The organism is Burkholderia sp. NFPP32, assembly GCF_900119325.1.
GTDB lineage: Bacteria > Pseudomonadota > Gammaproteobacteria > Burkholderiales > Burkholderiaceae > Burkholderia > Burkholderia pyrrocinia_C.
In genome coordinates this window covers 1-56601 of sequence record NZ_FPJP01000022.1, presented here as the reverse complement: position 1 = coordinate 56601, position 56601 = coordinate 1, and the positions used below count along the sequence as shown (strand labels likewise).

Below are 56601 nucleotides of genomic sequence, written 5' to 3'. Positions count from 1 at the left end.
CTGCTGAAGGGCCATGGCGACAAGGAAGACTGGCTCACGCGCGTGATGAACCGCGTGCTCGGCGGCTTCTTCCGCGGCTTCAACAAGGTGTTCCATCGCGGCGCGGAGAACTACGGCCGCGGCGTGCGCGGCGTGCTGTCGCGCAAGACGCTGATGCTGGGCGTGTACCTCGTGCTGGTGGGCGCGACCGTACTGGTGTCGAAGGTCGTGCCGGGCGGCTTCGTGCCCGCGCAGGACAAGGAATACCTGATCGCGTTCGCGCAACTGCCTAACGGTGCATCGCTCGACCGCACCGAGAAGGTGATCCGCGACATGGGCTCGATCGCGCTGAAGCAGCCGGGCGTCGAGAGCGCGGTGGCGTTCCCGGGGCTGTCGGTGAACGGCTTCACGAACAGCTCGAGCGCGGGCATCGTGTTCGTCACGCTGAAGCCGTTCTCTGAACGGCACGGCAAGGCGCTGTCGGCCGGCGCGATCGCCGGCGCGCTGAACCAGCAGTACGGCGCGATCAAGGACTCGTTCGTCGCGGTGTTCCCGCCGCCGCCGGTGCTCGGCCTCGGCACGCTCGGCGGGTTCAAGATGCAGATCGAGGATCGCGGCGCGGTGGGCTACGCGAAGCTGTCGGACGCGACCAACGACTTCATCAAGCGCGCGCAGCAGGCGCCGGAGCTCGGGCCCCTGTTTACGAGCTACCAGATCAACGTGCCGCAGCTCAACGTCGATCTCGACCGCGTGAAGGCGAAGCAGCTCGGCGTGCCCGTGACCGACGTGTTCAACACGATGCAGGTGTATCTCGGCTCGCTGTACGTGAACGACTTCAACCGCTTCGGGCGCGTGTACCAGGTGCGCGTGCAGGCCGATGCGCCGTTCCGCCAGCGCGCGGACGACATCCTGCAGTTGAAGACGCGCAACGACAAGGGCGAGATGGTGCCGCTGTCGTCGCTCGTCACGGTGACGCCGACGTTCGGCCCGGAAATGGTGGTGCGCTACAACGGCTACACCGCGGCCGACATCAACGGCGGCCCGGCGCCGGGCTTCTCGTCGGGGCAGGCGCAGGCCGCGATCGAGCGCATCGCGCACGAGACGCTGCCGCGTGGCGTGCGGTTCGAGTGGACCGACCTCACGTACCAGCAGATTCTTGCCGGCGATTCAGCGATGTATGTGTTCCCGATCAGCGTGCTGCTCGTGTTCCTGGTGCTCGCCGCGTTGTATGAAAGCCTGACGCTGCCGCTCGCGGTGATCCTGATCGTGCCGATGAGCATTCTGTCGGCGCTGACGGGCGTGTGGCTCACGCAGGGCGACAACAACATCTTCACGCAGATCGGCTTGATGGTGCTGGTGGGGCTGTCGGCGAAGAACGCGATCCTGATCGTCGAATTCGCGCGTGAACTCGAACACGACGGCAGGACGCCGCTCGAGGCCGCGATCGAGGCGAGCCGGCTGCGGCTGCGCCCGATCCTGATGACGTCGATCGCGTTCATCATGGGCGTGGTGCCGCTCGTCACGTCGACGGGTGCCGGTTCGGAAATGCGCCATGCAATGGGTGTCGCGGTGTTCTTCGGGATGCTCGGCGTGACGCTGTTCGGGCTGATGCTGACGCCGGTGTTCTACGTCGTGCTGCGTACGCTCGCGGGCGGCAAGATCCACGTCGCGGGCAAGGACTCGGCGGGTTATGGCGTACCGGCTTCGGGCGTGCCGGCATCGGATGCTTGAGGATAGAAAGATGAACAACATGCACAACACGAATGGCCTGATGCGCTTCGCGAAGGTGGCGGCCGCGAGCACCCTGCTCGCGACGCTGCTCGCCGCGTGCGCGGTGGGCCCCGACTACAAGCGCCCGGATGCGCCGACGCCCGCCGCGTTCAAGGAAGCGCCGACGCTCGCCGCGGGCGAACAGGCCGGCACGTGGAAGACGGCCGAGCCGTCGGACGGCGAACATCGCGGCGAATGGTGGACGGTGTTCGGCGACCCGGTGCTCGATTCGCTCGAGACGCAGGCGCTCGCCGCGAACCAGAACCTGAAGGCCGCGGCCGCGCGTGTCGAGGAAGCGCGCGCGGCGACGCGTTCGGCACGCTCGCAATGGTTCCCGCAGGTCGGCGCCGGCTTCGGGCCGACGCGCGAAGGGCTGTCGTCGGCGTCGCAGCTCCAGCCGCAAGGCACGGGCCCGACCAACGCGACGCTGTGGCGCGCGCAGGGCACGGTGTCCTACGAGGCCGACCTGTTCGGCCGCGTCGGCCGCAACGTCGAGGCGTCGCGCGCCGACCAGGCCCAGAGCGAAGCGCTGTTCCGTTCGGTGCAGCTCGCGCTGCAGGCGGACGTCGCGCAGAACTACTTCGAACTGCGCCAGCTCGACTCGGACCAGGACCTGTACCGCCGCACGGTGGAGTTGCGCGATCAGGCGCTGAAGCTCGTGCAGCGCCGCTTCAACGAAGGCGACATCAGCGAGCTCGACGTGTCGCGCGCGAAGAACGAGCTGGCCAGCGCGCAGGCCGATGCGGTCGGCGTCGCGCGCCGGCGCGCGGCTTCCGAGCATGCGCTCGCGATCCTGCTCGGCAAGGCGCCCGCGGATTTCGCGTTCAAGGAAACGCCGATCGTGCCGGTCGGCGTGAAGATTCCGGCGGGCCTGCCGTCCGCGCTGCTCGAACGCCGTCCGGACGTGTCGGCGGCCGAGCGCGCGATGGCGGCCGCGAACGCGCGGATCGGCCTCGCGAAGTCGGCGTACTTCCCGAAGCTCGACATCACGGGCGCGTTCGGCTATGAAGCGTCGACGCTCGGCAACCTGTTCCTGTGGTCGAGCCGCACGTTCCTGCTCGGGCCGTTCGCCGGCACCGCGCTGACGCTGCCGCTGTTCGACGGCGGGCGCCGCGCGGCCGGCGTGCAGCAGGCGCGCGCGCAATACGACGAGCAGGTCGCGAACTACCGGCAGCAGGTGCTCGTCGCGTTCCGCGAGGTCGAGGACAATCTCGCCGATCTGCGCCTGCTCGACGACCAGATCCGCGCGCAGGATGCGGCCGTCAATGCGTCGCGCCGCGCGGCGACGCTATCGCGCACGCAGTATCAGGAAGGCCAGGTCGCGTATCTCGACGTGATCGACAGCGAGCGCTCGGTGCTGCAGTCGCAGTTGCAGTCGAACCAGTTGACCGGCGCGCAGGCCGTGTCGACCGTGAACCTGATCCGTGCGTTGGGCGGCGGGTGGGGTAATGCGCCGACGGCGGTCGGCGATGCGGCGTCGGGCAAGCAGGAAGTTGCCGTGCGTTGAGGTATAGGCTTGCGACGGGCCACCGTAGCAAGTGGTCGATCGAAGAACCCCGATCCGTGACGACGCGGATCGGGGTTTTTTATTGGGCTTTTATCGGCCGTCTGCTATGTCTGCTGCTCCGGCTGCACATCCGTGCGTTCCGCGATGACCATGGCGTACCGGCCGACGGCATCGGCGATACGCTCCGCCAATGCAGGATCGCGCACCGCGCGGGCGAGCGTGACGCCGCCCGACAGCAGCGCGAGGAATGCAATCGCGCGGTCGTCGTCGGGTTGGTCGCCGAGCCCGGACGACACTTCGTCGACGATCTGCCGCAATGCTTGCTCATACGCGTCGCGCGTGTCGTCGTCGGCGCGCATCACCTCGGGGGACAGGCTCGGCAGCGCACAGCTTTCGCCGAGCGCGCAGGTACGCCGCGGTCCGAGATAGAACGACACGAACGGGCGCCGCCAGCGCGCGCCGTGCTCCGCCTTGAACGCGGCGACGCCTTGCCGCAACTGGTCGAGGCCCGACAGCACGACGCTGCGGAACGCTTCACCTTTCGATTTGAAATGCCCGTAGAACGCGCCGTTTGTAACACCCGCCGCCTTCGTCAACGGACCGATGCCCGAACCGCCATATCCCTCCTGACGGAACAGGCGGCTCGCGGCATCGAGGATGCGCGCGCGGGTTTCGTGCTTGTGCTCGACGGAATAACGCATGACAGGCTCGCTTCAGAGCGATCACTCTTTATCTTGCATAGAGAGTGATCAGTGTCTAATGTATAGAGAGTGACTGATATTTATATCACGTCACGATTCCGATGACCTGACCAGGAGGAAGTGCGATGCCGATCACGCTGACAGTATCCGAAGGGGTTTTCACGCCGGACGACGAAGGGCCGGTGTTTGCCGAGCTGACCGATGCGCTGCTGGATGTCGAAGGGTTGACCGGGAATGCGTTCCTGGCACCGAACGTGGTGGGCACGCTCAATGTGCTGCCCCGGAACCGGACTTTCGTGCACGGACGGGCGCAGCCTGCGGCGTTCGTCGAATTGAAGCTTCCCGCCGTGGCGCTCGCGGCGCCCGACAGGCAGCGGCAATTCGTCGAACGGGCGACCGCGATCGTGCTGCGCCGGGCCGGCGGGCGGCTGACGCCGGCGCAAGTGTGGGTGAACGTCGTCCATGCCGTCGACGGCGGATGGGGCATTGCCGGACGACGCTTCGACAACGCATCGCTCGTCGATTCGATCCAGAGTGCTGCTGCGCAGTAACTGCAACTAACGGTCGAGCCATCATGCGTCGACCACCGGTGCGGCGATTTTCGCCGCACCGCCCGGGCATCCCGCCCGCAGCGCGCGGGGCGGCAATCCGCCATCCCGCGCCCCGGGGCTGCTTCGACGAATCGGCAGCGTTCGAGCGCGTCACGCTCCCGCGAACGCATCCCCCATCGGTTTCGTCCGCATTCCCCGCGCGAGGCGGGTCCACGGCAGGTCCGCGGGGTCGGCCTGCATCGGCCCTGGCGCCTTGGCGACCAGCACCGCATGCGCGATGTCCTGGAAGTCGGCGCGGAAATGCACCGAGCTCTTGTTGACCAGGATCTTCATCGCTTCCGGCTCGACGCCGCCCACGCGATACAGATTGCGATCGAGCATCTGCGCCTTGCCGCCGCTCACGACGATTCGCACTCCGTCGATCCGCAGACAGGCCACCGGCCCGACGTCGGCCTGCATGCCGTTCATCATCGGGCCGTCGTAGCGGCACACGCCGTCGGACAGCGCGACGACCTCGAAGCGCCCATGAAACGGTTCGTCACCGGGCACGCCCGAGCCGCCGAGCGACAGTTCGAGGCTGGCGCCGACACCGGCTCGCCAGGCTGCCGCGGCCGCAGTCGGATCCCACAGCAAGCCCAGCGCCGCGTCCCGCGCGCCGTTGCGCAGCAACGCGCGAAGCAGGCCCGTCGTATTGGAATCGCCGCCCGCGCCGGGGTTGTCCTGCGTATCGGCGATCACGACGGGCTTGCTCGCGCCCTCCGCGAGCCGCATGGCCTCGCGCACGGCGTCGTCGGGCGACAGGAACGGCACCTGCCACTTCGCCTCGTCGGCCAGCATCTTGTCGTACAGCGCCTGCACGGCCGCGTCGATCGCGTCGGTGTAGCCGTAGCCCCAGATAACCGGCCCGCATTCGGGGAAATCCGCTGCCGGAAAGCCCGGCGCGAACGACAGCGAGACCACGTTGCCCGTCTCCAGCGCCGTGAGGCGCGCGTACATGTCGTGCGCGGGATCGAGCAGCGTGCACATCCCGTTGATCGGAATCAGGAACGGTAGCCGTCGCGCCGCGCGACGCAGCGGGCCACCGCCCGCGAGCAGGCGTTCGAGCAGCACGGCCGCGCGTTCGCCGGTCTCTGCCATGTCCACGTGCGGATAGGTGCGAAAGGCCACCAGCGCGTCGGCGCGGCTCAGCATCAGGTCGGTCACGTTCGCGTGCAGGTCGAGCGAGGCGACCACCGGCACGGCCGGGCCGACCGCGTCGCGGATGCGGTCGAGCAAGGTTCCTTCGCCGTCGTCCGTATGCTCGGCGACCATCGCGCCGTGCAGATCGAGATACACCGCGTTGCAGCCGCCGCGTCGCGCTGCATCGACGATCTCGGTGGCAATGCGCTCGAACGCATCCTCGGTGACATGCGCCGACGGGCTCGCACCCGCCCAGATCACCGGCAGCAAGGTCCAGCCGCGCCGCTCGGCAGCGTTGATGAAGCCGCCGGCCGGAATGTTGACGTCGCGCAGCGCGAGCACGTCCGTGCCGCGCACCAGGGCCGGAAACCCCTCGCCGCGTTCGAAGTTTGCATAGGCGGCCTTGGTGGGCGCGAAAGTGTTGGTTTCGTGTTGGAAACCGGCAATCAGGATCCGTGCGGTCATGAGACTGATTCCAGGAAAACGATGGATGCAGGCGGCACGCGTGCGCCGGCGCGTCATGTCATCGCGCCGCGGCGGGCAGGCGGTTCATGATCAGCGCCACGGCGCCTGCGACCATCAACGCAACGATGACCAGCAGCCCCGCCTGCATGCTGCCGGTCGCGGTGCGGATCTCGCCGATGACGGTCGGGCTGAGGAAGCCGCCGAACAGGCCGATCGTGTTGATGAGCGCGATGCCGCCCGCGGCCGCGTTGCCCGTCAGGTATTGCGACGGGATCGCCCAGAACACCGTATAGGCTGCCCACAACAACGCCGTGGCGATCGTCATGCAGACGAGCGATACCGCAAGGTTGCCGCCGGCGCAGGTCGCGGCGGCCAATGCGGCGGCGCCTGCCAGCGCCGACACCGCGCTGTGCAGCCGACGTTCGCCGCGGCGGTCCGAGCGCCGGCCGATCACGAGCATCGCGCATGCGGCGCCGATGTACGGAATCATCGAATAGAAGCCGACCTGCATCGTGTCGGTCACGCCGTTCGCCTTGAGGATCGACGGCAGCCAGAAGCTGACCGCGTAGATTCCGCAGATCATCGTGAAGTACGCGAAGGCCAGCAGGTAGACGCGCGGGTCGCGCGCCGCCTGTCCGAACGCGTGGTGACCGGCGGCGGGCGCGTGCAGTTCGGCCGCGAGCAGGCTTTTCTCGCGGTCGGTCAGCCAGGCCGCGTCGGCCGGCCGGTCGGCCAGCACCTTGAACACGAGCACGCCAAGCACGGCGCACGGCAGGCCCTCGGCGACGAACATCCATTGCCAGCCGGCCAGCCCGTGCGCGCCGTCGAGGGTGGTCATCAGCCAGGTCGACAGCGGCGAGCCGACGATGCCGCCGATGGGGCCGGCGAGCATCACGACGGCCATCACGCCGGCCATTCGCCGCGGGCCGTACCAGTAGGTCAGGTAGAAGATCATGCCCGGCGCGAAGCCGGCTTCGAACACGCCGAGCAGGAAGCGCAGCACGTAGAACGACGTCATGTCGTGCACGAACATCATCGCGGCTGACGTCAGGCCCCACAGCACCATGATCCGGCTGATGGTCTTGCGCGCGCCGATCCTCGGCAGCATCAGGTTGCTCGGAATCTCGAACAGCACGTAGCCGAGGAAGAAGATGCCCGCGCCGAGGCCGTAGGCCGCGTCGGAGAAGCCGAGCGCATTTTGCATATGGAGCTTCGCGAAGCCGATGTTCACGCGATCCAGATACGCGAACGTGTAGCACAGCAACAGGAGCGGCAGCAGGCGCCAGTTCAGCTTGCGATACAGCGCCTGCACGGGCGCGCTGTCCTGCGCGGCCGGATGGCGGGAGGATGGAACGGCGGACATGTCGGTCTCCTGTGGCGTGAGCGTCTTGCGGCATCGATCTCGATTGGCGCATCGTCGGAGAGACGAAAAAGCAGAGCAAGAGCAACTTAAGTGAGCTAATGTTGCTCGACGGGCAACACATACGGCAAACCGGAATCTCCATGCGCGAACTGAACCAGCGCCGCTTGCGCTACTTTCATGAAGTCCTGACCCACGGCTCGATCCGCGGCGCGGCCGACAGCGTCAATACCGCGCCGTCCGTGATCACGCGGCAGATTCGCCTGCTCGAGGAGGAAATCGGCGTCGTGCTGTTCGAGCGTCAGGCGCGCGGCGTGCGCCCGACCGAGGCCGCCGCGCATCTGCTCGAATACTGGCGCGGCTGCCGCTCGCAGCAGGAATTGTTCGAGGAGCGCCTGCAGGCATTGCGGCGGCTGCAATCCGGCCAGGTGCGCATCGTGACCAGCGAGGGTTATGTCGACGTGCTGATGGACGAGGTGCTGACCGATTTCTGCATGCGCTATCCGAAGCTCGACGTGATCGTCGACGTGCTGCCCGTCAACAGCGTGCTGCAGGAGGTGGCCGAGAGCCGCGCGCATGTCGGGCTTGCGTACAACCCCCCGGCCCATCCGGAGATCGAGTATCTCGCCACCTCGTCGCAGCCGGTGGTGGCGCTCGTTCACGCCGGCCATCCGCTCGCGGTGCGCGGCGGGGCGGTCCGCGCGCACGAACTCGTCGAGTATCCGCTTGCGCTGATGCCGCCGGCATTCGGCCTCGGCCAGGTTGCGCAAATGCTCGCCTATACGGAGAACCTGTCGATCCGCCCGACGCTGACGACCAATTCCCTCGCCGTGCTGCGCCACTTCGTGAAGCGCCATGCCGGGATCACGCTGATCGGCGCGTTCGCGGCGTACCGGGAACTGGAGAGCGGTGAACTCGTCGCGCTGCCGATCGCACATCCGTTATTCGATTCCGCCAAGGCGCGACTGCTGGTGAAGGTGGGGCGGCCCCTCGGCGTCGCGGCCGACACGTTGCTGAACTGCCTGCTGCACGACATGAAGATGTTCGCTGCGCACGGCGCGGGTCGGGACAAGGCCGCCAAGCGGCCGCGGGCGACCAGACGCGCGCGTTAGCGTGCGTCGTGTCGCCGCCGCTCAGGCAGCGTCGCCGGCAGCGCGCAGCGCGCGCACCAGTTCGCTGGCCGCCTTGCCGAGCCCTGTGTGCTTCGGCCGCCGCAGGTACACGGGCAGCGGCAGCCCGTTGCGGATGTTCGCGAACACGAGCGGCGCGAGTTCGCCGTCGGCGACGTATCGGCCGATCATCGATGCGGGCAGGTTCGCCCAGCCGTGACCGGCCGTCACGAGCGCGATCGCCGTGGCCATGTCGGTCACCTTCCAAGTGCGGTTGCCGATGACGGGCCGCACGTCGGTCAGCGGCCGCCCCGGATCGACGATCACGATCTGCCGGAAACCCGACAGCCGCTCGATCGCTTCAGGATGCGCTGCTTCGGCGATCAGCGGATGGCTCGGCGCGGCGACTGCAATGAGCGTTTCCGTCCACAGCGCGTGGATCTGTTCCTGCGGATGCAGGTCGAGTCCGCCGTATGCGATGCACAGATCGACGGCGCCACGATGCAGCGCGTCGACGATCGCGTCCTGCGGCGCCGTGACGACGCTGATCGCGAGCGCCGGATATTTCGCGGCGACGGCCGTCAGCGCGCGGGCGACGGGGGCGCCGTCGAGTTCCGCCGCGAGCCCGAGCCGCAGCGTGTCCTCGACGCCTTCCGACAGATGCTGCGCATGCGCGCGCAGCGCGTGCAGCCGTTCGGCGATCGAGCGTGCATCGGGCAGCAGCGCGGCCATCGCGGCGGTCGGCGTCGGTTCGCGCGTGCCGCGGTCGAACAGCACGAGATCGAGTTCGGCCTCGAGGTTCGCGATCGCCATGCTGACCGCCGACGGCGTGCGGCCGAGCGCGCGCGCGGCCGCTGAAAACGAGCCTTTGTCGATGACGGTCAGCAGCATGTCGATATGGTCGCTGGTCAGCACGCGATACCTCCTGTCAGAAAAATTGAAAGGACCTGACTTTTGCGCACAGGGTACCCGCTGCTAGTCTCGCCACCTTGTTCGATTCGAAGGGGATGTTCATGCAAGGCTGGAAGCGACGCATAGTCTACGTCGTGATGTTCGAGGTGCTCGGCATCCTGATCGCGTCGACGGTGCTCGGCGTGCTGAGCGGCGCGAGCGCCGAAACGAGCGGCCTGCTGGGCGTGATGATCTCGACGACGGGCGTCACCGTCAATTTCCTGTACAACCTCGCGTTCGAGGCGTGGGAGCGGCGGCGCGCGGCGACGACGCGCACCGTGGGGCGCCGCGTGCTGCACGCGATCGGATTCCAGGTCGCGCTCGTGACGTTCCTGATCCCGCTGATCGCGTGGTGGCTCGACGTGTCGCTGGTGCAGGCGTTCCTGTTCGACGCGGTGCTGATCGTGTTCTTCCCGATCTTCACGTTCGTGTACAACTGGTCGTTCGACAGCGTGTTCGGGCTGCCGGATGCGGTGACGCGGAAGGCGAAACCGGCGGCGTAACCGGGCGCCCTCGATGCGGACGGGCGCCCGCATCGTCCGGGGAATGGAGCGGTGAAGATCGGGCGGAACGAACGCCGCCCGGGAAATTACGCGGCGACGAACTCGTGCACGTAACGGTTGAACACCGCCGGGCTCGCCGCATTCATCCCGTGCGATGCGCCTGCGACGGTCTGCCGTTGCGCATCGCCGATCCACTGCGACAGCGTGTCGACGTTGTTGCGGAACATCTTCGGGCTGCGCTGGCCGTCGATCAACAGCGTGCGGCATGCGATATCGCCGGCCGTGTGCTGCGAATACGCGGGCAGCGGGTCGCGCAACTGCTTCGGCAGCGTGCTCGCGTTGTCGATCGCCATCGTGCGGAAGCGCGACGTGCTCTTTTTCCATGCGCCGGGCAGGCTCACCGAATCGACGAACATCTCGAGACCGGATTCGACGTCGCCTTGCCCGATCAGGCTCACGGCCTTCGTGCGCAGCGCGATCGCGGCGGCCGGCAGCGCGGCTTCGCGCACGCCCTGCTGCTGCAGCGGGCCGCCCGGATCGGCGAGCGTCAGCGTGTCGACGAGGTGCGGATGCTGGCACGCGACGTTGAACGCGATGCTGCCGCCGCGCGAATGGCCGACCAGGTGCACGGGGCCGAGATCGAGTGCGTCGATGAATTCGGCGAGCTCGTCGACGTGGTTCTGCCAGCTGAACTCGTCCTGGATGCCCGCTTCGACGGCCGGCCAGTAATGGCTGAGGCTCGGCGCGATGCAGCGGTAGTGGGCCGACAGCGACGCAAGCTGCGGATCCCAGTAGCGGTAGTCGCACAGCGAGCCGTGCACGAACACCATCGGCGCGCCGCTGCCCCGCTCGACATACGGCAGGCTGATGCCTGACGAAAGCGTCGCAAATTGCAGGTTGGGGTTCGCGAGCACGGACGGCTCGATTCGCATGTTCATGACTGAAAGACTCAAAGGTGCGTCAACACGACGCAACTATGCATCACGGCGACCTGCAAGGAAAACGCATAATTTTCATCGTGACGATCAATTTTATTGATGGCTGCGCCGCAAACCCCTGTCGGAGCGTGGCCATATGTCGAAGCCTTCAATCATCTGACGATTGATTTCGGCGGAGAAAGGGCGTGCGGCGGCCTGCGCACACGCGCAAACGCACCGGAAAAGAGGGGCGGCAGGGGGCTGCGCGTCAGCGCACCGTCAACGCGGGCGCGGCCCGAAGCTCGACGGGGAGGTCGTTGTCGGTCGCGAACTGCATTGCGAAGTCGAACGCGTCGGCGCACACGTCGCGCAATTCGTCCGACACGATCAGGCATTTGACGCCGCCGTCGACGACCGGCATCGCGAGCCGCGACAGCGCGCACGGATAGCCGGGCCGGCGTTCGCCGACGAACAGCGTGATGACGCCCGCGAGGCGCTCGGGCCAGTCGCTCGGGCGGAAGGTTTTCCGCGCGCGCGTGACGCCGCGGATCAGGTGGCCGTGGGTTTGGCCGTGGGTTGGGCCAATGAGGCGGCCGTGTTCGGTGACTTCGATGCGATCCATGCCGTGGTGCGTGTCCTCGTTCGCGTCATTCGCCGCCGTCGGCCGCCGCGTCGCCGCGCGCGGGAATCCGCAGGTTGCGCAGCTTGTGATAGAGCGTCTTCTTCGGCATGCCGAGCGCGACGCTTGCGTCCGCAACGTTGCCGTGGTGACGCTGCAGCATGTCCTCGATCAGCATCCGTTCGAAATACGCGAGCTGTTCCGCGAGCGTGCCGCCCACGGCTGGCGCATCGCCCGACGACAGCAGGCTGTCGCCGGTCAGCCCGAGCACGAAGCGATCGGCCACGTTCTGCAGCTCGCGCACGTTGCCGGGCCATGCGTGCGTCATCAGTTCGGACACCTGCGCAGCCGTGACGACCGGCGCCGGCTGCCCGAAGCGCCGCGCGGCCGCGAGCACGAAATGCTCGAACAGCAGCGGCACGTCCTCGCGCCGCTCGCGCAACGGCGGCAGCTCGATCTGCGCGACGTTGAGGCGATACAGAAGATCCGCACGAAAACGCCCGTCGGCCGCGAGTTCGGCGAGATCGGCCTTCGACGCGGCAACCACGCGGCAGTCGACCGGAATCAGCTCGTTCGCGCCGAGCCGCTCGACCACGCGCTCCTGGAGCACGCGCAGCATCTTGATCTGCAGCGGAATCGGCATCGTCTCGATCTCGTCGAGGAACAGCGTGCCGCCGTGCGCCCATTCGATCTTGCCGATGCGCTTCTTGATCGCGCCGGTGAACGCGCCGGCTTCGTGGCCGAACAGTTCGCTCTCGAAGATCTGCTCGGGCAGGCCGCCGCAGTTCAGCGCGACGAAATGCGCGTCGCGCCGGCCGCCGAAGTCGTGCAGGCTGCGCGCGATCAGTTCCTTGCCGGTGCCGGTTTCGCCGGTGATCAGCACCGACACCGACGTATCGGCGAGGCGCAGGATCTTCTTGCGCACGTCGGCTATCGCAGGCGACTTGCCGAGCACGTACGCCTCGATGCCCTGCCAGTTGTTGAGCGCCGCGCGCAGCCCCTGCACCTCGAGCGTCAGGCGGCGCTTCTCGACCGCGCGCGCGACGCGGCCGGCGATCACGTCCGACGAGAACGGCTTCTCGATGAAGTCGTACGCACCGACCTGCATCGCGCCGACGGCCGTCGAGATATCCGCGTGGCCGCTGATCAGCACGACCGGGATCTGCGCATCGACGGCCATCACGCGATCGAGCAGCTGCAGCCCGTCGATGCCCGGCATCCGCACGTCCGACACGATCACCACCGGTGCGCCGGGTGCGACGTGCGCGAGCGCGTCGGCGGCCGACGCGAACGCGTCGACCGGGAACCCGGCGAGCGCGACGGCCTGCTCGACGCCGATCCGGACGTTTTCATCGTCCTCGACGACCAGCACCCGAATCTCATCTTCCATGCTCTGTCCTTTGCAGCGTCGCCGCCGCGAATTCGATACTGAACTGCGCGCCGCCTTCGACGCGGTTCGTCGCGGCGATCTTCGCGCCGAACGCCTCGACGATGCGCGACGTGATCGCGAGGCCGAGCCCGAGGCCCTGGCCGCGCGGCTTGGTCGTGACGAACGGCTCGAACAGGTGCGGCAGCACGTCGGGCGCGATGCCGGCGCCGCTGTCGGCGATCGTGAAGCGCACGCGGCCGGCTTCGTCCGGCTCGGCCGCCTCGATGACGATGCGGCGCACGGGCGCGTCGTGCACCGCGTCGAGCGCGTTGCCGAGCAGGTTCACGATCACCTGCTGCAACTGGCTCGATTCAGCGGACACCGCCGTGCCGGGCGCGATGTTCACGTCGAGCCGCACGCCTTCGTCGCGGATTCGCGCGTCGTAGATGAGCCGCGCATGCGCGACGGCCTCGTTCAGCGACACCGCGACGCGCTCGACGTCGGGCTTGCGCGCGAAGGTTTTCAGCTCGCCGGTGAGCACGGCCATGCTGTCGACGAGCTTGCCGATCCGTTCGAGATTGGCATCCGCCTGCGCCGGCTGGCCGCGCGCGAAGAACGTGCGCGCGTTGTCGCACAGCGTGCGGATCGCGACGAGCGGCTGGTTCAGCTCGTGCGTGAGGCCGGCGGCCATCTGCCCGAGCACCGCGAGCTTGCCCGCGTGCACGACTTCCTGCTGCGAATCGCGCAGCCGCTGCTCGGTGCGCTCGCGCTCGTCGATCTCGCGCTGCATCCGCTCGTTCGCGGCCGTCAGCGCGGCCGTGCGCTGCGCGACGGTCAGTTCGAGCCGGTCGTTCGCGCGGCGCAGCGCATCCTGTGCGCTCAGCCGCGCGACGATTGCCCGGCGGCGCTGGATCGCGTAGCCGGCCAGCAGCGCGGCGATCAGGAACGCGCCCGTGACGAACACGAACGCCGTCTGCTGCTGGCGCCGCGCGCCCGCGACGTCGAGCAGCACCATCAGCGAATCGCCGGCCTGCGGCGCGGGCCGCGACATCACCAGATAGCGCGTGCTGCGGCCGGCGCGGCGCGGATCGGGGAACGCGCCGAGCCACGCGGCCGCGCTGCGCTCGCCGATGTGGCGGTACGGCAGCGCGTCGACGGTACGGCCCGCGTATTGGCGCGACGCCTGGATGTCGTGCTGCTGCTGCGCGGTGATCGGGCGCAGCGCGGTGAATTTCCATGCGGGTTCGGTCGAAATCACGACCACGCCGTTGCTGTCGACGACCATCGCGGCGACACCCGGCGCGCGCCATGCCGATTCGAGCGAATCGACGCTGATCTTCACGGCGGCCACGCCGATCGGCACGCCGTCGTCGCGCACCGCGCTGGCGAAGTAGACGCCCGGCACGCCCGTGTTGGTGCCGATGCCGAAGAAGCGGCCGCTGCCGCGCGCGAGCGCGTCCTTGAAGTACGGCCGGTACGACACGTTGGTGCCGACGAAGCTGATCGTCTCGTTCCAGTTGCTGGCGGCGATCACTTCGCCCTGCAGGTCGATCACGTCGACCGCGCCGCTGCCCGCGTCGCGGTTCACGGCTTCGAGGTACGTGTTCACCTTGTGCACGAGGTCGGGCGCGTCGTGCGGCGCGGCCTTCAGCATCGCACGCACGCCGTCCTGCCGCGCGACCAGGCCGGGCAGGATCTCGAAGCGGCCGAGCTCGCTCTTCAGGCTCGACGCATACAGGTCGAGCCGGTGCGCGCCGGTTTCCTCGAGCGCGTCGATCGCGCGTTCCCATGCGAAATCGACGGCCGCGCCCGCCACGCCGACATACAGCACGGCCGCCGACGCCCAGCCCCACCACGGGATTCCCTTGAAGCTCTTCTGCACGTTCGCCCTCATCGAAGCCCGCAACCGGTCGTCAGCAACCGCGTCGCCGCAACGACGCGCGCCGCGCGCCGGCAAAGCCGGCGGCGGCGCGTGCGAAGCAGCCGGCGCGACGAGGCGCGCGGCGGAGCGTCACCCGAAGTGCGCGACCAGGATCAGCGTCACCGTGACGACGATCGCGCCGCCGATGCGCGTCGCGATCTGCGCGAACGGCATCAGCTGCATCCGGTTCGCGGCGGTCAGGATCGCGACGTCGCCGGTGCCGCCTTGCCCGCTATGGCACGCGTTCACGATTGCGGTGTCGATAGGGTACATCTTCATCAGGCGGCCGACCACGAAACCGGTGCCCATCAGCGTCGCGACGGTCGACACGATCGTCACGACGTTGACGATCGTGAATGCGGCGGTCAGCTTGTCCCACGGCGTCATCGCGACGCCGATCGCGAACAGCAGCGGATACGTGACGGCGGTCGAAAAGAACTTGTAGACGACGAACGCGCCTTCCTGCAGCGGCGGCGACACCGCGCGCGCGAGCTTCACGAGCACCGCGAGGAACAGCATCGCGACCGGCGCGGGCAGGCCGAACAGCTTGTGTGCCATCAGGCCGACGAGGTACAGCGTGATCGCCGTGATGCCGGCGCCCGCGATGTGCGTGACGTCGACGTGGCCGCGGATTTCTTCGTTTTCCGGCGTCATGTCGCCGGTTTCGCCGACCTGCAGGCGGCCGTTGCCCGTCAGGTGCGGCAGGCGCTTGCCGAGCATGTCGAGCGCGCCCGACAGGATGATCGCGGTCAGGCTGCCGAGCATCACCGGCGGCAGCACCATCGCGAACATCTCGCCCTGCGGCAGGTGCATCAGTTCCGAATAGCCGATCGACAGCGGAATCGCGCCTTCGCCGACGCCGCCGGCCATGATCGGCACGACGATGTACAGCAGCGTGTGGCGCGCGCCGAGGCCGAGCGCGGTGCCCACCGCCGTGCCGACGATCGCCGCGGCGACCGAGCCGACGGCGAGCGGGATGAAGATCTTCAAGAAGCCCTGGATCAGCACGCGGCGGTCCATGCTCAGGATGCTGCCGACGATGATCGACGCAATGAACAGGTACAGGAAGTTGGTCGACTTCGTGAATTCGACCGTCAGGTTCAGCACCGGCTTCGGCAGCAGGTGGTAGTACGTGAGCGCCGACGGCACGAAGGTCGCGAAAATCGCGGCCGCGCCGATGTTGCGCAGCAGCGGCAGGCGCTTGCCGAGTTCGGCGCACGTGAAGCCGAAGAACGCGAGCACGGCGATCGCCATCGAGATTTCGCCGGGCACCTTGCCCGTCACCGCGAAGCCGACGATCAACCCGAACAGGATCACGTAGACCGGCAGCGGGATGATGCCGATGCGGATTTCCATCAGCTTCCACCAGCCTTCCGGCCAGAAGCGTGCGCGCGTGGCGGGGCCGGCTTCGGCAATCGGCTCGGGATGGGACGGGGTATGGATAGAGGTCTGCAAGACGTGTCTCCTGATGTTGGAATGCCTGCTTTGCTTCGCGGCATCGTGTGCCGACTATTACGCAACCTCCGTGCCAAGGTGTCGGCCTGTCGGCTTGTTTGCAGATCGTTGATTCATAAGGGATTTGTATCGTCTGCGGAAAGGGCGGCGCGAAGGCCGTTCCGAGATTTCGGAATTCGTGCGGCGGGCAGGCCGAGATTTCGGCCGGATGGCCGGCCGGGCCCCCGGCCGCGCCCGATCGACCGCCATATCGCCGCGCGAGATTTTCTTCGCACAATCGCTTCGTAGACCGCCCCCTCGCCGCTCTCTATCATCGGCTGATCCTTTTCCGATGCGACGACGACTGTCCGGAGAACGCCCGCGCGTTCGCCGCGGCGTCGCTCATCCGTCGATACCGTCTTTGGACAGGAGAGTGGTTTCCATGCTGCATGCCGTTTTTTCCGCCCGCTTTTCCTCCGGCCGCTTCGCGCGGCCGGCCCGCCTGCTGGCGGCCGTGCTGCTCGCCGGGTTGTTCGGCGTCGGGCTGCCGAACGGCGCACGCGCCGACACCGCGCCGCTGAAGGTCGGCATCTCGACCAGCCCGCAGATCGAAGCGCTGAAGATCGCCGCGAAGGAGGCGAAGGCGCAGGGGCTCGACGTGAAGATCGTCGAGTTCACCGACTGGAATACGCCGAACGCGGCGCTCGCGAACAAGGACATCGACGTCAACTACTTCCAGCACATCCCGTTTCTCGAGAACGCGAACAAACAGGGCGGCTACAACTTCGTGTCGATCGCGCCCGGCACGATCATGAAGATCGGCCTCTATTCGAAGAAGGTGAAAAGCTTTGCCGAGCTGAAGGACGGCGCGCGCGTCGCGATCGCGAACGATCCGGTGAACGGCGGACGCGGGCTGTTGCTGCTGCAGCGCGCGGGGCTGATCACGCTGAAGCCGGGCGCCGACTACCGCGCGACGACGCACGACATCGTGTCCAACCCGAAGCACCTGAAGATCATTCCGCTCGAAGCATCGCAGCTCGCGCGTTCGCTCGACGACGTCGATCTCGCGCAGGGCTATCCGAGCTTCATCAAGCTTGCCGGCACGACCGACCCGAACAGCGCGCTGCTGTTCGACGGCACCGAGAACAAGATCTTCGCGATCCAGTGGGTCGTGCGGCCCGACAGCGTGAATGACCCGCGCATCCGCAAGTTCATCGCGATCTACCAGCACTCGCCGGCCGTGCGCAAGGCGCTCGACAACGCGTTCGGCTCGCTGTACGCGATCGCGTGGTGACGGAGGCTGACATGACGACGGCGAACCGGAAGAAGATCCTGCTCAACGCGTTCAACATGAACTGCGTCGGGCACATCAATCACGGGTTGTGGACGCATCCGCGCGACCGCTCCGCGCACTACACCGATCTCGACTACTGGGCCGATCTCGCGAAGACGCTCGAACGCGGCAAGTTCGACGGGATCTTTCTCGCGGACATCGTCGGCGTGTACGACGTGTTCGGCGGCGGCCCCGACGCCGCGCTGCGCGAATCGGTGCAGGTGCCCGTCAACGATCCGCTGCTGCTCGTGCCCGCGATGGCGCAGGTCACGCGGCATCTCGGCTTCGGCGTGACCGCGAACCTGACCTACGAGCCGCCTTACCTGTTCGCGCGCCGCATGTCGACGCTCGACCACCTGACGAAGGGGCGCGTCGGCTGGAACATCGTCACCGGTTATCTCGACAGCGCCGCGCGCGGGATGGGCCTCGCGCAGCAGGTCGGCCACGACGACCGCTACGAGCGCGCGGACGACTACATGGACGTCGTCTACAAGCTGTGGGAACAGAGCTGGGACGACGACGCGGTGATCCGCGATGCCCAGGCGCGCGTGTTCGCGCAGCCGGGCAAGGTGCGGCGCGTGAAGCACGACGGGCCGTTCTATTCGGTCGACGCGATCCACCTGAGCGAGCCGTCGCTGCAGCGCACGCCGGTGCTGTACCAGGCCGGTTCGTCCGCGCGCGGCGTCGAGTTCGCGGGCCGGCACGCGGAATGCGTGTTCGTGAACGGGCAGAGCAAGGCCGCCGCGCGTGCGGCGGCGCTCGACATCCGCGCGGCCGCCGCGCGGCAGGGGCGCGACCCGGCGTCGATCCGGATCTTCGCGGGCGTGAGCGTCGTGACGGCCGAGACCGAGCGGCTCGCGCGCGAGAAATTCGACGAATACCGGCGCTACGCGAGCCCCGAAGCCGGCCTCGCGCATTTCGCGAGCTCGACCGGCATCGACTTCGCGAAGTACGGCCTCGACGAACCGATCTCGTACGTGAAGACCGATTCGATCCAGTCGGCCGTCGACGCGATCTCGCGCAAGAGCACGACCGGCACGTGGACCGTGCGCCGGATGCTCGAACAGATGTCGCTCGGCGGCCGCTACGCGCCGATCGTCGGTTCGCCGTCGCAGGTCGCGGACGAGCTGCAGTCGTGGATCGACGAGACGGGCATCGACGGCTTCAACCTGACGCGCACCGTGATGCCCGAGTCGTTCGAGGATTTCGTCGACTGGGTGGTGCCCGAGCTGCAGAACCGCGGCGCTTACAAGGAAGACTACGATCCCGCGCCGACGCTGCGCGAGAAGCTGTTCGGCGCGGGCGCACGCCTGCCTGCATGGCACACCGGCGCGCAGCATCGGCCGGCCGCCGCGCCCGAACCCGCGCATCCCGCGCACGCCTGAACGTGACGGAGCGAAGCGATGACGCAATTGTTCGATACGCTGGGTTTCATCGACGCATCGGCCGCGCGCGCAGGCGCTGCTTCCGCGACGCATGAAGCGGCGGCCGCGCAGGCTGGCGGCGTTGCCGTGTCGCTGGAGCAGGTCGGCAAGGTGTTCGCGACGCCGCGCGGCCAGGCCGCCGCGCTGCGCGACGTGACGCTCGACGTGCGGCGCGGCGAGGTGTTCGGGATCATCGGCCGCAGCGGCGCCGGGAAGTCGACGCTGCTGCGGCTCCTGAACGGCCTCGAACGGCCGAGCTCGGGCCGCGTGCGCGTGCAGGGCATCGACGTCGGCGCGCTCGACGAGGACGGGCTCGTCGCATTGCGCCGCCGCACCGGCATGGTGTTCCAGCATTTCAACCTGCTGTCCGCGAAGACGGTATTCGAGAACGTCGCGCTGCCGCTGAAGATCGCCGGCGTGCCGAAGGCCGAGCGCGTGCGCAAGGTCGACGCGCTGCTCGAACTCGTCGGGCTGACCGCGAAGCGCGACGCGTATCCGGCGAGCCTGTCGGGCGGGCAGAAGCAGCGCGTCGGAATCGCGCGCGCGCTCGTACACGATCCCGAGGTGCTGTTGTGCGACGAGGCGACGTCGGCGCTCGACCCCGAGACGACGCAGTCGATCCTCGCGCTGCTCGCCGACATCAACCGCCGCCTCGGGTTGACGATCGTGCTGATCACGCACGAGATGGAGGTGATCCGCGCGGTGTGCGACACGGTCGCGGTGATCGAACAGGGCGAAGTCGTCGAAACGGGCCCGGTGTGGCGCGTGTTCGGCGATCCGCGCCACGGCGCGACGCGCGCGCTGCTCAGCACGCTGGTGCACGACCTGCCGGCTGAACTGGCCGCGCGCGTGCAGCCGTTGCCCGAGCAGGCCGCGTTGCCGGACGGCGCGCAGGTCGTGCTCGACGTTCGTTATACGGGCGAGAGCGACGGCGAGCCGGACGTCGGCGCGCTCGCGGCGGCGCTCGGCGGCTCGGTGCGTTTCCTGCACGGCGGGATCGAGCGCATCCAGGGGCATGCGCAGGGGCGGCTCGTGATCGCGGCCACGCCGCGGGCGGATGACGCCGGCCAGTCGTCGGCACGCGGCGGCGCGGTTGCCGCGCTGCTCGAACGCGCGCGCCGCCATGCGAATCACGCGGAGGTGCTCGGCTATGTTTGAGCTCTGGTGGCCCGAACTGCTCGACGCGATCCGCGACACGCTGTCGATGGTCGCCGCGTCGGCCGCGATCGCGGCGCTGATCGGCATTCCGCTCGCGGTGATCCTCGTGACGACCGCGCCCGGCGGCATCTACGCGCGGCGCGGCGTGAACGCGGTGCTCGGCGCGCTCGTCAACGTGTTCCGCTCGACGCCGTTCATCATCCTGCTCGTCGCGCTGCTGCCGTTCACGCGCGTGCTGATCGGCACGACGATCGGCGTATGGGCGGCCGTCGTGCCGCTGTCGATCGCCGCGATCCCGTTCTTCGCGCGGATCGCCGAAGTGAGCCTGCGCGAGGTCGATCGCGGGCTGATCGAAGCCGCGCTCGCGATGGGCGCGAAGCGCCGCCACATCGTGTGGCACGTGCTGCTGCCCGAGGCGCTGCCCGGCATGCTCGGCGGCTTCACGATCACCGTCGTCGCGCTGATCGGCTCGACCGCGATGGCGGGCGCCGTCGGTGCGGGCGGGCTTGGCGATCTCGCGATCCGCTACGGCTACCAGCGTTTCGACACCACCGTCATGGCGACCGTGATCGTGATCCTGATCGCGCTCGTCTCGGCCGTGCAAATCACGGGCGACCGCCTGGTCCGACGTGTGACCCGGCGCACCTGAGCGACGCCACAAGCGTCCGCTCGTTTCATTCATGATCCTGAGAGAACAATACCTATGACCTTGCCCATCGGCGCGCCGCGCGAATGGAACGGAGAATTCGAGGAAGCGCTGTTTCTCGACGTGGCGCGACGCCATCGTCCCGGCTTCCCGGCCAAGCTGGCCACGCCGCCGCGCGAACCGCGCAACGCGGACGAACTGGCCGCCGTCGCCGACTACTACACGAAGATGGCGTCGCACGACCTGTTCATCGTGCAGGTCGTCGCGAAGGCGATCGACACGCTGTTCCGCGACGATCCGCATTTCCAGCTGATCCTGTCGCGCCAGCTCGGCGACGACGGCGCGCACGCGGTGATCGGCCGCGAGCGCGTGAGCGAACTCACGGGGCGCGATCCGTTGCCGGAAGTCGACCGGCTCGTCGCCGCGCACTGGGCGCGCATCGGCGATATCGCGGTGCGCGACGTCGCGGGCTTTCTCGCGTTCGAATGGCATTACGAGCTGCACATCCTCGCGAAGCTGTGGATCCAGCGCAAGACCGGCCGCATCGGCGACGGCGCGATGCGCGAGCACGGCGAGAACCGGATCCGGCCGGACGAGGAGTGGCATCGCGTGCAGATCGTCCAGTGGTGGTTCGATACGTTGAAGGCGCTGCCGGCCGCCGAGCGCGAAGCGCTGATCGATCGCGTGATCGCGGCCGACGAGGAAACGCAGGCGCGGCTCGACGGTTATCTGCACGACGAGTATGCGCATACCGCGCACGTGTTCGGCGCGGATATCGCCGACTACCGCGCGATCTACGACGACTGGCGGCGCGAGATCCTGTCGCGGTTGACCGGCAGGCGCGAACTCGGGAAACTCGTGCCGTTGTCGGAAGCCGTCTCGACCCAGGAACAGGAAGCCGTCGCATGAATGATCCACGCGGCCCGGCGACGCTCGCCGCGGCAACGGATGTCTCGGCAATCGATCCGGCCGCACTTGCGCGCGCGATCGACGCACTGCGTGCAACCGCCGCCGCCCGCGACCGCGCGGGCGGTCACGCGGCGCAGGAGAAACAGTGGCTCGCCGACGCGGGCCTGCTGACGCTCGCGGTGCCGCGCGCGTTCGGTGGGCAGGAAGCCGCGTGGCCCGCGATCTACGACGCGATCCGCCAGATCGCGCGCGTCGACAGTGCGCTTGCGCATCTCGTCGGGTTCCAGTGCCTGCAGGTGGTGAGCGTCGACGTGTGGGGCAGCGCCGCGCAGCGCGAACGTTATCTGCGCGGCACGGTCGAGCAGCGCTGGTGGTGGGGCAATGCGGTCAATCCGCTCGACACGCGGCTGGTGGCCACCGCGACGCCGGACGGCGGCTACCGGCTCGACGGCGTGAAGGGCTTCTGTTCGGGCACGCGCGGCTCGCAGCGGATGACGGTGTCCGCGCACGATCCGGAAACCGGCCGCACCGTGTTCGGCGTGGTGCCGACCGATCGCCCGGGTATCACGGTCAACGACGACTGGGACCCGATCGGCCAGCGCCAGACCGACAGCGGCAGCGTGCGCTTCGACGGCGTGACGCTCGCGCCGGACGAGGTGCTCCACCGTTCCGAGGCGCCGCCGACGCCGCGCGCGACGCTGCGCACGCTCGTGTCGCAGCTCGTGCTGACAAACCTGTTCGTCGGGCTCGCGGAAGGCGCGCTGGTCGAGGCACGCGATTATGTGCTGAAGCATGGCCGGCCGTGGATTCACTCGGACGCCGCGCAGGCGAGCGACGATCCGTACACGCTGCAGCGCTTCGGCGACATGCGCGTGCGGGCCGTTGCCGCGGCGGCGCTGGCCGATCGCGCGGCCGGCGCGTTGCAGCACGCGTGGGCGCGGCACGATGCGCTGACGGCGGACGAGCGAGCGGAGGTGGCGCTTGCGGTATCGGACGCGAAGATCGTCGCGCAGCGCGCGGCGCTCGACAACGGCGAGGCGCTGTTCGACGCATGCGGTGCGCGTGCGACGGCTGCGTCGCTCGGCCTCGACCGCTTCTGGCGGAATGCGCGCACGCATACGCTGCACGATCCGCTCGACTATCGGCTGCGCGATGTCGGCCGGTTCGCGCTGACGGGAGAATTGCCGCCGGCGTCGTTGTATACGTGACATGACGGCGGGCCGCACGGGCCACGCCGTCATGTCGTCGGCGCATGGGCGCCGATGGCCGGCCTGCGGGCGTCGGGAAACAGCTCCCGACGCGTTGCCGCTGCAGCTGGATTACCAGCGGTAGCCGACGCCGGCGCCCGCGCCGAACGAGCCATGGCCCGACACGGCCGTCGTCACCGAGCCTTTGACCAGCCATTTCGCCGTGGCGACGGAAAGGCCGACCGCCATTGCGCTTTGGCCGCCATACGTGCCGCCGCCGAGCGCGACCACCTTCTCGCCGGGCAGCACTGCCTGCGGCAGGTTTGCCATTGCAATCGCGCTTGCCGTGCCGGCATTCGCGTCCTTGCGATACTTCGACATTTCTTCGCGAACCGAATTGATTGCGCCGTTCAACTGACGCACGTTGACGCCGTCCGTCGGCGCGGTGCCGTCGGCCACGTTGGTCAACTGACGTTCGGCACCGGGCGAACCGATCGATACCGTGTTGTCCCGGTCGGCGACCGAATTCGCGCCCAGCGCCACCGCATTGTTCGCGGTGGCCCGGCTGTTCGTGCCGATGGCTGTCGAATCCGTGCCCGATACATTCGAGCCGGTGCCGATGGCCGTTCCGTTTGACGCGGTGACTTTCGAATTCGTGCCGATGGCGGTTCCGTTCGTCGCCGTGACGGTCGAATTGACGCCGACGCCCGTGCCGTTGTCGCCGGACACGTTCGCGCCGTTGCCGACCGCCGTGCCGTTCGGCACGCTGACAACGGTGTTCCTGCCGATGGCGGTTCCCGTGCCATCGGCGACCGTGCCGCTCGGGACGCTCGACGAGATCTTGCCGACGGTCGTCGTGAGGCTGGCGAGGTCCGCCGTCAACGTCGACACTTGATTTGCGATCGAGAAGAGCTGCGAGCCGTTGACTGCATCCGTGCTGGTCGCGCTGATCGCGCCGGCCGCGACGTTCACGATCTGACGCTCGGCGCCCGCGCTGCCGACGCTGACCACACCCACGGGCGTGCCCGCGAAGCCGCCGTAGCTGACGCCGTTGAGCGTCACGCTGTTGACGGTCGTGAAAGCGCGCGTAGACGCGTTCGAGCCCAGTGCGACGGAATTCGCATCGGCGGCGTTCGCGCCTTCGCCGATCGCGACCGCATTCACTGCGGATGCCGTCGCACGCGCAATGGCGATGCTCCCGACAGCAGAGGCCGAACTGTCGACGCCGAGCGCTACCGCATCGTTCGCGCCGGCGTTTGCCTGAAAGCCGAGCGACGTACCGCCGGCCGCAATGCTGCCCTTGCCCACGGCCGTGGAGAATGTCGTGGTGGCGCTGGCGCTTTGCCCGACCGCCGTCGACTGGTCGACGGCGAACGCGCCCTGGCCGAAGGCGGATGCTGTCGTGCCGTTCGCGATGGCTCCGTTGCCGACTGCCGTCGCCTGGGTTCCGACCGCGCTTGCGGCCGTGCCCATCGCCGTCGCCTGGTCGCCGGTTGCCACGGCATTTCCGCCGACGGCCGTCGCAAACGTACCGGTCGCGGCCGCCATGCGGCCGATCGCGACGGTTTCGCTATAGGCTCCGGTCGACGAGCCCGAATTCGCGACTGCCGCAGTGCCGATCGCCACGTTGTCGCAGCCCGTTGCAGCGGCCGGATACGTGCCGCTTCCCGAGATGGCGATGTTGCCGACACAGCCGGCCGACGTTTCGGTCGACGTCCCGTTCTGCACATAGTCGGCGCGCGCGGGTGCGGAAGCCGCGAATGCGACAACCGCTGCGCTCACGGCGATGGCCAGCGCTGCTTTCGACTTCGCCGGCGCGCGCAGTGCCGGATTCCCCAACCCTCGATGCATCTTGCTCATGTTTTTCCTAGGCTCGATATAAAAATTGTGTTGTGGCTCGCTTGTCGTTCTCACGATTTCCCGATCGCAGTGCATTCGCGATCTTTTTTGCCGAAGCCTTTGTTCGAATACAGTCCAATTGAAAAGATGTACTAAACAAATTTGACATTCGGCGGAGTGAGTCCAAGGGGAAATGGCACGGGGGCCGCTACATTTGACGTTTTCCGGAACGCGGACGCGTCCCGGATCTGCAGCATTGAGATGCGACGACGCATTTTGATAGGACTCGCCAGCGCCCATGTTTGCCATGGCGCCCGATCTCTATGCTTTGGGGAAAGTGCGTCGTCTTGATGGTTGCGCCGACCGCCGGCATACCGGTCCTGAGCGCGGAAGCGGGCGTTCGGGCGTCGGCTTCCGTCAATCTCCGCTGCGCGCTTGCTACTACACCGCCAACGCGTCCGCCAGCTTCCGCATCGCGTCCACCGTTTCCGGATTCGCCGGAAAGAACGCCTCGATCGCGAGTTCCGACAGCGTCACGTCGACCGGCGTGCCGAACACGGTCGTCGTACTGAAGAACGTCAGCTCGCCGCCCGCTGTGCGCAGCCGCAGCGGCACGGCAATATCAGCGAAGTCGGTGTGCGCGTGCGCGTCGTCGGGTTGGCCGGCCGGCGCCGGATACGCGGCAAGCTCGTCGCGCAGCGCATGCAGCGTGCGGTCGCCGCTTGCATCGATCTGCCGCTGCAGCCGATGCAGGATGTGCGCGCGCCATTCGTGCCAGTTGACGATCTGCGACGCGAGGCCGTCCGGATGCAGGCTCAGCCGCAGCACGTTGACGGGCGGCTGCAGCAGCGACGGATCGGCCTGCGCGACCAGCGCGCCGAGCATCCGGTTCGCGGCGAGCAGCGTCCAGTGGCGGTCGACCGCGAGCGCCGGGTACGGCTCATGGCCGCGCAGCACGGCTTCGACCGCATGGCGTGCGGCGTCCAACTGCGGATCCGAGAACGGCCGCTCGCGAAAGAGCGGTGCAAAGCCGGCCGCAACCAGCAGCGCATTGCGCTCACGCAGCGGCACGTCGAGCCGTTCCGCGAGATGCAGCACCATCTCGCGGCTTGGCTGCGCGCGACCCGATTCGACGAAGCTCAGATGGCGCGCCGAGACTTCCGCGTCGAGCGCGAGCGCCATCTGGCTCAGGCGCCGACGCTGGCGCCACGTGCGCAGCAGCGGGCCGATGCCGGACGCGCGGCCGGCGGACGGGGAGGGCGAGGAGAGGGTGGCGGTCGGGTTCATGCGCAGATGATAGGCAATCCTGTACGCGCCGGGTATTACCTGCAAGGTAAGCATTCCGGTCCGACCCGCGTCGCCGACCGCTGGCTTCAGCGGTCGACGGCCCGTTGCGCATGCGGCTCCCCGGGCGCCCCCGGCGCTGCGTTACCATAGCTTCCGTGCCACCTGAGAGGCGATTCCGGACCCGCGACGACAATGCATGGGCCGGTTCCGCGCACGTTTACAACAAGGCATTCCAGGGGAATCCAACAATGAAAATGAAAACGCTTGCCGTGCGGCTCGCCTGCGTGGCGACGCTCGCACTCGCCGCGACCAGCGGCCATGCGCAGACCGAAGCTGCGCAGGTGGAAATGAGGGCCGCCGCCGCGGCCGCCAACGAGGCCGTCGTCAAAGGGCCGACCGACATCGACGTGAAGCACGAAGCCGTGCTGAAGCTGAAGGCCGGCGAGTCGTTCGTGCCGGCCGCCGAAGCCGGCCGCTACCTGCGTTCGATGGGCAACTCGATCGACGAATCGAAGCTGGTCGGCCTCGTGCTGCCCGACGATCCCGACGCCGACTGGATTTCGGTCGTGTCGTTCGAGCCGAGCGGCTACATCCGCGACGACGACGCGAAGGACTGGAAGCCCGACGAACTGCTGAAGAACCTGCAGGCCGGCACCGAGGAAAACAACCCGGCACGCAAGGAACGCGGCCTGCCCGAAACCGAGGTGGTCGGCTGGGCAAAAGCGCCCGCGTACGACGCGGCCACGCACCGGCTCGTGTGGTCCGCGATCATCCGTGACAAGGGTGCGGCCCCGAACGCTGCGAACGACGGCGTGAACTACCGGACGCTCGTGCTCGGCCGCGACGGCTACCTGTCGCTGACGATGGCGTCGACGCTGGCCGATCTGCCGAAGTACAAGGCGTCGGCCGACGGCCTGCTGTCGAACATCAGCTTCAACGACGGCAAGCGCTATGCCGATTTCAACAAGTCGACCGACCATGTCGCGGAGTACGGCCTCGCGGCGCTGATCGTCGGCGTCGGCGCGAAGAAGCTCGGCCTGCTCGCGCTGATCGGCGCATTCGCGGTGAAGTTCTTCAAGATCGGCGCGGTCGCGCTGCTGGCCGGCGGCGCGGCGCTGAAGCGCTTCTTCGGGCGCAAGCCGAAGGCGGCCGTGGTGCCGGCCGTCGCCGATGCGCCCGACGCAACCGGCACGGAGCGCAAGGAATGACGAAGCTGTTGCTGCTGATCTTCGGCGGCCTCAAGCTCGGCAAGGTGCTCGTTTCGGCGGGCACCATGCTGGCGTCGATCGCGGTCTACGCGCTGTTCTACGGCTGGCGGTTCGCGGCCGGTTTCGTCGCGCTGCTGCTGGTGCACGAGGCCGGCCACTACCTGGCCGCGCAGCGGCGCGGGCTCGACGTCGGGCTGCCGACGTTCATCCCGTTCGTCGGCGCATGGATCCAGCTGAAGGAGATGCCGCACGACGCGGAAACCGAAGCGTACGTCGGGCTCGCCGGGCCGTTCGTCGGCACGCTCGGCGCGCTGGCCTGCTACGCGGCTGCACGCCACTACGACAGCAACCTGCTGCTCGCGCTGTCGTACACGGGCTTCTTCCTGAACCTGTTCAACATGATTCCGCTGTCGCCGTTCGATGGCGGGCGGATTACCGCGGTGCTGTCGCCGCGCATCTGGTTCGCGGGCGTGCCGGTGCTGATCGCGCTGTTCGTGTATCGGCCGAGCCCGCTGCTGATCGTGATGGCGATCCTCGCGCTGCCGCAACTGAAGCGCGCGTGGCGCTACGATCCCGACGCGCCGGAGAACCGCGTGTACTACGCGACGTCGATCGAGACGAAGACGACGTACGCGCTCTGCTATGTCGGCCTGCTCGCGTTCCTCGCGCTGATGACATCCGGCGTGCACGACATGCTGCGCGTCGTGCATTCCGCGACCTGACGCAAGAACGGCGGCCGCTTTTACGCGGCCGCCGTCGTCTTCCATCCTTTTGCGCCGAAATTTTCCGCCGAAGCTCAAGCGTCGCGATGACGCAGCTCGACGCGCCTGATGTCCTTCACGATCACGAGATAGCTGAACACCGTGACGAGCGCGTTCAGCCCGACGAACACGAGCGCGCCGTTGAACGAGCCGCTCGCGCCGACCAGGTAGCCGATCGCGATCGGCGCGACGATGCCGGCCGTGTTGCCGAACATGTTGAACAGGCTGCCCGACAGGCCGATCGCTTCCTTCGGCGCGGTATCCGCGACCACGGCCCAGCCGAGCGAGCCGATCCCCTTGCCGAAGAACGACACGGCCATCAGCGCGATCACGAGCGCTTCGCTGTCGACGTAATTGCAGCCGATGATGACCATCGACAGCAGCATCCCGCCGACGATCGGGATCTTGCGCGCGAGCGTCAGCGACACGCCGCGGCGGATCAGCGCGTCCGACAGCATGCCGCCGAGCACGCCGCCGAGGAACCCGCAGATCGCGGGCAGCGACGTCATGAAACCGGCCTTCAGCAGCGACATGCCGCGCGCCTGCACGAGGTAGATCGGGAACCACGTGAGGAAGAAGTACGTGAGCACGTTCACGCAGTACTGGCCGAGATAGACGCCGATCAGCATCCGGTTCGACAGCAGCTGGCGCACGTAGTACCAGCCGGCGACGCGGCTGCCTTCGGACGCCGGACCGGTGCCGCGCGACTTCGACCGCACGAGGCCGCCGCCCTGCTCGATATGGTCGAGCTCCGCGCGGTTCACCGCTGGATGGTCGGCCGGATCCTTCATCACGCGCAGCCACAGGAACGCAAGCGCAATGCCAGCGAGGCCGAGCCACAGGTACACGTGGTGCCAGCCGTACGCATGCGTGAGCCACGCCATCAGCGGCGAGAACACCACGGCCGCGAAATACTGCGCGGCGTTGAAGATCGCCGACGCCGTGCCGCGCTCGGCGGTCGGGAACCAGCTCGCGACGACTTTCGCGTTGGCGGGGAACGCGGGCGCCTCGGCGATGCCGACCGCGAAGCGCATCGCGAACAGCGCGGCGACCGCGAACGCGGCGCTGCCGCCGAGGCCGATCGTGCTCTGCAGCAGCGTGAACGCCGACCACAGGAAGATGCTCGCCGCATACACGCGCCGCGCGCCGAAGCGGTCGAGCAGCCAGCCGCTCGGCAGTTGCGCGAGCACGTACGCCCAGCTGAACGCCGAGAAGATATAGCCCATCGTCACCGGATCGATGCCGAACGCCTTGCGGATCGGCGTACCGGTGATCGACAGCGTCGCGCGGTCCGCGTAGTTGAGCGTCGTGACGACGAACAGCATCGCCAGGATCCAGTAGCGCACGGCGGTCCGGCGCGCGCTGCCGGCGAGTTCGATCGGAAGATCGCGGGGAGAGGTGTGGTCGTTCACTTTAAATGTACGTCGTCGTATGACATGGCTGAAAGTTTATTGAGAAAGCCCGAATTCAGAAACTTCGGGTTTTCCCTCGAGGATCGTCATCACAATGTGGGAAAGACGCGCTTATGCTGACTGCACAAGGCTTTCCGGTGTATCGTCGACGCCATCGCAGGCGGTGAGAATGCTGCCATGCTGTCGGCAGACATCGTATCTGTTGAGATACAATTGACGGACCATTCCCGAACGAACCACGGAGCACACCCCATGCAACTGACTGGAGAGATGCTGATCGGCGCCGAAGCGGTGGCCGGGTCGGCCGGACCCTTGCACGCGTTCGATCCGACGAAGGGCGCACCGATCGATGCGCCGGCGTTCGGTGTCGCGACGCAGGCCGACGTCGACCGCGCGTGCGAACTCGCGCGCGACGCGTTCGATGCGTACCGCGCGCAGCCGCTCGCGGCCCGCGCGGCGTTTCTCGACGCGATCGCGGATGAAATCGTCGCGCTCGGCGACGCGCTGATCGAGCGCGCGCACGCCGAAACGGGCCTGCCCGTCGCGCGGCTGCAGGGCGAGCGCGGCCGCACCGTCGGCCAGCTCCGGTTGTTCGCGCGCGTCGTGCGCGACGGGCGCTTCCTCGCCGCATCGATCGATCCCGCGCAGCCCGCGCGTACGCCGCTGCCGCGCGCGGACCTGCGGCTGCAGAAGGTCGGGCTCGGGCCCGTCGCCGTGTTCGGCGCGAGCAACTTCCCGCTCGCGTTCTCGGTGGCCGGCGGCGATACGGCGTCGGCGCTCGCGGCCGGCTGCCCGGTGATCGTGAAGGCGCACGAAGCGCACCTCGGCACGTCCGAGCTGGTCGGCCGCGCGATCCGCGCCGCCGTTGCGAAATGCGGGATGCCGGCCGGCGTGTTCTCGCTGCTGATCGGCCCCGGCCGCGTGACCGGCGCGGCGCTCGTCAGCCATCCGGCGATCCAGGCCGTCGGCTTCACCGGTTCGCGGCAGGGCGGCATGGCGCTCGTGCAGCTCGCGAACGCGCGCCCGCAGCCGATTCCCGTCTACGCGGAAATGAGCAGCATCAATCCCGTCGTGCTGTTCCCGGCCGCGCTCGCCGCGCGCGGCGACGCGATCGCGACGGGCTTCGTCGATTCGCTGACGCTCGGCGTCGGCCAGTTCTGTACGAACCCCGGCCTCGTGCTCGCGATCGACGGCCCCGACCTCGACCGCTTCGAGACCGTCGCTGCGCAGGCGCTCGCGAAGAAGCCGGCCGGCGTGATGCTCACGCGCGGCATCGCCGATGCGTATCGCAACGGCCGCGGCAAGCTGGCCGAACTGCCGGGCGTGCGCGAAATCGGCGCGGGCGAGGCCGCGCAGACCGAATGCCAGGCGGGCGGCGCGCTGTATGAAGTCGGTGCGCAGGCGTTCCTGGCCGAGCCGGCGTTCAGCCACGAGGTGTTCGGGCCGGCGTCGCTGATCGTGCGCTGCCGCGATCTCGACGAAGTCGCGCGTGTACTCGACGCACTCGAAGGCCAACTCACGGCCACGCTGCAGATGGACGCCGACGACAAGCCGCTCGCGCGCCGGCTGCTGCCGATCCTCGAACGCCAGGCCGGGCGCCTGCTCGTCAACGGTTACCCGACCGGCGTCGAGGTGTGCGATGCGATGGTGCACGGCGGGCCGTTCCCCGCGACGTCGAACCCCGCCGTCACGTCGGTCGGCGCGACGGCGATCGAGCGCTTCCTGCGGCCCGTGTGCTACCAGGACTTCCCGGACGACCTGCTGCCCGAAGGGCTGCAGGAAAGCAATCCGCTCGCAATTCCGCGTCTGCGGGACGGGAAGGCGGAGTGACGGGGCGGATCGATTGAGGGCACGATACCCGGTGGTTGGTGCGCCGGGGCAGGGAAACAGAAAGGCGGAAGTGGCCGGTGGGCCGCTTCCGCTTTTTTGCATGGCGGGTGTTCGTGCCGTCGATCTCGTCGGGTCAGTGGGCGGGGCGAGCGGCGAGCTGCAGGCGGTCGGCTGCGGCCAGCAGGCGCCGGTCGCGTGTCCACAGCTTGCTGCCGCTGGTCAGTCTGACTGAAGCGAGCAGATGCGCGTCGACGTAACCGATGCCGAGTCCGTCAAGCGGCACGACATCGATCATGCGTTGAACTTCGTCGTCGGTTGCCGAGGTGGCAGCGGGGAGGTCGCGCAGCGCGTCCAGCACGGTCTGGCGATCGCGCAGGCTGCCGAGCGAAAGCTCGCCGACGACGAACGGATGGATCAATACCCGCTCGGCTTCGAGCAGCGTAGTGAGCGCTGCATCACCGGCTCGCAGGTGATCGATCCAGACGGACGTGTCGACAAGAATCATGCTGGCTCCGACGGGCGGCGCGGCACGGGTTCGAGATCGGGTTCGGTGCCGCCGAGACGAGCCAGCCGTCGTGCGCTTTCGCGGGCAATCAGCGCGCGCAGTGCTTCTCTTACCAGCGCCGACTTTTCGGTGACGCCAGTCAACTGCTGCGCTTTGGCGAGCAGGGCGTCGTCCAGGGATAAGGTGGTGCGCATGATCGGCTTCCGAAACGATAGGTGCATCAATTATGTCACCGATTGATGTCGATTGTGATGCCTCGCGCTGAGGGGGAGATGACCGGGGGCATGTTGGTGCAGCACGGTGGGTCGGGCGGGGTGAGCGGCGGCACCGGGGGCCAGGCTGTCGTCGATCTTGCCGTCTTCCGCGTCGCCCGAATTTCTCCTACAGTAGCGAAGCCCCGGGCCGCACGGTCCGTGGGCGAGCCTGAGAGACCGACAAAAGACAACGAGGGAACCCTCCGATGAACATCAACAAGCGTGGCGATCACCTGTTCGCGGCCGGATTGTGGAAAGCGATCGGCGACGTCGCGAAATCCGTGCGCACCCAGATCGGCCAATACAGCGAAGGGCGCGTGCTCGCGAACGCGCTGCTGGAATTCCAGCGGGACCTGGGCGGCAGCGAATTCGACCTGACGATCAACCAGGGGCGGCTCGTCACGGGCGCCGACGCGCATTCGCTCATGTTCGGGCAGGCCGTCCGACGTTTCCGGCAGGACATGGAAGCGCTCGTGTTCGCGCTCCAATACCGGCGCAGCATCGACGAACGCGACCAGGGCCTGCGCGCCGAAGCGTTGACGCAGGCGAACAGCCAGCTCGCGACCGCGAAGCAGTCGGCGACGATCACGGTCGGCCGGTTCTTCGACGCGGTCGTCGATCGCGATGTGCTCGGGCAGATCCTCGACGGCGAATCGAAGGCGCGTGCGCGTACGGGCGCGCAGGACCAGATCGAGGCAACGCGGGTCAAGCTGGGGAACGTGCGCTACCGGATCGTCGGGATCATCGCGCAGATGTGACGGAGGCGGCCGGCCCGCGAAGCGGGTGGCGTCGGGCGGAGCGCTGCGACGCCGCACGCATCGCGGCGGAAGCGTGCACGATTACCGATACAAACGACCGCGGCAGATACAAACCGGCCGCGACACAAAAACGTTGCGCACTGCGTAACGGCGAGCCGGCCGCGGCGCCGATGCAGGCGCCGCGCCGGCCACCCCCGCTTACTGCGGGCCCATCTTCCTGATCAGCACGTCGAGCTCCGCCGCCTCTTCGTCGGTGAGGTCGACGAGCGGCGCGCGCACGGGGCCCGCGTCGTGGCCGACGAGCTTCGCGCCCGCCTTCACGATGCTGACCGCATAACCCGCGCGGCGATTGCGGATCTTCAGGTACGGCAGGAAGAAATCGTCGATCAGGCGGCCGACCGTCGCATGGTCGTCCTTCGCGATCGCTTCGTAGAATTCCATCGCCGTCTTCGGGATGAAGTTGAACACGGCCGACGAGTACACCGGCACGCCGAGCGCCTTGTACGCGGCGGCATAGACTTCGGCCGTCGGCAGGCCGCCGAGGTACGCGAACCGGTCGCCGAGGCGGCGGCGGATCGTGACCATGCTTTCGATTTCGCCGACGCCGTCCTTGAAGCCGATCAGGTTCGGGCAACGGTCGGCAAGGCGCTCGAGCATGTCGGCGTTCAGCTTCGAATTCGCGCGGTTGTACACCACGACGCCGATCTTCAGCGCGCGGCACACCTGTTCGACGTGGTCGGCGATCCCTTCCTGGCTCGCTTCGGTCAGGTAATGCGGCATCAGCAGCACGCCGCTCGCACCGAGGCGCTCGGCTTCCTGTGCATATTCGATCGCGACGCGCGTCGCGCCGCCCGCGCCGGCGAGGATCGGCACCTTGCCCTTGCAGGTTTCCGTCGCGACGCGGATCACGTCCGAATACTCGCGCTGCGTGAGCGAGAAGAATTCACCGGTGCCGCCGGCCGCGAACAGCGCGCTCGCACCATACGGCGCCAGCCATTCGAGGCGCTCGGCATAGGTGGTCGGGCGGAAGTTGCCGTCGGCGTCGAAGTCGGTCAGCGGAAACGACAGCAGGCCGTGGGAAATGATTTGTTTGAGTTCTTGCGGTGAAGTCATGGTTGGGTCGTCCGTCTAGCGCGAGTGCTGGGTTCGTCGGGAACGGCATACGAGCCACATTGGCGATGTCGTTGTATGTCATCGTACAACGAGGGAAAGGGTGGCGCAAGCGGTTTGCTGGCTGCTCGATAGTAGGGTCTTTCCGGATAAGGGTTTACGCAGAATCCCCGATTGAGGCCGAGTGTCGTATGATGACTAACGATATGACCGGTCGCCTCCAGGAAATTCCGATGACTGCTTCTCCTCTCTACATCCGCGTGCATCCGGACGACAACGTCGCGATCGTCGTCAACGACGGCGGCCTGCGCGAAGGCGCGACGTTCGCCGACGGGCTGACGCTGCGCGAAGGCGTGCCGCAGGGGCACAAGGTCGCGTTGGCCGACCTCGCGGCCGGCGACCCGATCGTCCGCTACAACGTGGTGATCGGCTATGCGCTGACCGACCTGCGGCGCGGCAGCTGGGTCAACGAGCGCACGATGCGCATGCCCGAGCCGCCGGGGCTCGACGACCTGCCGCTCGCGACGCGTGCCGTGCCGCCGCTGGCGCCGCTCGAAGGCTATACGTTCGAGGGCTTCCGCAATGCCGACGGCTCGGTCGGCACGCGCAACATCCTCGCGATCACGACGACCGTGCAGTGCGTGTCGGGCGTCGTCGAGCATGCGGTGAAGCGGATCAAGGCCGAGCTGCTGCCGCGCTACCCGAACGTCGACGACGTGGTCGGGCTCGAGCACACGTACGGTTGCGGCGTCGCGATCGATGCGCCCGACGCCGACATCCCGATCCGCACGCTGCGCAACATCAGCCTGAACCCGAACTTCGGCGGCGAGGTGATGACCGTGAGCCTCGGCTGCGAGAAGTTGCAGCCCGAGCGCCTGCTGCCGCCCGGCACGATTCCGGTGGCCGCCGACGGCGCGACCGACAACGGCGGTGTCGTGTGCCTGCAGGACGCCGCGCACGTCGGCTTCAACTCGATGATCGACTCGATCGTGACGATGGCCGAATCGCATCTCGAGCGGCTGAACCGCCGCCGCCGCGAGACGTGCCCCGCATCGGATCTCGTCGTCGGCGTGCAGTGCGGCGGCAGCGATGCGTTCTCGGGGCTCACCGCGAACCCGGCCGTCGGCTTCGCGGCCGACCTGCTAGTGCGCGCGGGCGCGACGATCATGTTCTCCGAGGTGACGGAAGTGCGCGACGGCGTCGCGCAGCTCACGTCGCGCGCAGCGAACGAGGATATTGCACGCGAGATCATCCGCGAAATGGACTGGTACGACCGCTACCTGCAGCGCGGCCGCGTCGACCGCAGCGCGAACACGACGCCCGGCAACAAGAAGGGCGGCCTGTCGAACATCGTCGAGAAGGCGATGGGTTCGATCGTGAAATCGGGCAGCGCGCCGATCGCCGGCGTCGTGCGCCCCGGCGATCGCGCGCGGCAGAAGGGGCTGCTGTACGCTGCGACGCCTGCGAGCGACTTCATCTGCGGCACGCTGCAGCTCGCGGCGGGGATGAACCTGCACGTCTTCACGACCGGCCGCGGCACGCCGTACGGCCTCGCGCAGGTGCCGGTGATCAAGGTCGCGACGCGCAGCGATCTCGCGCGCCGCTGGCACGACCTGATGGATCTCGACGCCGGGCAGATCGCGACCGGCGCGGCCACGATCGAGGACGTGGGCTGGGAACTGTTCCGGCTGATGCTCGACGTCGCGAGCGGCAAGCGCCGCACGTGGGCCGAGCAATGGAAGCTCGCGAATGCGCTGACGCTGTTCAATCCGGCGCCGGTGACCTGACGCGCGCGGTGGTGACGGCAGACGATGCGGGCGCTTTCGGGCGCCCGTTTTTGCAGTGGCGGCGGGCTCGCGATGCGGCGCATGCATGTCGTACGCGGCCGGCACGAATTCCTTACCTCGCACGTAATCGACCGCCCGCGCGAGGCCGGCGACGATAGCGGCACGCGGACACGAAACGTTCGCGACACCGTTCCCTCACCGACACAAGGAGCCTCGCCATGAACACCGCCCAATCCGCACGGTCCGCTCACGCCGACCTGATCGACCGCTACTTCGACGCATGGAACGAACCCGACGTCGCGCGCCGCCGCGCTCTGATCGATGCGACCTACGCGAGCGATGCGACCTATCGCGATCCGCTGATGGCCGGCGACGGCCACGCGGGCATCGACACGATGATCGCGGCCGTGCAGGCGCGTTTCCCCGCATACCGCTTCCGCCGCACGACCGACGTCGACGCGTTCGGCCAGCATCTGCGGTTCTCGTGGGCGCTCGTGTCGCCCGACGGCGCGGCGATCGTGAAGGGCTCGGACTTCGGCGCCGTCGATGCGTCGGGCCGTCTCGCATCGGTCACGGGTTTCATCGACGAAATGCCCGTCGCGGCGTCGTGAAGCGAGCGATACCTGCCCGGCGGCGACAGGGATCGGGTAATTTATGCGTTCATTCCTGATCCTGGAGACAAGCCGACATGTTGAAGAATCTCGACCCGCTGCTGCACGCCGACATCCTGCACACGCTGCGCGCGATGGGCCACGGTGACGAAATTGCGATCTGCGACGCGAATTTTCCGGCGGAATCCGTCGCGGAGCACACGGTGGTCGGCCGCGCGCTGCGGATCGACGGCGCCGATTCGGCACGCGTCGCGCGTGCGGTGCTGTCCGTGCTGCCGCTCGATACGTTCGTCGACACACCCGCATGGCGGATGGAAGTCGTCGGCGACGCGGCTGCGGTGCCGCCCGTGCAGCGCGAGGTGCAGGCGGAGATCGACCGCGCGGAAGGGCGTGCGGTGCCGCTCACTGGCGTCGAGCGTTTCGCGTTCTACGAGCGCGCGCAGCAGGCGTATGCGGTGATCGTCACCGGCGAACTGCGCGGTTACGGCTGCTTCATCTTCAAGAAAGGCGTGCTGTTGAGCGACGCGGGCTAAACGCTTTTGTCGTGCCGCCGCAAGCGGGCCGCGCGACCGCTGCCGTGTAAAGATTTGCTACAACCTTTTTCTTGGACACGGCCGAAAGACCCTCTATGCTGGCCCATTTGCCGCAGGCCCAGCAGGGCCGTGCGGCCCCCGAGCTTCACGGGCGCGCCCCGTGCGGCCGGCCGAACTGCATACGAGGAGAGAGGCATGACGCGTTCCGTCGATTCCGGCGTCATTTTTTTCGCACGCCTGGCGCTGGCGGCGTTGTTCCTGTGGGGCGGCGTGATGAAGCTGCTCGGCTACGGCGATTTCGTCGGTTACCTGCATGGGTTGAACGTGCCGTATCCGCAGGTCGTCGCGCCGATCGTCGTCGCAATCGAGGGGCTTGGCGGCCTGCTGCTGATCGTCGGCTACAAGGTGAAGCCGCTCGCGCTGCTGATGGCGTTCTATACGGTAGCGACCGCGATGGTCGGGCACAATTTCTGGGATGCGACGGACGCCGCGGTCCAGCATGAGATGGTGATCCACTTCTGGAAGAACATCTCGATCGCCGGCGGTTTCCTGCTGCTGTTCGTCACCGGCGCGGGCGGCGCGAGCATCGACGGCCTGCGCCGTCCGAGTTCGTCGTACGGCGGCCTGCGCTGATCGCACGCGCGCCGTTGCGCTGAAGCAAAACGAAAGGGCCGAATCCCGCACGCCGCGGGATTCGGCCCTTTGTTCATGGAACGGGCGCGTGCGCCGCGTTCAGTGCGCGTCCTTCACGTCCTTCGCATCCTTCGAGAACTGCACGGCGATCGCGCCGAGCACGCAGATCGTCGCGACGTACACGACCGGTGCGAGCGGATTCGACTTCATCATCAGCGACACGATCACCGGCGTGAGGCCGCCGAAGATTGCATACGCGACGTTGTACGAGAACGAGATGCCCGAGAAGCGCACGACGGCCGGGAAGCTCTTGACCATCACGAACGGCACCGCGCCGATCGTGCCGACCATGAAGCCCGCGATCCCGTAGTAGAGCGGCAGCGTCGACGCGTCCGCCGCGACCTGCACGAACAGCAGGTAGTAGCACGCGGCCAGCCCGAGGCCGCCGATGCCGAGCACGCGCTTCGCGCCGATCCAGCCCGCGAGCGAACCCGCGGTGATGCAGCCGGCCGTCAGGCACAGCGTCGCGACGCTGTTCGCGAACAGCGTCGTCGCGGGCGTCAGGTGGAACTGCTTCTGCAGCAGCGCGGGCGTCATCAGGATCACGACGACGATCGCGGCCGACAGCATCCACGTGAGCAGCATCGACACGATCACCGCACGGCCGTGGTCGCGCAGCACGGCCTTCAGCGGAATCTCGGCCGCGAGCGCCTTTTTCGCCTTCATCTCGGCGAACACCGGCGTTTCATGCAGCCAGCGGCGCAGGTACACGGAGAACAGCCCGAACACGCCGCCGAGCAGGAACGGGATGCGCCACGCGAACGCGGCGACTTCGGCGCTCGAGTAACGGCTGTTGATGCCGGCGGCGACGAGCGAGCCGAGCAGGATGCCGGCCGTGAGGCCCGCGGTCAGCGTGCCGCAGGCATAGCCGATATGGCGCGACGGCACATGCTCGGACACGAACACCCACGCGCCCGGCACTTCGCCGCCGACCGCCGCGCCCTGCAGCACGCGGAACAGCAGCAGCAACACCGGCGCGAGGATGCCGATCGAGTCGTAGGTCGGCAGCAGGCCCATCAGCAGCGTCGGCACGGACATCATCAGCACGCTCAGCGTGAACATCCGCTTGCGGCCGAACAGGTCGCCGAAGTGCGCCATGATCACGCCGCCGAGCGGACGCGCGAGATAGCCGGCCGCGAAGATGCCGAACGTCTGCAACTGGCGCAGCCAGTCGGGAATGTCGTGCGGGAAGAACAGCTGCCCTATCGCCGGTGCGAAGAACACGAAGATGATGAAGTCGTAGAACTCGAGGGCGCCGCCGAGTGCGGCGAGGCCAAGGGTCTTGTAGTCGCTGCGCGTGAGCGCGCGTTCGGCGGCGCGAGGCACGCCGCTCAATTCGGAAGCTTGCATGGTCAGGACGATCGGTTTTCGAATGTTGTTGTCGGTGCTGCGTCTCCAGGGCCCGCTATCGGCATGGACTGACAAGGCGCGGCTTGCGTCGTCGAGGCGTGCCGGGTGCCGGATAGGGCACGAAACACGCACCGCCGCACCGGGATGGGGCGCGGCGCAGACGAAGCGTCAAAGCGGGTGGGGGGATTCTACAGGAGCGCGAAATGCGCGAGCGCGGGTGCGCGCCGAGGAGCGCTTCGAACGTCCAGCCGAAGCGTGCGCGGCGCGGGCGGCCGGTGAGCCGCTTCCCGCGCCACGCGGGGCAGGTCGCGCGTATCAGTTGCCGGCGATCGTATCGACCGGCTTGAACGCGCCGTGCTCGACCTTGTAGATCGTGACCGGCGCATCCTTCAGGTCGCCCTTCGTGTCGTACGCGATGCTGGGGGCCGACACGCCCTTGACCGATACCTTGCCGAGATACGGCGTGTACACCTTCGGGTCGGTCGAGTTCGCGTCCTTCATCGCGGTGAGCAGCGCGATCGTGCCGTCATACGAGTACGGCGAGTACGTGATCACGTCTTCGTTGAAGCGCGCCTTGTAGCGTGCCGCGTAGCCGGCGAAGCCCGGCATCTTTTCCTTCGGCAGCCCGCCCATGTAGACGATCGCGCCTTCGGCCGCTTCGCCGCCGACTTTCAGGAACGTCGGCGAGCGCGACATCTCGCCCGTCACGAACGCCGCCTTCATCCCGAGCTGGCGCATCTTGCGGATCATCGGCGACGATTGCGCGTCGCCGCCGCCGTAGAAGACCGCGTCGGGATTGACGCCCTTGAGGTTGGTCAGGATCGCCGAGAAATCGAGCGCCTTGTCGTTCGTGAAGTCGCGCTTGACGATCGTGCCGCCCGCCGCCTCCACGGCCTTCGCGAATTCGTCGGCGATGCCCTGGCCGTAGGCCGTGCGGTCGTCGATGATCGCGATGCGCTTGAAGCGCAGCGTCTTCACCGCGTACGTGCCGACGATGCGGCCCGCTTGCGCGTCGCTCGTCAGCAGCCGGTAGGTCGTCTTGTAGCCGCGCGCCGTGTATTGCGGCGACGTCGCCATCGAGATCTGCGGCAGCCCCGCGCGATCGTACAGGTCGGACGCCGGAATGCTGGTGCCCGAGTTGAAGTGGCCGATGATCCCGCGGACGTTGTCGTCGATCAGCCGCTGCGCGACGGTCGTGCCGGTGCGCGGGTCGGCCTGGTCGTCCTGCGAGTCGAGCTGGAACGTGACGGGCTTGCCGCCGATCGTCGGGCGCGTCGCGTTGAAGTCGGCGATCGCGAGCTGCACGCCCTTCTGCATGTCCGAGCCGTAGTTCGACTGCGGGCCGGTCAGCGGTGCGGCGAAACCGATCCTGACGACGTCGGCGGCGATGGCATGCGTGCCCGACAGTGCGCAGGCGGCAGCCAGCGCGACGTACGATACCTTCAGCTTCACTTTCACTTCCCCTTGATGGCGTGGTTGGGCCGCCGCCGGCTAGCGGGCCGGCGCCGGTAAACCGGGCGAGACGGTTCGGCCGGCAGGCCGATGCGAAGGCCATGTCTACTCGCCGCGGGCAGCCCGGGCTGTGCCGGAATCGGCGTGCGCTGCGGGTGATGCGGCGGGGTCGTGCGCGCCGATTGCTGCAGCGGCGCGGTGTCGTCTCGTGACCGTGAAGCGAAGTCTAGATAGCGAAAATGCGCGCGTCTTGCGCGTTCGGTGCGCGGCCGGCGACGATATCGGCATATCGTCGATAACCCTGATATATGCCGAAATCGTCATGTCGAATGCGCAATCGCGCCAAGACGCTGCACGTCCGCATTTTTAGGATGGTGGATCCGGGCGCGCAGTGCCGGTGCGCCAATGCGGCAGGTCGGCATCGGCGCATGCGTGACTGCATGCGGCGGCGCAAGCGGATTCGCGGCCGGCCGCCGTACCCGCAGCGCGGTAGTTGCGCGCGCAACGTATGTCGCTTGCCGATGCCGGCCGATCGGCGGCGCGATGCGACGACTGCCGCCAGCTTGCCCGCCCCCGCGATCGGCGCGACGCGATTGAAGGGGCGCTCCTATAATCGACGCCATCTGCCACTCGCTTCGCGGATGCCGGGATGACGACCTTGCTTGCCGTACCGCCCATGAGCCTGTCCGACACGTTGCGCTACCAGCCCGACAACGCCGATTTCGGCGCGATGCTCGCGCACTTCCGCCTGCTCGAACCAGTGTTCGATGCGTTGCCGGATGTCGCGTTCTTCGTGAAGGATGCGAGCGGTCGCTACGCGCTCGTCAACCGCACGCTGGCGATGCGCTGCGGCTACAAGGACAAGCGCGACCTGCTCGGCAAGACGACCGACGAAGTGTTTCCGCGCCGCTTCGGCCGCAGCTATTTCGAGCAGGACATGGCGACGATCAACGCCGGCCAGCAACTGATGGACCAGCTCGAGCTGCACCTGTATCCGGGCCGCCAGCCGGGCTGGTGCCTGACCTGCAAGGAGCCGCTGCGCGATGCCGCGGGCAAGGTGGTCGGCCTCGCGGGCATCTCGCGCGACCTGAAGGCGCACGAGGGATCGCATCCGGCCTACAGCAAGCTCGCCGACGTGGTCCAGCACATCCAGGATCACTACGTGCAGCCGCTGAACCTGAAGCATCTCGCGCAGATGGCCGGGATGTCGGTCGCGCAGCTCGAACGCTATTTCCACAAGGTGTTCCACCTGACGCCGCGCCAGGTGCTGCTGAAGACGCGGCTCGATGCGGCCACCGCGCTGCTCGTCACGCACGACAAGGTGACCGACGTCGCGGCGCTATGCGGTTACACGGATCACAGCGCGTTCACGCGCCAGTTCAAGGCGACGGTCGGCGTGACACCGACGGAATACAGGTTGATGCTGCAGGAGCGGGCGGGATGACGCGAGACGCCGGAAGGGCCGGCGCGTCGCAGGGATCGGGGCGATGCGGGGAAGCGGGGAAAACGGCGGCTCAGCGGTAGCCGAGCCCTTTCAGGACGGCCGTGCCGTCTTCGGTCAGCCGGAAGCTCGGAGCCGTATCGGCGTCGAGCTTGATCATCTCGACGAGGCCGGCTTCCTGCAGCGCAGGCAATTCGGGTTTGGCGTTCGCTCCGATCGGCGCATGCAGCAGCACGAGCAGCGTCGCGATTTCGTGATGACTGAGCAGGCGGCGCAGCATCGTCTTCTTTGCAGGGGGCGCGGCCTGGCGGCCCGCGGGTGCTTCTACGGCGCTCATCGCTTTCCTCCTTTTCGAGATAACCATCGGGTACTGGTTGCGGATGGTGCCGTCGAAGACTTAAGCGATTCTTAAAACGGTGGCGGGCGACGGGATGCTGCGCTGCGGTACGGGTTACCGTATGTAACGTCATACGGAGCGCGGCTTCCGGCCCGGCCGCGGTCAGCCGCGCGGGCTGGTTCTCGGCCGCTCGATTCGCCACGATGGTGCACGCGCGATGCGGCCCTTTGAGTCGGGCGCGGGCTGCGGCGTGATCCTGCCCCAGACTCCCGATTCGCGTCCTTCCGTTATTTCCTGCGCTGCGCCTGCGCGGCGAGCCGCACGGCCGCGTTCGCCGCGCCGTAGCCGTCGTATCCGCCGCGCCGCTCGACGATCTCGAGCGAGAAGCGGTTGTCGACCAGTTCCGTATACGCGTGCAGGAATTCGCCGCCGTGCTCGTCGCGGTCGTACAGCAGGTGGTGCGCGCTCAGCGTGTCGATCAGCTCGTCCGGCAGTGCGTAGCGCGCGGCGAGATCGTCGTAGTAGTTCGGCGGAATGCGCAGGAACGGCACGCCGTCGGCCGCGAACGCGGCGATCGTCTTCACGATGTCGTCGGTGCGGAACGCGACGTGGTTCAGCCCGGTGCCGTGGTAGCGCTCGAGCGATTCGGCGACGGCCGTATGACGGTCGACCGACGCGTTCAGCGCTATCCGCACCGAGCCGTCGGCGCTGCGCACCGCGCGGCTGCGCATCAGCCCGTACGGATCGGGCACGAGCCAGCTGCGCTCGGCCTCGAAGCCGAACGCCGTCTTGAAGAACAGGATCCACGTGTCGAGCGCGTCGGCCGGCAGCGCGAGGCACACATGGTCGATGCCCGTCAGCGGGCCGACTTCGCTCGGGCCGTCGATGTCGGTCAGCACGAAGTCCGATTCATACAGCGTCGGCGCGTTCGGCGCTTCGTCGACGAAATACTCGAGGCTGCCGTCCGGCGCCTGCACGCTCGGCAGCACGCGCTCGTTCGGCCCGACGCGGCCGGAGAACGGCGCGTAGCCGAAGCCGGCCGCGCGTTCGAATGCCACTTTCGCGTCGTCGACGCGGAACGCAGACGCGCACAGCGACAGCCCGTGCCGCTGGAAGAACGCATCGGCGAACGAGTCGCGCTCCGCGTTCAGCACGATCGACGCGGCGCCGTGCTGGAACAGCGTCACGTCCTTCGAGCGATGCCGGCCGGCGAGCCGGAAGCGCATCTTGCCAAGCCATTCGCCGACGGTCGCCGCCGCCTGCGCGTCGACCGCGAATTCGATGAACTGCAACCCGACATGCGCGGGCGGCGCCGGCGGCGCGAAGAGCGGCTGGCCGGCGGCCGGCGCACGGCCGTCCTGCGCAAGCCGCGCGCGCGTCAGTTCTTCCAGATAGAGCAGCGAGCGATGGCCGTCGGCGGCCGTGATCGCGGTCGGCGCCGCGCGGAAGCCGTCGTTGAAGATCTCGAGCGACAGCGGCCCGGTGTAGCCCGATTCGATCACGCGCGCGGTGAAGCGCGCGAGGTCGAAGTCGCCCTGGCCCGGGAACGAGCGGTAGTGGCGGCTCCATTCGAGCACGTCCATCGCGAGTTTCGGCGCATCGGCGATCTGCACGAATGCGATGCGGTCGCCGGGAATCTCGGCGATCGCATCCGGCGAATCGTCGAGCGACAGCGTGTGGAAGCTGTCGAGCGCGAGGCCGAGATGCGGGCTGTTCACGGCGTTCACGAGTTTCCACGCATGGCCGTACCGGTTCACGACGCGGCCCCACGCAAGCGCTTCGTACGCGGCGACCACGCCGGCCTCCCGGGCGGCTTCGGCGAGCGCGCCGAGCTGGTCGACGAGCAGCCCGTCGTCCGCGATCGTGTCGGTCGACACGTTGCTGCAGACGAGGATGCGGTCGGTGCCGAGCGCGTGCATCACGTCGAACTTGCGCTTGATGCGATCGAGATTGCGTGCGAGCTGTGCCGCGCTCACGCCCTCGAAGTCGCGAAACGGCTGGAACAGCACGATGTCGAGGCCGAGATCGGCGGCCATGCGCCGGACGTCGGCCGGCGATCCGTCGAAGTAGACGAGGTCGTTTTCGAAGATTTCGACGCCGTCGAAGCCCGCGGCCTGGATGGCGGCGAGCTTCTCGGCGAGCGTGCCGGACAGTGACACGGTGGCGATCGAGCGCTGCATGGGCGAATCCTGCGGATGAGCGGGGCATGGCGTCGGTCGAACCGGCCCTGAATGAACCAGTCGTTGAGTTCCGGGCGCGCGCCATATCCCGAATTTACTGGGTAAGTGACATGGATTATACAAACTAACTAGTTGGTACAAATTAGCGAAAACCCGAAAAGACATTGCGCTTGCGCAAGCGCACACTAGCGCCAAATCTTGACGTCAGGGGGCGAAGTCGGCTAGCGATTCGCCCCCGTTTTAGGAGCAGAATCACCATGAGCAAGCACAAGGTGCTGGTGCTGAACGGCCCGAACCTGAATCTGCTGGGGACACGCGAGCCCCATATCTACGGCGCGGAAACGCTCGCCGACGTCGAGCAGCGCTGCCGCACGGCGGCCGACGGGCTCGGGCTGGAGATCGATTTCCGCCAGTCGAACGCGGAGCACCAGCTGATCGACTGGCTGCATGCGGCGCGTCACGACACGCACGGCATCGTGATCAACCCGGCCGCCTATACGCATACGTCGGTGGCATTGGCCGATGCGCTGTCGGCGATCGCGAAGCCGGTGATCGAAGTGCATATCTCGAACGTGCATCGCCGCGAGGCGTTCCGTCACCATTCCTATGTGTCGGCGGTCGCCGAAGCCGTGATCTGCGGCTGCGGCACCGAAGGCTACGTGTTCGCGCTGCAGCGTCTGTCGACGCTGTTTGCGCAGGGAGCCGCGCGATGAGCCGCCCGTCGTTTCTGATCGGCCTGATCGGCCAGGGTATCGGCGGTTCGCTGTCGCCCGCGATGCACGAGGAAGAAGGATTCCGCCAGGGCTTCGGCTACGTCTACCGGCGCATCGATCTCGACGTGCTCGGCGTGACCGCCGACGCGCTGCCGCAACTGCTCGATGCGGCGCAGCGGATGGGCTACAACGGACTCAACATTACGCACCCGTGCAAGCAGCGCGTGATCGAACACCTCGATGAGCTGTCGGACGATGCCCGCGCGCTCGGCGCAGTGAACACCGTGCTGTTCAAGGACGGCAAGCGGATCGGCCACAACACCGACTGGTCGGGCTTCGCGAAATCGTTCCGCCGCGGGCTGCCCGGTGCGTCGCTCGAACGCGTCGTCCAGCTCGGTGCGGGCGGCGCGGGCGCGGCCGTGGCTCATGCGGCGCTGCAGATGGGCGCGGCCGAACTGACGATTTTCGACGTCGACGGCGCGCGCGCCACCGCGCTCGCGGGCGAGCTGCAGCAGCGCTTCCCGGCCGCGCGCGTTGCGTCGGGCGGCGCTCCGTCCGGCGACGATCTCGCGGCCGCGATGCGCGCCGCGACGGGCCTGATTCACGCGACACCGACCGGCATGACCAAGCACTCGGGCCTGCCGCTGCCGGCCGAGCTGCTCCACGCGGGCATGTGGGTGGCCGACATCGTGTATTTCCCGCTCGAAACCGAACTGATCCGCGCCGCGCGCGCGGCCGGTTGCGCCACGCTGCCAGGTGGCGGGATGGCCGTCTACCAGGCCGTCGACGCGTTCGAGATCTTCACCGGACGCACGCCCGACCCCGAGCGGATGTTCGATCACTTTCAGTCGCTCGTCGCGCGCTGACCCCCTTATAGAAAGAGAGACCAGGAGACGACCATGCAGCACACCACCCATACGAGTGCCGCGCCGGCGCAGGCGGCCGGCACGGTCCGGCGCACCTCGGCGCGCTACAAGATTCTCGCGCTGCTCGCGATCGGCACGATGATCAACTACCTCGACCGCACCGTGCTGGGGGTGGCTGCGCCGCAGCTTACCAAGGAGCTCGGCATCAACGCGGCCGTGATGGGCATCATGTTTTCCGCGTTTTCGTGGACGTACGTCGCGATGCAGGTGCCCGGCGGCCTGTTCCTCGACCGCTTCGGCAGCAAGATCACCTATTACTGGTCGATGACGCTGTGGTCGCTGTGCACGTTCCTGCAGGGCTTCGTGCCGGGCATCGCGACGCTGCTCGCATGCCGGCTCGGCCTCGGCGTGACGGAGGCGCCGTGCTTCCCGACCAACAGCCGCGTCGTCGCGACGTGGTTCCCGCAGAACGAGCGCGCGATGGCGACGGGCACCTATACCGTCGGCGAGTACATCGGCCTCGCGTTCTTCAGCCCCGTGCTGTTCGCGCTGATGGGCGCGTTCGGCTGGCGCTCGCTGTTCTGGGTCGTCGGCGCGGTCGGCATCGCGTTCGGCCTGGTCTGGTGGAAGTTCTATCACGAGCCGCGCAACCATCCGGGCGCCAACTCGGAAGAGCTTGCGTATATCGAGGCGGGCGGCGGTCTCGTGCACGCTGCACGCAAGGACGGTGACAACGGCGGCAAGGGCGGGCAGAAGAAGTTCAGCTGGGCGATGGCCGGCCAGTTGCTGAAGAAGCGCCAGCTCGCGGGCATCTGCCTCGGCCAGTTCGCCGGCAATTCGACGCTCGTGTTCTTCCTGACCTGGTTCCCGACCTATCTCGCGACCGAGCGCCACATGGGCTGGCTGAAGATCGGCTTCTTCGCGGTGATGCCGTTCATCGCCGCGTCGGTCGGCGTGATGTTCGGCGGGATCTTCTCCGACTGGCTGCTGCGCCGCGGCAAATCCGCGAACCTCGCACGCAAGCTGCCGATCATCGCGGGCCTGCTGCTCGCATCGACGATCATTCTCGCGAACTACGTGCAGAGCAACGAGGCCGTAATCGCGATCATGTCGGTCGCGTTCTTTGCGCAGGGGATGGCCGCGCTCGGCTGGACGCTCGTGTCGGACATCGCGCCGGACGGCCTGCTCGGCGTGACGGGCGGCATCTTCAACTTCGCGGCGAACCTCGCGGGGATCGTCACGCCGCTGGTGGTCGGCTTCATCGTCGCGTCGACCGGCTCGTTCGTCGGCGCGCTCGTGTTCATCGGCGTGATCGCGCTGGTCGGTGCGCTGTCGTACATCTTCGTCGTCGGCGACATCAAGCGGATCGAGCTGTAAGCATCACCTCCACGCACATCTCTTGCGTTCGCCCGGCGGCCGGTTGGCCGCCGGGCTTTTTTGTTTGCGCGCCGGCTGTTGTGCCGGCTTGTATCCCGGCTCGCGTGGCGCGTTACGCGCGCTGCACGGCGATGCCGAGCGATTCGACTGCTTGCGCGATCGCCGCGACCGCGCGCCGGATATCGTCGGCATCGATCGCGCCGATGCAGCCGACGCGGAACGTCTCGAGCTGCGTGAGCTTGCCCGGATACAGGATGAAGCCCGCGTCGCGCACCGCGTCGTAGAAGCGGCGGAAATCGTAGGCCGGATGGTCGGGCGCGTGGAACGTGACGATCACGGGTGCCTGCACGCCCGCGTCGAGGAACGGCACGAAGCCGAGCGCGCGCATCGATTCGACCAGCGTCCGGCAATTCTCCGCGTAGCGCGCGCCGCGCGCGGGCTGGCCGCCTTCGGCGAGGTACTGGTCGAGCGCGGCGCGCAGCGCGGCGATCACGTGCGTCGGTGGCGTGAAGCGCCATTGGCCCGTCTTGCGCAGGTACGCATATTGATCGTGAAGATCGAGCGCGAGCGACCGCGAGTTGCCTTCGCTCGCGTCGAGCGCGTCGCGCCGTACGATCGCGAAACCCATCCCCGGCACGCCTTCGAGGCATTTGCCGCTCGCGGAGATCAGCGCATCGATGCCGCTGTCCGCCAGCGCGATCGGCAGCGCGCCGAACGAACTCATCGCATCGACGATCAGCCGCTTGCCGTGTCGCCGGCATGCGGCCGCGATCGCGTCCAGCGGGTTCAGGATGCCGGCGCTCGTCTCCAGGTGCACGAGGGCGACGTGCGTGATGCGCGGCTCGCGTGCGAACGCGGCCTCGACCGCGGCCGCGTCGACGGCCGCGTCCTCGCCGAACGGCAACGCGATCGCGTCGATGCCGAGCCGGCCGAGGATTTTCAGGATGCGCGCGCAATACGCGCCGTTGTCGGGCACGAGCACGACGCCGTCGCGCGGCACCAGCGTGCCGAGCGCGGCCTCGACCGAGAACGTGCCGCTGCCCTGCATCGGCACGCACACGTAGTCGTCGCCACCGCGCGCGATCGCGACGAGGTCCGTGCAGACGCTGGCCGTCAACTGGTTGAAAGCGGCGTCCCACGACCCCCAGTCATGTTGCATTGCGTGGCGGGTTGTGGCGGATGTGGTGAGCGGGCCGGGCGTGAGCAGGATTGGGTCGGGCATGGTTTGTCTCCAGCAAAGGTCGGGCGAAACGCCGGGCGGCATTTCTGAATGACGTGCATGATATTGGCAAAATGTGTCATTTTTTGGAAATTGTGGCACTCGTCACGGGTTTGTCATTGAACGCTGTGATCCTTCGGTTGCCGCGCGAAACCAACCGCAGCGCGGCGGCGAGGCGGGCCGCTTATCGGCCTGCCCGGAGATAACAGGCCTTGCATGGAGCCGGAGGAAGTGCGGAAGCGCCAACTCCGGCCGACAGCTTTGCATGGGGCCAGAGTAAGCGCTGAAGCGCTAACTCTGGCCGACAGCGCCGGACATGCCCCGGCCGTTTGGTGTTCCGCCTACGGAGAAGTGAGATGACACTGCAGAATTCCTCGCGCGCCGCTGCCGGCGCGTTCCGCAAGCTCGCGCTGGCCGCCTGCGCCGCCGGTTTGCTGCAAGGTGCCGCGCTGCCGGCGCATGCGGCGAACGCGGTCGTGCTGTATACGGCGGACGGTCTCGAGAACCTCTATCGCGATGTGCTGCCGGCCTTCGAGAAGAAGGAAGGCGTCAAGGTCAACATCGTGACGGCGGGCAGCGGCGAGGTCGTCAACCGCGCGAACATCGAGAAGAATTCCCCGAAGGCCGACGTGATCGTCACGCTGCCGCCGTTCATTCAGCAGGCCGGCCAGATGGGCCTGCTGCAGGCGTACCAGAGCGTGAACTACAAGAACGTGCCGGCGATCGCGAAGGCCGAGGACGGCACGTGGGCGACGTTCGTGAACAACTACTTCTCGTTCGCGATCAACCCGGACGTCGTGAAGAACCAGCCGAAGACGTTCGCCGACCTGCTGTCGCCGAGCTACGCCGGCAAGGTCGCGTACTCGAACCCGGCCACGGCCGGCGACGGGATGGCCGTGCTGATCCTGACGACCTCGCTGATGGGCGAGGACAAGGCGTTCGACTACCTCGCGAAGCTGTCGCAGAGCGTGAAGTTCCACACGAAGGGCACGGGCTACCTGAACGTGCTGCTGTCGCGTAACGAGATCAGCGTCGCGAACGGCGACCTGCAGATGGACCTCGACGATGCCGAACACGGCGCGCTGTCCGTCAAGCCGATCTTCCTGGCCGCGAAGGACGGCGACCAGCCGACCACGTTCCAGCTCCCGTACGGCATCGGCCTGATCAAGAGCGGCCCGAACCAGGACGCCGGCAAGAAGCTGATCGACTACCTGATGTCGACGGAAGTGCAGTCGAAGGTGCCGGACATGTACGGTATCCCGGGCCGCACGGACGTGCCGCTGGCAGGCAAGAACGGCGAAGCGGTCAAGAAGGCGATCGCCGGCGTGAAGCTGATCCCGGTCGACTGGGCCCAGGTGATGGCGAAGAAGCCGGTGTGGATCGAGCGCTGGAAGAAGGACGTGATCGGCAGCTCGGGCAAGCAGCTCGACGTCGTCAAGCCGAAGTGATCGGCGCACACCGCCTGTATCAGCGAGCAAGAGGATGAACCCGGTGGAAACCACCCTGACCCATCCCGGCGCATTCGGCGCCGCCGAACCGCACGCGACGCTGCGGTCCGGCGCGCCGGGCGGCGTGCAGATCCAGCACCTGAGCGTGCGCTACGGCGCACGCACGGTGCTGGAAGATCTGTCGCTGTCGATCGGCGCCGGCGAATTTCTGACCGTGCTCGGCAAGAGCGGCTGCGGCAAGACCACGCTGCTGCGCTTCATCGCCGGGTTCGTGAAGGCCGACGGCCTGACCGGCACGCTGACCGTTGCCGGACGCGACCTGACCTATGCGCCGCCGCACAAGCGCAATCTCGGTCTGCTGTTCCAGAATTACGCGCTGTTCCCGCACCTGTCGGTGTTCGAGAATGTCGCATTCGGGCTGCGCGCGCGCGGGATGGCGTCGTCGGAAGTGACGCGACGCGTCGCCGACGCGCTGAAGCTCGTGCAGCTCGGCGATGCGGGCCACCACCTGCCCGCGCAGTTGTCGGGCGGAATGCAGCAGCGCGTCGCGCTGGCCCGCGCGCTCGTGATCGAGCCGGACGTGCTGCTGCTCGACGAGCCGCTGTCGGCGCTCGACGCCAACCTGCGCGCATCGGTGCGCAGCGAACTGAAGGCGCTGCACGAGCGCCTGCCGAACCTGACCGTCGTCTGCGTGACGCACGACCGCGACGACGCGCTCGTGCTGTCCGACCGCGCGCTGTTGCTGCGCGACGGTCGCATCGCGCAGCTCGGCACGCCGCAGCAACTGTACGACGCGCCGCAGGACGGCTACGTCGCGCGCTATCTCGGCCCGGCGAACCTGCTGCCGCCGCACGTGATTTTCCCGCTCGGCGATCCGCGTCACGAAGTGCGCGACAAGGTCGCGTGCGTGCGCCCCGAGCGCCTGACCGTGATGCCGCTCGCGGCGGGCGGCCTGCACGGCACGGTGTCGTCGGTCGAATGGCAGGGCGCGGACCTGTCGATCGCGGTCGTGATCGACGCGGCGCCCGACGAACCCGTGCGCGTCACGATGCAACGCGGCCGCGGCGCGGCTCCCGAGCGCGGTGCGCGCGTTTCCCTGCATTGCGAGGCAGACGATGTCGTCCTTATCGAGCCCTGAGGCCGGCCTGCCGCCGCATGTGCTCGCGTCGGCCGCCGCGCACGCTGCCGTCGCGCGGCGCCGCAAGCGCATGGGCGACCTGCACCTGGCCGCGCTTGCTATCGTCGTGCTGGGCCCGCTCGTCGTCTATCCGCTGGTGCGGCTCGTACTGCTGAGCGTGTCGGGCGATCACGGGCTGAGCTTTGCCGCATACCGGACCTTCTTCGGCAACCCCGACTCGCGCAACGTGCTGCTGACGACGCTCGGCGTGCTGTTCGCGAGCGCCGGCACCGCATCGGTGCTCGGCGTGCTGCTGGCCGCGCTGCTGTTCTTCAAGCCGTTTCCGGGCGCGTCGCTCGTCACGCGCTTCCTGGAACTGTACGTCGCGTTTCCGTCGTTCCTCGTCGCGTTCACGCTGATCTTCCTGTACGGCTCGCAAGGGTCGATCGGCATCGCGCTGCAGCGCCTGTTCCATCTCGAGAATCCGCCGCTCGATTTCCTGTTCGGCATCGGCGGCGTGATTCTCGCGCAGACCGTGTTCTATACGCCGTTCGTCGTGCGGCCGACACTCGCGTCGTTCGCGACGCTCGACCTGCGGCTGATCGAAGCCGCGCGCAGCCTCGGCGCGCCCGGCTGGATGCTCGCGCGCCGCGTCGTGCTGCCGATCGCATGGCCGGGCATCGCCGCCGGCACCGTACTGTGTTTCCTGCTGACGCTGAATGAATTCGGGATTCTGCTCGTGCTCGGCAGCGCGCGGCTCGTGACGCTGCCGGTCGCGATCTACAGCAGCGCGACCGTCGATCTCGACCTGCCGACCGCGTCGGCCGGCGCGGTCGTGATGCTCGCGCTGTCGCTGGCGCTGTATACGGTTTATCGCCGGGTGAACCGGCGTGCGACGGGAGGGGACGATGTCCGCTGAATTCCGTATCGGGCAGGCCGTGCCGCGCCACCAGATCGGCTGGAGCGACGCGCTGCTCAAGCATGCGTCGCGCGTCGCGCTCGCGCTGGCCGCGTTCGCGTGCTTCTGGCTGTTCGTGCTGCCCGTCATCGTCGTCGCGCTGTCGAGCGTGTCGACGCAATGGTCGGGCACGATCTTGCCGGCCGGCTACAGCCTGCGCTGGTTCGAGCGGCTCGGCTCGCCGGAATACGATGCGCTGCTGACGAGCCTCGAAATCGGCTTCGGCGTGTCGGCGATCGGCACGATCCTCGGGCTGTGGCTTGCGCTTGTGCTCGAAGGGCGCGACCGACGCGGCCTCGGCGCGGTCGTCGACGCGCTCGTGATGGTGCCGAACGGCGTGCCGAGCGTCGTGCTCGGGCTCGCGGTGCTGATCGCGTATCACCAGAAGCCGGTCGACTTGTCGAGCTCGGCGGCGATCGTCGTGCTCGTGCAGCTCGCGCTGATTTTGCCGTTCTGCTATCGCTGCGCGGCCGCCGCGCTGCGCCCTGAGCTGACCGTGCTGCGCGAAGCCGCGGCGAGCCTCGGTGCGCCACCCGCGATGGTGCTGCGCCGCGTGCTGCTGCCGCAGCTCGTGCCGGCGCTGCGCGCGAGCCTCGCGCTCGGCTTCGCGCTGTCGCTCGGCGAGCTCGGCGCCACACTGACGGTTTATCCGCCCGGCTTCGCGACCGTGCCGATCGTCGTGATCGGTCAGGTCGAGCGTGGTTATTACCTTCCGGCATCGGCGTTGTCGCTGCTGATGCTCGGCGCGTCGCTCGCGGCGCTGCTGCTGATCGCCGCGCGCGTGCCGCGCGGCACGCGGGCAGCATCATGAACGCCGCGTTCGCATTGCGCCATCCCGGTGAAGCGTCGGCGGCCGGCGCATCGCCGGATCTCGCGGGACGCTCGGTCGACGTCAACGGCCGGCGCTACCGGCTGCCGGTCGAGCCGACCGTCGTCGTCTGTGTCGACGGCTGCGAGTACGACTATCTCGAACGTGCGGTGGAAGCGGGCGTCGCGCCGTTCATTTCCCGGATGATCGCGGAAGGCACGGCGTGGCGCGCCGATTGCGTCGTGCCGACCTTCACCAACCCGAACAACCTGTCGATCGTCTGCGGCGTGCCGCCGTCGGTCCATGGGATCTGCGGCAACTATTTCTGGGACGCGACCGCCGACGGCGGGCGCGGCGCCGAAGTGATGATGAACGACCCGGCCTATCTGCGGGCCGGTACGCTGCTCGCGGCGGCGTCCGACGCCGGTGCGCGGGTGGCCGTCGTGACGGCGAAGGACAAGCTGCGCCGGCTGCTTGGCTGGCAGCTGAACGGCATCTGCTTTTCCGCCGAGAAGGCCGCGCAGGCGAATCTCGCGGAAAACGGCATCGTCGACGTGCTCGACTGGGTCGGCCTGCCGTCGCCGGATGTCTACAGCGCGGCGTTGTCCGAATTCGTGTTCGCGGCCGGCGTGCGGCTCGCGCAGACGCGGCAGGTCGACCTGATGTACCTGTCGACCACCGACTACGTGCAGCACAAGTGCGAGCCGGGCAGCGCCGGCGCGAACGCGTTCTACGCGATGATGGACGGCTATCTCGCGCAGCTCGACGCGCTCGGCTGGGCGATCGGGCTCACGGCCGACCACGGGATGAACGCGAAGCACGATCCCGCGACCGGCCGCCCGAACGTGATTTATCTGCAGGATGCGTTCGACGGCTGGTACGGCGCGCAGGCCGCGCGCGTGATCCTGCCGATTACCGATCCGTATGTCGTGCACCACGGCGCGCTGGGTTCGTTTGCAACCATCTACCTGGCGCCGGGCGTCGACCGGGCCGAGGCGATGTGGCGCGTCGGCGGCCTCGACGGTGTCGAGCTCGTGCTCGACAACGCGGAAGCCGCCGCACGCTTCGAGCTGCCGGCCGACCGGATCGGCGATCTCGTCGTGATCGGCCGTCGCGACATGACGCTCGGCACGCGCGAGCGCGAACACGACCTGTCGGGCCTCACGGTGCCGCTACGTTCGCATGGCGGCGTGTCGGAACAGGAAGTGCCGCTGCTGTTCAATCGCCGTATCGAGCGGGACGATCCCGCGCGTCGCCCGCGCAGCTTCGACGTGTTCGATTTCGTGCTGAACCGGATCGCGACATGATGGCCCACCCCCGGCAAGACCACCCCGAGTTTCGCGCCGAGGCGCTGCGCTGGTGCGGTACGCGCGCGACGCGCGAGCGCACCTTCGATATCGACGATCCTTATACGGGCGCCCGGGTCGGTACCGCGCCGCTCGCCAGCGTCGACGACGTGCGCGCCGCGTTCGATTACGCGATGGCCTACCGGCCGAAGCTTACGCGCTACGAGCGTTCGCAGATCCTCGAACGTGCGGCCGCGCTGCTGCGCGAGCGTACCGAGGAAGCGTCCGACCTGATCACGCTCGAATCGGGGCTGTCGAAACAGGATTCCCGCTACGAGATCGGTCGCGTTGCCGACGTGCTGAAGTTCGCGGCGGTCGAGGCGCTGCGCGACGACGCGCAAAGTTTCTCGTGCGACCTGACGCCCCACGGCAAGGCGCGACGCGTGTTCTCGCAGCGGCAGCCGCTCGACGGCGTGATCGTCGCGATCACGCCGTTCAATCATCCGATGAACCAGGTTGCGCACAAGATCGCGCCGGCGATCGCGACCAACAACCGCGTGATCGTGAAGCCGTCGGAGAAGGTGCCGCTGTCGGCGTTCTATCTGGCCGATCTGCTGGTTGAGGCCGGGCTGCCGGAGCCGATGCTGCAGGTGCTGACCGGCGACCCGCGCGAGATTGCGGACGAACTCGTTACGCATCCGCATGCATCGCTGATCACGTTTACCGGCGGCGTTGCGATCGGCAAGGCGATTGTCGCGCGGGCCGGCTACCGGCGCATCGTGCTGGAGCTGGGCGGCAACGACCCGCTGATCGTTCTCGATGATGCCGATCTCGAACGCGCGGCATCACTGGCGGTGCTCGGTTCGTACCGGAATTCGGGCCAGCGTTGCACGGCCGTCAAGCGGATGCTGGTGCAGCGCTCCATCGCGCCCGCGTTCACCGAGTTGCTCGTCGAGAAGACCCGCGCATGGAAGTACGGCGATCCGTTCGATCCCGCGAACGAAATGGGCACGGTGATCGACGAGGCGGCGGCGCGGCTGTTCGAGGCGCGGGTCGACGAGGCGGTTGCGCAGGGTGCGCGCCTGCTGACCGGCAATGTGCGGCGCGGCGCGCTGTATGCGCCGACCGTCCTCGACAACGTCGATCCGTCGATGACGATCGTGCGCGAGGAGACCTTCGGCCCCGTATCGCCCGTCATCGCGTTCGACACGATCGACGACGCGATCCGGATCAGCAATGGAACGGCGTTCGGGCTGTCGTCGGGGGTCTGTACGGACAGCACGGCAGCCGTCGTGCGATTTGTAAACGAGCTGAACGTCGGCACCGTGAATGTATGGGAGGTGCCCGGATACCGGATCGAGTTGTCGCCGTTCGGCGGGATCAAGGATTCGGGGCTCGGTTACAAGGAAGGCGTTCAGGAGGCGATGAAGAGCTTCACGAACCTGAAGACGTTTTCGCTGCCTTGGGAGTGAGCGAATGGCATTGACGGTGGAAGAGATCCACGGGCTGTATCGCGAGCACGGCCATGTGGCCTATAGCGGTGAACCGGTCACGCAGCTCGAGCATGCGTTGCAAAGCGGATTGCTGGCGGAAGAGGCAGGGGCTGGCGAAGCGCTGGTTGCGGCGGCGTTTCTGCACGACCTCGGGCACCTGCTGAATCGCCAGGGCGAGACGCCGAGCGCGCGCGGGATCGACGATCTGCATCAGTATTACGTGCTGCCGTTCCTGCGGCCGCTGTTTTCCGACGCGGTGCTGGAACCGATCCGGCTGCACGTCGATGCGAAGCGCTGCCTGTGCCGCACGGACGCCGGCTACTTCGAGAGCCTGTCGCCGGACTCGGTGCGCAGCCTCGCGTTGCAGGGGGGCATCTTCAGTGAAGAGGAAACGGCGGCGTTCCTGCAGCGCCCGTTTGCGGAGGACGCGCTGCGTTTGCGTCGCTGGGACGATACCGCGAAGGAAGAAGGAAAAACGACGCCGGATCTCGATCACTATATGGAGATCGTCGCGCGCCAGGCGCGCGCGGCCTGACGGTTCCGCTGCTTCTCTATAAGGCCCCGCACGCGGCAGCGTGCGGGGCCTTATATTTTTTGCGAAACCCCTTGCGCGATTGCCGAGGGCTGCATAGAATCACGCCTCTTTCGCGCTAACGGAAACGCGGCGCGGGAGAGGGGAAGCGAAGTCGGTGGTGTGCAGCAGGTTGGGCGCACGGCTGGCGCAGGAAGATGAACCCCGCAGTCGCAACGAAGTGGTTAAAAAGTTGTTGACGATCTGCGAAACACGGTTCATAATCTCGCTTCTCTGCTGCTGAAAACGCAGCGCTGCTGAGAAACACGAAGTTTCTCGCAGAAATGCTCTTTAAAAATTAACAGCCGATAAGTGTGGGCGCTTGATGAAAGCGAGCTGATCTTCGGATCAGAAAGCGAAAGTATCAAGAGTCTCACACTAAAGTAAGTCAGGTTTATGAAGTGA

Annotated in this window: 51 protein-coding genes (1 of these 51 only partly in view); 30 read left to right on the top strand and 21 right to left on the bottom strand. The window is 67.6% G+C overall.

Annotated elements, in window-relative coordinates; genetic code table 11:
• Both ceoB and opcM read left to right on the top strand, forming a co-directional pair.
• Positions 1–1710, top strand: the 3' portion of a protein-coding gene (gene ceoB / locus BT264_RS29715; protein ID WP_072444550.1) for a multidrug efflux RND transporter permease subunit CeoB. It extends 1491 nt beyond the left edge of the window; 1710 of the gene's 3201 nt are visible here — the last part of the coding sequence; its start codon lies off the left edge, out of view; it ends in the stop codon at positions 1708–1710.
• A 10-nt stretch (positions 1711–1720) separates the two neighbouring features.
• Entirely contained in the window at positions 1721–3256 is a 1536-nt protein-coding gene (opcM, locus tag BT264_RS29710; protein WP_072444552.1) for a multidrug efflux transporter outer membrane subunit OpcM, read from the top strand.
• A 104-nt stretch (positions 3257–3360) separates the two neighbouring features.
• Here the strand turns inward: opcM and BT264_RS29705 are convergent, their stop codons facing one another.
• Complete coding sequence (locus BT264_RS29705) at positions 3361–3957, bottom strand: TetR/AcrR family transcriptional regulator (protein ID WP_072444554.1); 597 nt, start codon at positions 3955–3957, stop codon at positions 3361–3363.
• A gap of 125 nt (positions 3958–4082) precedes the next feature.
• Between BT264_RS29705 and BT264_RS29700 the strand changes: the two genes are divergently transcribed.
• The gene (locus BT264_RS29700) at positions 4083–4508 is read left to right on the top strand and encodes a Tautomerase enzyme (RefSeq protein WP_072444556.1); all 426 of its coding nucleotides are present in this window, start codon (positions 4083–4085) and stop codon (positions 4506–4508) included.
• A 150-nt stretch (positions 4509–4658) separates the two neighbouring features.
• Here BT264_RS29700 and BT264_RS29695 read toward each other — a convergent pair whose 3' ends face one another.
• Positions 4659–6152, bottom strand: a complete 1494-nt coding sequence (locus BT264_RS29695) for a M81 family metallopeptidase (RefSeq protein ID WP_072444558.1) — start codon at positions 6150–6152, stop codon at positions 4659–4661.
• 58 nt (positions 6153–6210) lie between these two features.
• Positions 6211–7515, bottom strand: coding sequence for an MFS transporter (locus BT264_RS29690; RefSeq protein WP_072444560.1), 1305 nt, complete (start codon positions 7513–7515; stop codon positions 6211–6213).
• A gap of 140 nt (positions 7516–7655) precedes the next feature.
• Between BT264_RS29690 and BT264_RS29685 the strand changes: the two genes are divergently transcribed.
• On the top strand, positions 7656–8624 hold the full coding sequence (locus BT264_RS29685; RefSeq protein WP_072444562.1) for a LysR family transcriptional regulator: 969 nt from the start codon (positions 7656–7658) through the stop codon (positions 8622–8624).
• A gap of 21 nt (positions 8625–8645) precedes the next feature.
• Here the strand turns inward: BT264_RS29685 and BT264_RS29680 are convergent, their stop codons facing one another.
• Positions 8646–9536: a LysR family transcriptional regulator gene (locus BT264_RS29680; RefSeq protein ID WP_072444564.1), complete on the bottom strand. Its 891-nt coding sequence runs from the start codon at positions 9534–9536 to the stop codon at positions 8646–8648.
• 98 nt (positions 9537–9634) lie between these two features.
• Between BT264_RS29680 and BT264_RS29675 the strand changes: the two genes are divergently transcribed.
• A complete protein-coding gene (locus BT264_RS29675; RefSeq protein WP_072444643.1) occupies positions 9635–10075 on the top strand; it encodes a PACE efflux transporter in 441 nt (146 codons plus the stop codon).
• 86 nt (positions 10076–10161) lie between these two features.
• Here BT264_RS29675 and BT264_RS29670 read toward each other — a convergent pair whose 3' ends face one another.
• The 5 genes from BT264_RS29670 to BT264_RS29650 all read right to left on the bottom strand — a co-directional run bounded on the left by BT264_RS29670 (position 10162) and on the right by BT264_RS29650 (position 16356).
• Complete coding sequence (locus tag BT264_RS29670; RefSeq protein ID WP_072444566.1) at positions 10162–11013, bottom strand: alpha/beta fold hydrolase; 852 nt, start codon at positions 11011–11013, stop codon at positions 10162–10164.
• A gap of 247 nt (positions 11014–11260) precedes the next feature.
• Positions 11261–11614, bottom strand: coding sequence for a DUF3579 domain-containing protein (locus BT264_RS29665; protein WP_072444568.1), 354 nt, complete (start codon positions 11612–11614; stop codon positions 11261–11263).
• A 25-nt stretch (positions 11615–11639) separates the two neighbouring features.
• Positions 11640–13001, bottom strand: coding sequence for a sigma-54-dependent transcriptional regulator (locus BT264_RS29660; RefSeq protein ID WP_072444570.1), 1362 nt, complete (start codon positions 12999–13001; stop codon positions 11640–11642).
• Positions 12991–14874 (bottom strand): sensor histidine kinase, encoded by a 1884-nt coding sequence (locus BT264_RS29655; protein ID WP_072444644.1) that lies wholly within the window; start codon positions 14872–14874, stop codon positions 12991–12993. The genes BT264_RS29660 and BT264_RS29655 overlap by 11 nt, the downstream gene beginning before the upstream one ends.
• A gap of 117 nt (positions 14875–14991) precedes the next feature.
• Positions 14992–16356 carry a 2-hydroxycarboxylate transporter family protein gene (locus tag BT264_RS29650; protein ID WP_072444572.1) on the bottom strand — a complete coding sequence of 455 codons (1365 nt, stop codon included), beginning with the start codon at positions 16354–16356 and terminating at the stop codon, positions 14992–14994.
• Between the two features lie 421 nt (positions 16357–16777).
• On the opposite strand from BT264_RS29650, the gene BT264_RS29640 reads away from it, so the two are divergent.
• From BT264_RS29640 to BT264_RS29615, 6 genes are read left to right on the top strand one after another with little or no spacing between them, the layout of a single operon-like run.
• Positions 16778–17629 carry a MetQ/NlpA family ABC transporter substrate-binding protein gene (locus BT264_RS29640; protein ID WP_072444576.1) on the top strand — a complete coding sequence of 284 codons (852 nt, stop codon included), beginning with the start codon at positions 16778–16780 and terminating at the stop codon, positions 17627–17629.
• 11 nt (positions 17630–17640) lie between these two features.
• A complete protein-coding gene (locus tag BT264_RS29635; RefSeq protein ID WP_072444578.1) occupies positions 17641–19053 on the top strand; it encodes an LLM class flavin-dependent oxidoreductase in 1413 nt (470 codons plus the stop codon).
• 18 nt (positions 19054–19071) lie between these two features.
• Positions 19072–20250 (top strand): methionine ABC transporter ATP-binding protein, encoded by a 1179-nt coding sequence (locus tag BT264_RS29630; RefSeq protein WP_072444580.1) that lies wholly within the window; start codon positions 19072–19074, stop codon positions 20248–20250.
• Positions 20243–20899, top strand: coding sequence for a methionine ABC transporter permease (locus tag BT264_RS29625; RefSeq protein WP_027781522.1), 657 nt, complete (start codon positions 20243–20245; stop codon positions 20897–20899). Before BT264_RS29630 ends, BT264_RS29625 begins: the two co-directional genes overlap by 8 nt.
• A 54-nt stretch (positions 20900–20953) precedes the next feature.
• The gene (locus BT264_RS29620; protein WP_072444582.1) at positions 20954–21805 is read left to right on the top strand and encodes a hypothetical protein; all 852 of its coding nucleotides are present in this window, start codon (positions 20954–20956) and stop codon (positions 21803–21805) included.
• Complete coding sequence (locus tag BT264_RS29615) at positions 21802–23013, top strand: acyl-CoA dehydrogenase family protein (RefSeq protein ID WP_072444583.1); 1212 nt, start codon at positions 21802–21804, stop codon at positions 23011–23013. The genes BT264_RS29620 and BT264_RS29615 overlap by 4 nt, the downstream gene beginning before the upstream one ends.
• Before the next feature lie 111 nt (positions 23014–23124).
• On the opposite strand, the gene BT264_RS29610 is transcribed toward BT264_RS29615, so the two are convergent.
• Complete coding sequence (locus BT264_RS29610) at positions 23125–24852, bottom strand: YadA family autotransporter adhesin (protein WP_072444596.1); 1728 nt, start codon at positions 24850–24852, stop codon at positions 23125–23127.
• Positions 24853–25272: 420 nt separating this feature from the next.
• A complete protein-coding gene (locus BT264_RS29605; protein ID WP_072444598.1) occupies positions 25273–26118 on the bottom strand; it encodes a helix-turn-helix domain-containing protein in 846 nt (281 codons plus the stop codon).
• Between the two features lie 254 nt (positions 26119–26372).
• Between BT264_RS29605 and BT264_RS29600 the strand changes: the two genes are divergently transcribed.
• Both BT264_RS29600 and BT264_RS29595 read left to right on the top strand, forming a co-directional pair.
• Positions 26373–27326 (top strand): DUF2167 domain-containing protein, encoded by a 954-nt coding sequence (locus BT264_RS29600; RefSeq protein ID WP_072444645.1) that lies wholly within the window; start codon positions 26373–26375, stop codon positions 27324–27326.
• A complete protein-coding gene (locus BT264_RS29595) occupies positions 27323–28048 on the top strand; it encodes a site-2 protease family protein (RefSeq protein WP_072444600.1) in 726 nt (241 codons plus the stop codon). Before BT264_RS29600 ends, BT264_RS29595 begins: the two co-directional genes overlap by 4 nt.
• A gap of 74 nt (positions 28049–28122) precedes the next feature.
• On the opposite strand, the gene BT264_RS29590 is transcribed toward BT264_RS29595, so the two are convergent.
• Positions 28123–29499, bottom strand: a complete 1377-nt coding sequence (locus BT264_RS29590) for an MFS transporter (RefSeq protein ID WP_072444602.1) — start codon at positions 29497–29499, stop codon at positions 28123–28125.
• Positions 29500–29751: 252 nt separating this feature from the next.
• On the opposite strand from BT264_RS29590, the gene BT264_RS29585 reads away from it, so the two are divergent.
• A complete protein-coding gene (locus BT264_RS29585) occupies positions 29752–31329 on the top strand; it encodes an aldehyde dehydrogenase (NADP(+)) (RefSeq protein WP_072444604.1) in 1578 nt (525 codons plus the stop codon).
• A 133-nt stretch (positions 31330–31462) separates the two neighbouring features.
• On the opposite strand, the gene BT264_RS29580 is transcribed toward BT264_RS29585, so the two are convergent.
• Positions 31463–31834: a type II toxin-antitoxin system VapC family toxin gene (locus tag BT264_RS29580; RefSeq protein ID WP_072444606.1), complete on the bottom strand. Its 372-nt coding sequence runs from the start codon at positions 31832–31834 to the stop codon at positions 31463–31465.
• Positions 31831–32028: a type II toxin-antitoxin system VapB family antitoxin gene (locus tag BT264_RS29575; RefSeq protein WP_072444647.1), complete on the bottom strand. Its 198-nt coding sequence runs from the start codon at positions 32026–32028 to the stop codon at positions 31831–31833. Before BT264_RS29575 ends, BT264_RS29580 begins: the two co-directional genes overlap by 4 nt.
• Positions 32029–32294: 266 nt before the next feature.
• Between BT264_RS29575 and BT264_RS29565 the strand changes: the two genes are divergently transcribed.
• Positions 32295–32846 carry a hypothetical protein gene (locus BT264_RS29565; RefSeq protein WP_034181774.1) on the top strand — a complete coding sequence of 184 codons (552 nt, stop codon included), beginning with the start codon at positions 32295–32297 and terminating at the stop codon, positions 32844–32846.
• A 198-nt stretch (positions 32847–33044) separates the two neighbouring features.
• Here the strand turns inward: BT264_RS29565 and kdgD are convergent, their stop codons facing one another.
• Entirely contained in the window at positions 33045–33959 is a 915-nt protein-coding gene (gene kdgD, locus BT264_RS29560; protein WP_034181775.1) for a 5-dehydro-4-deoxyglucarate dehydratase, read from the bottom strand.
• A gap of 230 nt (positions 33960–34189) precedes the next feature.
• Between kdgD and garD the strand changes: the two genes are divergently transcribed.
• From garD to BT264_RS29540, 4 genes are all read left to right on the top strand, one after another.
• Positions 34190–35743: a galactarate dehydratase gene (gene garD / locus BT264_RS29555; protein ID WP_072444649.1), complete on the top strand. Its 1554-nt coding sequence runs from the start codon at positions 34190–34192 to the stop codon at positions 35741–35743.
• Between the two features lie 218 nt (positions 35744–35961).
• Positions 35962–36354: a nuclear transport factor 2 family protein gene (locus tag BT264_RS29550; protein WP_072444610.1), complete on the top strand. Its 393-nt coding sequence runs from the start codon at positions 35962–35964 to the stop codon at positions 36352–36354.
• Positions 36355–36431: 77 nt separating this feature from the next.
• Positions 36432–36887: an RbsD/FucU family protein gene (locus BT264_RS29545; RefSeq protein ID WP_072444612.1), complete on the top strand. Its 456-nt coding sequence runs from the start codon at positions 36432–36434 to the stop codon at positions 36885–36887.
• A 195-nt stretch (positions 36888–37082) separates the two neighbouring features.
• Positions 37083–37520 (top strand): DoxX family protein, encoded by a 438-nt coding sequence (locus BT264_RS29540; protein ID WP_072444614.1) that lies wholly within the window; start codon positions 37083–37085, stop codon positions 37518–37520.
• A gap of 99 nt (positions 37521–37619) precedes the next feature.
• On the opposite strand, the gene BT264_RS29535 is transcribed toward BT264_RS29540, so the two are convergent.
• Positions 37620–38930: an MFS transporter gene (locus BT264_RS29535; protein WP_110281412.1), complete on the bottom strand. Its 1311-nt coding sequence runs from the start codon at positions 38928–38930 to the stop codon at positions 37620–37622.
• A gap of 315 nt (positions 38931–39245) precedes the next feature.
• Positions 39246–40382 carry a branched-chain amino acid ABC transporter substrate-binding protein gene (locus tag BT264_RS29530; protein ID WP_083534239.1) on the bottom strand — a complete coding sequence of 379 codons (1137 nt, stop codon included), beginning with the start codon at positions 40380–40382 and terminating at the stop codon, positions 39246–39248.
• 649 nt (positions 40383–41031) lie between these two features.
• Between BT264_RS29530 and BT264_RS29515 the strand changes: the two genes are divergently transcribed.
• Positions 41032–41826 (top strand): AraC family transcriptional regulator, encoded by a 795-nt coding sequence (locus BT264_RS29515; RefSeq protein ID WP_034181780.1) that lies wholly within the window; start codon positions 41032–41034, stop codon positions 41824–41826.
• A 70-nt stretch (positions 41827–41896) separates the two neighbouring features.
• Here BT264_RS29515 and BT264_RS29510 read toward each other — a convergent pair whose 3' ends face one another.
• Together BT264_RS29510 and BT264_RS29505 are read right to left on the bottom strand one after the other, a co-directional pair.
• Positions 41897–42160 (bottom strand): hypothetical protein, encoded by a 264-nt coding sequence (locus BT264_RS29510; RefSeq protein ID WP_072444620.1) that lies wholly within the window; start codon positions 42158–42160, stop codon positions 41897–41899.
• Positions 42161–42447: 287 nt separating this feature from the next.
• Positions 42448–44340, bottom strand: coding sequence for a bifunctional sugar phosphate isomerase/epimerase/4-hydroxyphenylpyruvate dioxygenase family protein (locus tag BT264_RS29505; RefSeq protein ID WP_072444623.1), 1893 nt, complete (start codon positions 44338–44340; stop codon positions 42448–42450).
• Between the two features lie 257 nt (positions 44341–44597).
• Between BT264_RS29505 and aroQ the strand changes: the two genes are divergently transcribed.
• From aroQ to BT264_RS29490, 3 genes are read left to right on the top strand one after another with little or no spacing between them, the layout of a single operon-like run.
• On the top strand, positions 44598–45053 hold the full coding sequence (gene aroQ, locus BT264_RS29500) for a type II 3-dehydroquinate dehydratase (RefSeq protein WP_072444625.1): 456 nt from the start codon (positions 44598–44600) through the stop codon (positions 45051–45053).
• A complete protein-coding gene (locus tag BT264_RS29495; RefSeq protein ID WP_072444627.1) occupies positions 45050–45919 on the top strand; it encodes a shikimate dehydrogenase in 870 nt (289 codons plus the stop codon). Before aroQ ends, BT264_RS29495 begins: the two co-directional genes overlap by 4 nt.
• Positions 45920–45952: 33 nt before the next feature.
• Complete coding sequence (locus tag BT264_RS29490) at positions 45953–47296, top strand: MFS transporter (protein WP_072444629.1); 1344 nt, start codon at positions 45953–45955, stop codon at positions 47294–47296.
• 112 nt (positions 47297–47408) lie between these two features.
• On the opposite strand, the gene BT264_RS29485 is transcribed toward BT264_RS29490, so the two are convergent.
• The gene (locus tag BT264_RS29485; RefSeq protein ID WP_072444631.1) at positions 47409–48518 is read right to left on the bottom strand and encodes a 2-aminoethylphosphonate--pyruvate transaminase; all 1110 of its coding nucleotides are present in this window, start codon (positions 48516–48518) and stop codon (positions 47409–47411) included.
• Positions 48519–48871: 353 nt separating this feature from the next.
• Between BT264_RS29485 and phnS the strand changes: the two genes are divergently transcribed.
• From phnS to BT264_RS29450, 7 genes are read left to right on the top strand one after another with little or no spacing between them, the layout of a single operon-like run.
• A complete protein-coding gene (phnS, locus tag BT264_RS29480) occupies positions 48872–49963 on the top strand; it encodes a 2-aminoethylphosphonate ABC transporter substrate-binding protein (RefSeq protein ID WP_034181787.1) in 1092 nt (363 codons plus the stop codon).
• 34 nt (positions 49964–49997) lie between these two features.
• Positions 49998–51101 (top strand): 2-aminoethylphosphonate ABC transport system ATP-binding subunit PhnT, encoded by a 1104-nt coding sequence (gene phnT / locus BT264_RS29475; protein ID WP_072444633.1) that lies wholly within the window; start codon positions 49998–50000, stop codon positions 51099–51101.
• Positions 51079–51999 carry a 2-aminoethylphosphonate ABC transporter permease subunit gene (gene phnU / locus BT264_RS29470; protein WP_072444635.1) on the top strand — a complete coding sequence of 307 codons (921 nt, stop codon included), beginning with the start codon at positions 51079–51081 and terminating at the stop codon, positions 51997–51999. Before phnT ends, phnU begins: the two co-directional genes overlap by 23 nt.
• Entirely contained in the window at positions 51989–52849 is an 861-nt protein-coding gene (gene phnV, locus BT264_RS29465; protein ID WP_072444637.1) for a 2-aminoethylphosphonate ABC transport system, membrane component PhnV, read from the top strand. The genes phnU and phnV overlap by 11 nt, the downstream gene beginning before the upstream one ends.
• On the top strand, positions 52846–54153 hold the full coding sequence (gene phnA, locus BT264_RS29460) for a phosphonoacetate hydrolase (protein WP_072444639.1): 1308 nt from the start codon (positions 52846–52848) through the stop codon (positions 54151–54153). Before phnV ends, phnA begins: the two co-directional genes overlap by 4 nt.
• On the top strand, positions 54150–55604 hold the full coding sequence (gene phnY / locus BT264_RS29455) for a phosphonoacetaldehyde dehydrogenase (protein ID WP_072444641.1): 1455 nt from the start codon (positions 54150–54152) through the stop codon (positions 55602–55604). Before phnA ends, phnY begins: the two co-directional genes overlap by 4 nt.
• A 4-nt stretch (positions 55605–55608) precedes the next feature.
• Positions 55609–56160 carry a phosphonate degradation HD-domain oxygenase gene (locus BT264_RS29450; RefSeq protein WP_072444642.1) on the top strand — a complete coding sequence of 184 codons (552 nt, stop codon included), beginning with the start codon at positions 55609–55611 and terminating at the stop codon, positions 56158–56160.
• Positions 56161–56414: 254 nt separating this feature from the next.
• Here BT264_RS29450 and BT264_RS39655 read toward each other — a convergent pair.
• Positions 56415–56601 (bottom strand): hypothetical protein (locus BT264_RS39655; RefSeq protein WP_218173359.1); only part of this gene is annotated, 187 nt, incomplete at its 5' end.

Bases quoted from the DNA above. Each gene is read 5' to 3' on its own strand.
- BT264_RS29585 (WP_072444604.1), top strand. From the start codon at position 29,752: ATGCAACTGACTGGAGAGATGCTGATCGGCGCCGAAGCGGTGGCCGGG.
- BT264_RS29505 (WP_072444623.1), bottom strand. From the start codon at position 44,340: ATGCAGCGCTCGATCGCCACCGTGTCACTGTCCGGCACGCTCGCCGAG.
- BT264_RS29695 (WP_072444558.1), bottom strand. From the start codon at position 6,152: ATGACCGCACGGATCCTGATTGCCGGTTTCCAACACGAAACCAACACT.
- BT264_RS29495 (WP_072444627.1), top strand. From the start codon at position 45,050: ATGAGCCGCCCGTCGTTTCTGATCGGCCTGATCGGCCAGGGTATCGGC.
- BT264_RS29510 (WP_072444620.1), bottom strand. From the start codon at position 42,160: ATGAGCGCCGTAGAAGCACCCGCGGGCCGCCAGGCCGCGCCCCCTGCA.
- phnY (WP_072444641.1), top strand. From the start codon at position 54,150: ATGATGGCCCACCCCCGGCAAGACCACCCCGAGTTTCGCGCCGAGGCG.
- BT264_RS29575 (WP_072444647.1), bottom strand. From the start codon at position 32,028: ATGCGCACCACCTTATCCCTGGACGACGCCCTGCTCGCCAAAGCGCAG.
- BT264_RS29630 (WP_072444580.1), top strand. From the start codon at position 19,072: ATGACGCAATTGTTCGATACGCTGGGTTTCATCGACGCATCGGCCGCG.
- BT264_RS29700 (WP_072444556.1), top strand. From the start codon at position 4,083: ATGCCGATCACGCTGACAGTATCCGAAGGGGTTTTCACGCCGGACGAC.
- BT264_RS29540 (WP_072444614.1), top strand. From the start codon at position 37,083: ATGACGCGTTCCGTCGATTCCGGCGTCATTTTTTTCGCACGCCTGGCG.
- phnT (WP_072444633.1), top strand. From the start codon at position 49,998: ATGAACCCGGTGGAAACCACCCTGACCCATCCCGGCGCATTCGGCGCC.
- BT264_RS29620 (WP_072444582.1), top strand. From the start codon at position 20,954: ATGACCTTGCCCATCGGCGCGCCGCGCGAATGGAACGGAGAATTCGAG.
- BT264_RS29675 (WP_072444643.1), top strand. From the start codon at position 9,635: ATGCAAGGCTGGAAGCGACGCATAGTCTACGTCGTGATGTTCGAGGTG.
- BT264_RS29515 (WP_034181780.1), top strand. From the start codon at position 41,032: ATGACGACCTTGCTTGCCGTACCGCCCATGAGCCTGTCCGACACGTTG.
- BT264_RS29625 (WP_027781522.1), top strand. From the start codon at position 20,243: ATGTTTGAGCTCTGGTGGCCCGAACTGCTCGACGCGATCCGCGACACG.
- BT264_RS29635 (WP_072444578.1), top strand. From the start codon at position 17,641: ATGACGACGGCGAACCGGAAGAAGATCCTGCTCAACGCGTTCAACATG.
- phnA (WP_072444639.1), top strand. From the start codon at position 52,846: ATGAACGCCGCGTTCGCATTGCGCCATCCCGGTGAAGCGTCGGCGGCC.
- BT264_RS29485 (WP_072444631.1), bottom strand. From the start codon at position 48,518: ATGCCCGACCCAATCCTGCTCACGCCCGGCCCGCTCACCACATCCGCC.
- BT264_RS29545 (WP_072444612.1), top strand. From the start codon at position 36,432: ATGTTGAAGAATCTCGACCCGCTGCTGCACGCCGACATCCTGCACACG.
- opcM (WP_072444552.1), top strand. From the start codon at position 1,721: ATGAACAACATGCACAACACGAATGGCCTGATGCGCTTCGCGAAGGTG.
- phnU (WP_072444635.1), top strand. From the start codon at position 51,079: ATGTCGTCCTTATCGAGCCCTGAGGCCGGCCTGCCGCCGCATGTGCTC.
- BT264_RS29705 (WP_072444554.1), bottom strand. From the start codon at position 3,957: ATGCGTTATTCCGTCGAGCACAAGCACGAAACCCGCGCGCGCATCCTC.
- BT264_RS29690 (WP_072444560.1), bottom strand. From the start codon at position 7,515: ATGTCCGCCGTTCCATCCTCCCGCCATCCGGCCGCGCAGGACAGCGCG.
- BT264_RS29565 (WP_034181774.1), top strand. From the start codon at position 32,295: ATGAACATCAACAAGCGTGGCGATCACCTGTTCGCGGCCGGATTGTGG.
- BT264_RS29660 (WP_072444570.1), bottom strand. From the start codon at position 13,001: ATGGAAGATGAGATTCGGGTGCTGGTCGTCGAGGACGATGAAAACGTC.
- BT264_RS29490 (WP_072444629.1), top strand. From the start codon at position 45,953: ATGCAGCACACCACCCATACGAGTGCCGCGCCGGCGCAGGCGGCCGGC.
- BT264_RS29580 (WP_072444606.1), bottom strand. From the start codon at position 31,834: ATGATTCTTGTCGACACGTCCGTCTGGATCGATCACCTGCGAGCCGGT.
- BT264_RS29595 (WP_072444600.1), top strand. From the start codon at position 27,323: ATGACGAAGCTGTTGCTGCTGATCTTCGGCGGCCTCAAGCTCGGCAAG.
- BT264_RS29640 (WP_072444576.1), top strand. From the start codon at position 16,778: ATGCTGCATGCCGTTTTTTCCGCCCGCTTTTCCTCCGGCCGCTTCGCG.
- BT264_RS29550 (WP_072444610.1), top strand. From the start codon at position 35,962: ATGAACACCGCCCAATCCGCACGGTCCGCTCACGCCGACCTGATCGAC.
- aroQ (WP_072444625.1), top strand. From the start codon at position 44,598: ATGAGCAAGCACAAGGTGCTGGTGCTGAACGGCCCGAACCTGAATCTG.
- garD (WP_072444649.1), top strand. From the start codon at position 34,190: ATGACTGCTTCTCCTCTCTACATCCGCGTGCATCCGGACGACAACGTC.
- BT264_RS29655 (WP_072444644.1), bottom strand. From the start codon at position 14,874: ATGAGGGCGAACGTGCAGAAGAGCTTCAAGGGAATCCCGTGGTGGGGC.
- phnS (WP_034181787.1), top strand. From the start codon at position 48,872: ATGACACTGCAGAATTCCTCGCGCGCCGCTGCCGGCGCGTTCCGCAAG.
- BT264_RS29600 (WP_072444645.1), top strand. From the start codon at position 26,373: ATGAAAACGCTTGCCGTGCGGCTCGCCTGCGTGGCGACGCTCGCACTC.
- BT264_RS29670 (WP_072444566.1), bottom strand. From the start codon at position 11,013: ATGAACATGCGAATCGAGCCGTCCGTGCTCGCGAACCCCAACCTGCAA.
- BT264_RS29610 (WP_072444596.1), bottom strand. From the start codon at position 24,852: ATGAGCAAGATGCATCGAGGGTTGGGGAATCCGGCACTGCGCGCGCCG.
- BT264_RS29450 (WP_072444642.1), top strand. From the start codon at position 55,609: ATGGCATTGACGGTGGAAGAGATCCACGGGCTGTATCGCGAGCACGGC.
- BT264_RS29605 (WP_072444598.1), bottom strand. From the start codon at position 26,118: ATGAACCCGACCGCCACCCTCTCCTCGCCCTCCCCGTCCGCCGGCCGC.
- BT264_RS29535 (WP_110281412.1), bottom strand. From the start codon at position 38,930: ATGCAAGCTTCCGAATTGAGCGGCGTGCCTCGCGCCGCCGAACGCGCG.
- BT264_RS29615 (WP_072444583.1), top strand. From the start codon at position 21,802: ATGAATGATCCACGCGGCCCGGCGACGCTCGCCGCGGCAACGGATGTC.
- BT264_RS29665 (WP_072444568.1), bottom strand. From the start codon at position 11,614: ATGGATCGCATCGAAGTCACCGAACACGGCCGCCTCATTGGCCCAACC.
- kdgD (WP_034181775.1), bottom strand. From the start codon at position 33,959: ATGACTTCACCGCAAGAACTCAAACAAATCATTTCCCACGGCCTGCTG.
- phnV (WP_072444637.1), top strand. From the start codon at position 51,989: ATGTCCGCTGAATTCCGTATCGGGCAGGCCGTGCCGCGCCACCAGATC.
- BT264_RS29685 (WP_072444562.1), top strand. From the start codon at position 7,656: ATGCGCGAACTGAACCAGCGCCGCTTGCGCTACTTTCATGAAGTCCTG.